This window comes from Hydrogenophaga sp. OTU3427, from assembly GCF_038440225.1.
Classification (GTDB): Bacteria; Pseudomonadota; Gammaproteobacteria; order Burkholderiales; family Burkholderiaceae_C; genus Hydrogenophaga.
On the sequence record NZ_JASATI010000033.1, the window covers coordinates 1 to 53,648 of the forward strand.

The window sequence follows — 53,648 nt, forward strand, 5'->3', positions numbered from 1 at the left end:
TGCCTAAAACCCAAAAAACCGGGCGGTTTTTTACGGGGGCCGCTCGGTCCTCACGCGGAGGCCGTCATCAACGCAGCAGGGCCAGCACGCCTTGCGGCACCTGGTTGGCCTGCGCCACCATGGCGGTACCGGCCTGTTGCAGGATCTGTGCCCGGCTGAGAGCGGCGGTTTCCGCTGCGAAGTCGGCATCCAGGATGCGGCTGCGCGAGGCGCTCAGGTTTTCGCTGGTCGTGGTCAGGTTGGCCGTCACCGATTCAAAGCGGTTCTGGATGGCACCGAAGGTGCTGCGCAGCGAGCTCACGGCGGTCAACGCGGCGTCCACGCGGACGATGGTCTCGTTGGCGCCGTTGACCGTGGTGACGCTGGCCGAGGACAGGTTGCCGTCGGCCACCTCGAACTCGGTGCCACTGAAGCCCATGATGCCGTTGGCTTCGGTACCGCCCAGGGTGATCTTCTGGGTCGACTGCAGGGTCAGCTCGCCGCTGTTGGACACGGAGGCGTTGATGCCTGCCAGTTCGCGGTTGATGGCCGTCGCCAGTTCCTGCGCATTGGCGTAGGTGCCCGAGAAGTCCTTGGCCGTGCCGTCGCCCACCTGGATGGTGAATTCGCCCGAGGCCAGGGTCAGGCTACCACCGGTGGCGCCGGCCGTGCCCACCGCGTTGACGAAGCCCGAGTTGTAGGCGTTCGGATCGGCGTCGGTGATGGCCACGGCAGCGGAGCCATTGGTGTTGTTGGTGATGGTCAGCGTGCCGGCGTTGTTGCTCACGGTGTAACCCGAGAGCTGGCCCTGGATGGCCGTGGCCATGGCGTCGTAATCGGCGTAGTTGCTGGCCAGGTTCACCACGGTGCCGTCGACCTTGAACGAAGCGTTGGTGGTGGCGATGGCGGGGGCGCCGGCCGTCGACACCGGTGCCGTGGGCATGGTGGTGTCGGTGCCGCCGCCGATGGTGGACGTGTTGGCCGCGTTGTCCACTTCGCTGTTGATGGTCACGGCCGTCGAGCCGGCACCGGTGGTGGTGCGGCTGATGGTCATGTTGCCGCTGCCGTCGATGGCCACCGAGAACTGGCCGGCTGCTGCGGTTTCCAACTGGCTCTGGATGGCGGTCTGCACCGCGCTGTAGGAGCCGTAGTCCTGGTCCAGCACGATGTTGATGTCGGTCGCGCCGTTCTCGATCTGGAAACCACCGTTGTTGGCCGCGACCGCTGCCGTGCCGGCATTGCCCGCCGTGTTGTAGACACCACCTGCGTTGGCGGCGGCATTGGCGCCGGTGATGGCGATCGCCGCTGGTGCGGTGCCGTTCTGGATGGTGATCTGGTTGCCCGCCGCCGCAGCCGTGTAGGTGGCATAAGCGCCGCCATAGGCCTGGATCTGGGTCTGGATCGCCGTGGCCACCGCGGCCGCGTTGGCGTAGTTCTGGTTCAGCGTGATGGCCTGGCCATCGATGTTGAAAGTGCCGTTGGCCGGGCCGGTGGTGGCGGTGCCGGCGGAGTTGGCAAAGCCTGCCGAGGCGGCGTTGGCATCCGCGCCCGAGATCTGCACGGCGGTGTTGGAGCCGACGTTGCTGAAGGTCAGGGTACCGGCGTTGTTGGTCACGGTCACGTTGCTCAGTCCAGCCACTGCCTGGATCTGATTCTGAATCTCCGTGGCCAGACCGGCCGCGCTGCCGTAGTCGGCGTTCAGGGTGATACCGACGGTCGTGGCGCCGACCGTGACGTCGAACTGCGCCATGTCGCCGGCGCCGGAGAAGTCGCCGGCGTTGGCGCCGCCCAGGACAGCCACCGCGTCGATGGGGCCTTGGGTGTTGAAGCCCGAGCGGAAATCGGTGGCGGCCAGGGTGAACTGGGCGTTGCCGGCCACACCGGCCACGGTGGCGGTGCCGAAGTTCACGGCATCCAGGGTGGCGGTCACGCGGCCGCTGGTGGCGGCGGCACCGGTGGTGCCGAAGTTCAGGGTGCTGGGCGTGACGTCCAGGGTGCCGCCGGTGGCGGCGCTGCCCAGGGCCGAGGAGGTGGCCGCGGCGATGCTGCCGATGGAGGCGGTGCGGGTGCTGCCGCTGAGATCAAGGCTGATGATCTGGCCGGCGTCGGCGCCCACCTGGAAGGCAGCGTTGCCGAAGGTGCCGTCCAGCAGCTTGCGTCCGTTGAAGGTGGTCTGCGAGGAGATGCGGTCGATTTCAGCCAGACGCTGGTTGACTTCCAGGTTCAGGGCCTGGCGGTCGGAATCGCTGTTGGTGGCGTTGGCGGCCTGCACGGCCAGTTCGCGGATGCGCTGCAGGTTGGAGGTGATCTCGCCCAAGGAGCCTTCACCCACCTGCGCCAGCGACACGCCGTCGTTGGCGTTGCGGATGGCCTGGTTCAGGCCACGGATCTGCGTGCTGAAGCGGTCGGAAATGGCGAGGCCGGCGGCGTCGTCCTTGGCGCTGTTGATGCGCAGGCCCGACGACAGGCGCTGCATGGCCGTCGACAGCGCGGTCTGCGACATCGTCAGGTTGCGCTGCGCATTCAGCGACAGGATGTTGGAGTTGATGTTCATTGCCATGGTGTAGCTCCTAAAAAAAGCTGAAAAAGCCGGTGTTCACCGGTGCCAGGTCCGCCCTGTGCTGGCCTGGCAACGAACCTTTCATGAAGCCCGTTGAGGCTAATTTCGGGTGGCTGGCGTCAAACTTTAGGAAGATTGACAAATTGACCAAGGTTTCGGACGCTTTTTGCGCTTTGTTACAGGGCGCTGCCGTGCTTGCTCCCCGGGATGCCCAGCTGCCCGTGGCACGTTATCGGCCAAAAATGCGGGGTCTTTAGGGTTGTCTGTAAGGTTTTTTCTGACAGCGTTGACACGCTTCGCTGACGCGACAAACAGCCGGTTTCCGATTCAAGTTTGTTTGACCCTTTTTCACAATCCATTTCAACGCTTAACGATTCTTCGCAATGTGTGACGAAACGGAAACAGCGGCGTAACTGGAGCACGACGATGGACAACGACCAACTGCTGAACGAGATCCGCGAAGCCAACCTGACCTACCTGATGCTGGCCCAGAGCATCATCCGCAAGGACAAGGCCGAGGCGCTGTTTCGCCTGGGTCTGACCGAGGAGTCGGCTGATCTGTTGGTGGCACTGTCGCCCGCCCAGTTGCTCAAGATCGCGTCGACCAACATGTTGCTGTGCCGTTTCCGTGCTGATGACAACATGGTCTGGGGCCTGCTGACCAGCAGCCACAAGCCCAACAAGGTGGAAAACGACACCACCCAGCGTCTTCACGCCAGCATTCTGATGTCGGGCCGTTTTGCCGAGGCCGCCTGAGCGCCTGGCGTCCCACCCCACTGCATTGAACCCCTCATATTTGATAGGCAGGCACCATGGCAACCAAGAGTGTGATGACGGAAAGTCGGGACATCGAACGCGCCGTTGCGCTGATTCAGCTGGGTGCCCGACTGCAGGTGCTGGAATCCGAAACCAGTTTGTCCTACGAGCGCCTGTTGCGCCTATATAAGGAAGTGGCGGGCAAGTCCCCCTCCAAGGGCCAACTGCCGTTTTCCACCGACTGGTTCCTGACCTGGCAGCCCAACATCCATGCCTCGCTGTACGTGAACATGCACCGCTACCTGTCCAAGGCCAGCGAGATGGACGACATCGACGCGGTCATGAAGGGCTACCGGCTGTATGCCGAGCAGATGCAGGCCAGCGGGGTGGAGCCGCTGCTGACCTTCACCCGCGCCTGGCGCCTCACGCGCTTCATGGACGCCGGCATGCTGGTGCAGACCAAGTGCAGCTGCTGTGGCGGCTTGTTCGTGACCGAGCCCTATGAAAACGCCCGCCACTTCGAATGTGGTTTGTGCAATCCGCCCGCCCGGGCCGGCAAGGGCAAGGGGCCGGGAGGGCTGCGCCTGCACTGAACAGGGCCATATTCGTCAATTTTGATCACAAGTGGCCGATAGAATGGGTCAAAAGGTTAATCAGGGCCCCGCCGTATGTTTGTGATCATTGGTTACGTTGTTGCGATCGGGTGCATCTTTGGCGTCTATGTCGTGCACGGCGGCAACATCGGGGTGATTCTCAGTGCCCTGCCATTCGAGATGGTCACCATCTTCGGCGGAGCGCTGGGCGCCTTTGTGGTGAACAACCCGCCCAAGGTGCTCAAAGCGACCTTGAAAATGATACCGACGGCCTTCAAGGGCTCCAAGTACACCAAGGAGCGCTACCTGGAGCTGCTGGCGATGATGTTCGATATCCTGCAGAAGGCGCGCAAAGAAGGCCTGATGGCGATCGAAAAGGACGTCGAGGAGCCGCACAACTCGCCGCTGTTCCAGAAGTACCCGACCGTGGGGCACGACCACCACGTGGTCGAGTTCATCACCGATTACCTGCGCATGATGGTGTCGGGCAACCTCAACGCCCATGAGATCGAGGCGCTGATGGACAACGAGATCGACACCCACCACCAGGAGCACCATGCCCCGATCGCCGCGCTCACCCGCCTGGCCGGCGCGTTGCCGGCTTTCGGCATCGTCGCGGCGGTGCTGGGGGTGATCAACACCATGGGCTCGGTGGGGCAGCCACCCGCCGTGCTGGGGGGCATGATCGGCTCGGCGCTGGTCGGTACCTTCCTGGGGATTTTCCTGGCCTATGCGGTGGCCGAACCCTTTGCCGGCCTGCTGGAGCAAAAGGGCGAGGAGGACACCAAGGAGTTGCAGTGCATAAAAACAACGTTGCTGGCCAGCATGCAGGGCTACGCGCCTATGACAGCCATCGAGTTTGGGCGTAAAGTTTTGTTCAGTACCGAGCGCCCCACCTTCAACGAGCTGGAAGCCCACGTGAAGAAGAAGTGAGTTCGCCGGCGCTGGCGACCGCCGCCGGCGCCGCGTCCATACCAGGATTTCCCATATGGCCGGGCAGGGCAAGCAGTTACAACCCATCATCGTCAAGCGCGTCAAGAAGGCAGGTCATGCCGTGCATGGCGGTGCGTGGAAGATCGCCTACGCCGACTTCGTGACGGCCATGATGGCCTTCTTCCTGCTGATGTGGCTGCTGGGCTCCACGGCCAAGGGCGACCTGCACGGCATCGCCGAGTATTTCCAGTCGCCGCTCAAGGTGGCGATGATGGGCGGCGATGGCACGGGCAACAGCGACAGCATCCTGCCAGGCGGCGGGCGCGACCTGAGCAAGGCGTCCGGTCAGGTCGACGGCGGCGACGCGGAGCGGGCGGCCAAGGCCGTCGGGGCGCAGCTGGCGCGCGCCGAACAAGCCCGCCAGGACAAGGTCCGCATCGAGGCCCTGCAGCAGAAAATGACCGCCCTGATCACCCAGAACCCCAAGCTGGGTGAGTTCAAGAGCCAGATCAAGGTGGACAAGGTCACCGACGGCCTGCAGATCCAGATCGTGGACGAGCAGAACCGCCCGATGTTCGACGTCGGCAGCGCCCTGGTCAAGCCCTACATGCGCGACATCCTGCGCGAGATCGGCGTCGCGCTGGGTGACATCGAAAACCGCGTCACCTTGTCGGGCCACACCGACGCGTCGCCCTACGGCAGTGGCGACCGCGGCTACAGCAACTGGGAACTCTCCGCCGATCGCGCCAACGCCTCGCGCCGCGAACTGGTGGCTGGTGGCATGCCCGACAACAAGCTGCTGCGCGTGCAGGGCATGGCCGCCAGCGATCCCTTGGACCCCGCCAATCCGGCCGCCGCCACCAACCGCCGCATCAGCGTGACGGTGCTGACCCGCGAGGCCGAGGACCGCATCCGCCAGTCATTCAACAATCCGCCCCCGCCGCCCGCCGAGGCCCCGACCGTTGCGCCTTCGCTGGCGCCGTCGGTGGCCCCGGTGCTGGCGCGGCCCTTGCCGGTGCAGCCGGCCCAACGCTGAAGAGGAGGGCGCTTTGCAAGCCTTACACTTGGCACCCTGTTCCGACGGAGCAATTTATGCCTGAACTGAAATTCTTGATCGTGGACGATTTCTCAACGATGCGCCGGATCGTGCGCAACCTGTTGAAGGAAATCGGGCACGCCGACGCTGACGAGGCCGAAGACGGCGTCGCCGCCTTGCAAAAGCTGCGCAACGGCAAGTTCGACTTTGTCGTCAGCGACATCAACATGCCCAACATGAACGGCTTTCAGCTGCTCAATGAGATCAAAGGCGATGACAAGCTCAAGCACCTGCCGGTGCTGATGGTGACCGCCGAGGCCCGCAAGGAAGACATCGTGATGGCCGCACAGGGGGGCGCGGCGGGTTACATCGTCAAACCCTTCACGAAGGCCACACTCGAAGACAAGCTGGCCAATATCTTCAAGAAAATGGGTTGGTCTTAATAGGACGCGGCGCATGGACACCCCCCAGACCAGCGAGGACGGCAAGGTAAACGAGGTCTACCATCGTCTGGGCGCCATCACGCGCCAGTTGCACGATGCGCTGAACGAACTCGGTTACGCCGACAAGCTCAAGGGCACCGCCGACGAGCTGCCCGATGCGCAGAGTCGCTTGCAGTACATCGCGCGGCTCACCGGCGAGGCGGCCGAAAAGGTGCTCAACCATGTGGACGAGGCCAAGGCCGAACAGGGCAAGGTCAGCGACATGAGCCGCCAGCTCGTCGACACCCTCAAGCGCGTGCCCGGCCTCAACGCTGCCATGCCTGAACTGGCCGACTGGGCCGGGAAGATTCAGGTCAGCAGCGAGAAGGCCGACCACCACCTGACCGAAATCATGATGGCGCAGGATTTCCACGACCTCACCGGGCAGGTGATCAAGAAGGTCGTGTCGCTGGCGGCCACCATTGAGGACCAGCTGCTGCAGATGCTGTTGGCCACGGCGCCGCCCGAGGTGGCCGCGGCGGCTGAGCAGGCGCATGCCACCAAGGCCACGCCGGCATTGGATGGGCCTGTTGTGGACGCCGAAGGACGCACGGACGTCGTGACAGACCAGTCGCAGGTTGACGATCTGCTGGCGAGTCTGGGCTTTTGAGCCGGGCGTCGGCTGGGACACGTTTTCAGGAGCTCTCCATGGACAACGATGACTCGGTTGGCGCCCCTGTTTCCCGGCGCTTCCCCCATCCGGCGGGGGGACTGACCGATCGGCTGGAAAATCAGTCCGAGCTCCTGCAGGAATTTGTGGGTTGGGCCAGCGAGGTGAATGCGGCCATGGCGGCCTACAGGGCACTGGCGATGGCCTTGATCGCGACACATTCCCAGCCGAATGCCTTGCTGGATCATTTTCAGCAAGGCATGGACATGGTGGCCGATGCCGTCCCGCCGGATCAGGTGGGGGATTACCGGCGCGAGTTGCAGATGCTGCAAGGCTTGATGCTGAACGCCATCAACCGTGACCCGGCACGCTGAGCCGTGCCCCCGCCTCGCTTGCCCTCCCACTTGTTTTAATAGGGCTATTTTCCCGGTCCTTATTGCGTTTTAGAACGGCGGTCCACGCCAGACAATGTGCTCACCCACGTTGGACTGCACATGGATTCGTCAACGCAAGACCGTAACCTGCCCGCCTCGGAGCGGCGCCTGCAAAAGGCTCGAGAAGATGGGCAGGCGCCACGTTCGCGTGACCTGACCCACTTGGTCGTGTTGGGCGGTGGCATGGTGCTGCTGTCAGCGCTGACACCTTGGGGCTATGAGCGCTTGCGCCATGCCATGCGGGCGCAGATGAGCTTCACCCGCGTCATGCTCGACCATCCTGAGAATCTCTCGCGCGTGCTGGGCGACACGGTTCTGCAGGGCTTGGCCTTTGTGTTGCCGCTGGGCCTGTTGCTGTTGGGGCTGGTCACGCTGGCGACGGTGGCGTCGGGCGCCTTTGCCTACAGCGTCAAGCCGCTGATGCCCGAGTTTTCCAAGATCAGCCCCCTGAGCGGCTTCGGGCGTCTGTTTTCCCGCCAGCAGTTCTTCGAGGTGCTCAAGCTCACGACCTACACCGCGGTGCTGGTCATCATCGGCGGCATGTTCCTGAAGTCCCACCTGTTCGATTTCGGCAGCCTGTTGATGCGCCCGCTCGACGCGGCCATGCCCCAGTTGAACCAGTGGATGACCATGGGCATCGCCGGCCTGCTGTCGGTGGTGGCGCTGGTGGCCATCATCGACGTGCCGTTGCAGCATCACCTGCACAAACACCGCCTGCGCATGTCCATGCAGGAGGTCAAGCAGGAGCACAAGGAATCCGACGGTGACCCGCACGTCAAGGGCAAGCGCCGTCAGATCCAGCGCGAGCTGGCCCAGGGCAACAGCGTGGGCCGCGTGCCCGGTGCCGATCTGGTGGTGATGAACCCGACGCACTACGCCGTGGCGCTCAAGTACGACGCCGACACCATGGTTGCGCCGCGCGTGATCGCCAAGGGCGCGGACCTGGTGGCGATGCGCATCCGCGATCTGGCGCGCGAGTCCAAGGTGCCGGTGCTGCAGTCGCCCATGCTGGCACGTGCCCTGTACGCCCACACCGAGATCGATCATGAGATCCCGTCCGCCCTGTTCACCGCGGTGGCCCAGGTGCTGGCCTATGTGTACCAACTGCGCGCCGCGATGCGCGGCGAAGGCCCGATGCCCGGTGAGCAGCCGACGCCCGACGTGCCGCCCGAACTCGATCCGCACCACAAACGCAAGCCCCAAGAGGCCCTGGCATGAACGCGATTACCCAACGACTGAACGCCTGGCTCGGTCCCGAACACGGTTTGCACCGTGCCATAGGGGCGCCGGTGCTGGTGATGCTGGTGCTGTCCATGATGGTGCTGCCGCTGCCGGCCTGGATGCTGGATGCGTTCTTCACGCTCAACATCGCGCTGGCGCTCTCTGTGATGATGGTGGCGTCTTACATGAAGCGGGCGCTGGACTTTGCGGTGTTCCCCACCGTGCTGCTGCTGACCACCCTGCTGCGCCTGTCGCTCAACGTGGCGTCAACCCGGGTGGTGCTGATGGAGGGGCACAACGGGACCGATGCCGCTGGTCACGTGATCGAGGCCTTTGGCAACGTGCTGATCGGCGGCAACTTCGCGGTGGGCCTGATCGTGTTCGCCATTCTCGTGGTGATCAACTTTGTGGTGATCACCAAGGGCTCGGAGCGCATCGCCGAGGTCGGCGCGCGCTTCACCCTGGACGCCATGCCCGGCAAGCAGATGGCGATCGACGCCGACCTCAACGCCGGCCTGATCAACGAACCCGAGGCCAAGAAGCGCCGCGCTGAGGTCGGTGAAGAAGCCGATTTCTTCGGTTCCATGGACGGCGCGAGCAAGTTCGTGCGCGGCGACGCCGTGGCCGGCATCCTGATCCTGTTCATCAACATCATCGGCGGCTTCGCCGTCGGCATGCTGCAGCACGACCTGAGCGCCGCGCAGGCGGCCAGTTCCTACATCACCCTGGCCGTGGGCGACGCTCTGGTGGCGCAGGTTCCCTCGCTGTTGATCTCGGTGGCGGCGGCGATGGTGGTCTCGCGCGTGGGCAAGGACGAAGACCTGGGCGACCAGATCATGAGCCAGATGTTTGCCTCGCCCCGCATCCTGGGCGTGACGGCCGCCGTGATCGCGCTGCTGGGCATCGTGCCGGGCATGCCACATGTCGTGTTCCTGGGTTTCGCAGCGGTGATTGGTGGTCTGGCGGTCTGGCTCACCCAGGCGGCTCGCAAGCCCAAGGCGGACGCAGGCGAGGCACAAGCCGGCGCGATCGGTGGCGCCGCAGGTGGTGGGGCCGGTGCAGCCCCGGCCGACACCGAGGCGAGCTGGAACGACCTCATGCCGGTCGACCTGCTGGGGCTGGAGCTGGGCTACCGGCTGATTCCGCTGGTGGACAAGAGCCGCCAGGGCGACCTGCTCACCCGCATCAAGGGCGTGCGCAAGAAGTTTGCCCAGGACGTCGGCTTCCTGCCGCCGCCGGTGCATGTGCGCGACAACCTCGAGTTGCGCCCCAGCGCCTACCGCATCACGTTGCGGGGCGTGGTGGTGGGTGAAGGTGAGGTCTTTCCGGGCCAGTTCCTGGCCATCAATCCGGGGGGCGCCAAGACACCTCTGATCGGCACCGCCACCACCGACCCGGCCTTCGGCCTGCCGGCCAACTGGATCGACGAACGCCAGCGCGAAAACGCACAAATGGCCGGCTATACCGTGGTTGATTCCGAGACCGTGCTGGCCACCCATTTGTCACACTTGATGCAAGTGCAGGCCGCGAAACTGCTGAGCCGCACCGAAACCCAGGAACTGGTGGAACACGTGGCCAAACAAGCGCCCAAGCTGATTGAGGAAGTGGTGCCCAAGATGGTTTCCATCGGCGTGTTCCAGAAAGTCCTGCAGCTGCTGTTGGAAGAGTCTGTGCACATCCGCGACATCCGCACCATCATTGAATCGCTGGCCGAACACGCGGGCCAGACTTCCGACCCGGTGGAGCTGGCGCGCCGTGTGCGCACCGCGCTGTCTCCAGCCATCGTTCAGCAGATCTACGGTCCAGTCAAGGAGCTGGAGGTCATCGCCATCGAGCCTGGCCTGGAGCGCCTGCTGACGCAGGCCCTGGGGAGCGGGCCGAGCTCGGCGCTGGATCCGGGCGTGGCCGACATGTTGACCCGTTCCGCCGCACAGGTGGCCAATCAGCAGGAAGAGCAGGGCGTGCCCGCCTGTCTGCTGGTGCCGGACGCCATCCGTTCGGCCATGGCGCGCCTGCTGCGCCGCGCTGCACCGCGGCTGCAAGTGCTGGCCCACAGCGAGATTCCCGAAACCCACCTGATCCGCATCGGACCGATCCTCGGAGAGGTCGCAGCCTGAGCGCTGCTGGAGAACACCCATGAACGTCCAACGCTTTCTCGCTCCCACCTCCCGTGAGGCCATGGCCAAGGTCCGCAACGTCTTTGGCGATTCGGCTGTGATCCTGTCCAGTCGCTCGACCGATGCCGGCTTCGAGGTGGTGGCTACCGCCGAGGAAAATCTGGACCAGTTGGCGAACTCGCGTCCCCGGGCACGGCAGATGGAGGCCAGCGTGCAGGCGCAGGCACCACGGCGCAGCCTGCAGGACCGCGCCAGCCTGGAACGACCTTCTCTGGGCAGCAGCCAATCCAGCGTGGAGCAGGACACTGAGACCCTGGCCATGAGCACCTTGTCCTTCCAGGACTACGTGCGTGAGCGCATGCTGCGCAAGCGCCGTGAAATGATGGGTGCCGACAAGTCCGCCGTTGCCCCGGTACCGGCCTCGCCCACGCGCTACACCGATGCGGTGAACACGCCGCCGAGGCTGGCCCAGCACGCCCCCGAGCTGACCCGCCAGGCGGCCGCGCCCACGCGCCCCGCGCCGGAGGCCGTGCCCCTGCCGCCGGCCGGTCCCAGCCCGGTCGAGGCCCGTCTGACCGGTGAACTCAACGCGCTCAAGGACATGATCGAGGAGCGTTTCAACACTTTGTCGTGGCTGGGCGCGTCGCGCCAGAACCCCATTCAGTCCAGCCTCATGCTCAAGCTGATCCGGGCCGGCTATTCGGCGGCGGTCGCGCGCGCGGTGCTGGAGCGCATGCCACCCGAGCTCAACGCGGTCGATGCCTTCCGCTGGACGCAGGATGTGTTGATCCGCAACCTCAAGACGGCCGATGCCACTTCGTCCCTGTGCGACGAGGGCGGCGTGTACGCCCTGATGGGCGCCACAGGGGTCGGCAAGACCACCACCGCCGCCAAGCTGGCGGCCCAGTGCGTCAAGTCCTACGGCGCCAACAGCGTGGGTCTGATCACGCTGGATACCTATCGCGTGGCGGGCTATGAGCAGTTGCGCAGCTACGGCCGCATGCTGGGCGTGGTGGCGCACCTGGCGCACGACCGCGCCGCCCTGCAGGACCTGTTGGCCCTGCTGGCCAACAAGCGCATGGTCATCATCGACACCGCTGGCCTGGGCCAGCACGACCCGCGCATCGAGGAGATGCTGGAGCTGCTGGGCTCGAACAAGATCAAGAAGCTGCTGGTGCTCAACGCTGGTAGCCACGGTGACACGCTGGACGACGTGATCAACGCCTACAAGGGCAGCGACCTGTATGGGGTGATCCTGTCGAAGCTGGACGAGGCACCCAAGCTGGGTCCCGCCCTGGACAGTCTGATCCGCCACCAGATGCTGTTGCGAGGCGTGAGCACCGGCCAGCGCGTGCCCGAGGATTGGCAACGCGCCGACGCTGCGGCCCTGGTGCGCCAATCCATGGCCAGCACGGGCAAATCGGCCTACGATCCGCAGGCCAGCGAACTGGGTCTGTTCTTCTCACAGCCCGCGGGCGGGCAGGTGAACCTGGATGCGTGGAATGCTTGAGTCCTTCGATCAGGCCCATGGGCTGCACGCCTACGCGGCCATGGCCTCCAGCACCCGACTGTTGCCGGTGCCGGCCATGGTGCACGGCGGCGTGTCTCATCGACTGCTGTGGCTGATGGCGCGCCGGCTGGCGCAACAGGGGGAGCCGGTGTGGGTGATCGACGGCATGGCCGACGAAGCGCCTGGGCAGGGTCTGTTGGGGCGCCTGCTGGCCCGTGACCGACAGGCGCCGGCCTGGGGGGGCGATCCGGACGAGGAAACGGTGCCAGGCGTGCGCATCGTGGCCGGCCGGCAGGGGTTGCTGCGGCTGGCCAACCAGATGCACAGCCTGGGCTCGGAGGCGGCCTTGCAGCTGTTGCTGGCCACTGTGCCTGGTGGCGCCCATGTGTTGCTGACGGCTCCGGTGGAGGTGCTTGCTGTCTGCCTGCAGGGCAGCGCGGCCCGCCCGCTGGTGGCGCTTGATGGGCAGCCACGCTCGGTGGTGGAGGCCTACAACGTCGTCAAGGTCTTGCTGCAGGCGGGCGAGGTGCATCCGGTGCTGGTGCCCATGGCGCCGGGCGCGCCTGGGCCACGCGCACGTGGTGGCGCGCATGTCCGTGCCGACGCGCAATGGCAGTCGCTGGACGCGCCGGTGCAGGCCCTGGCGCGTTGCGCCCAGACCCACCTGGGCGAGGATTTGCAAATCTGGCCAGTGGCGTATGATGACTGCCGCGACACATCTGCCGACCGCGTGCCCGAATCGTGGTGGCTCAAGGTGTTGGACAGCGCACTCGTCTTGTCCGGCCGCGACCGGTCAATGGCATTGACCACCGTGGCCACGCCAGGCGCAGAATCGGACCTTCGGAGAAGTTGATGTACACCGCCAAAGGCACTCTCGATCGAGATGACCAGTTGCGCCAGTACAGCCCGCTGGTGCACCGGCTCGCGCATCACATGATCGCCAAGCTGCCAGCCAGCGTGGAGGTCGACGACCTGATCCAGGTGGGCATGATCGGCCTGACCGAGGCCTTGACACGTTTCGAGCCGTCGCAGGGCGTCCAGTTCGAGACCTTTGCCAGCCAGCGCATCCGCGGCGCCATGCTCGACGAATTGCGGGACGGCGACTGGATGTCGCGGGGTTCGCGCAAGCTGCAGAAGGACATCGAACTGGCGGTGCACCGGTTGGAGCAGCGCCTGGGCCGTGCGCCCAAGGAATCCGAGATCGCCCAGGAAATGGACATGACCTTGCCGGAGTACCAGCAGACCCTGGCCCGGGTGCGTGGCACCCAGCTGGTCTACCTCGAAGACATTGGCGGCAAAGGCGACGACGAGGACCACTTCCTTGACCGCTACTTGCCGGCCGACGCGGAGGCCGATCCCTCCGCCTTGCTGGGCGACCAGCGCATGCGCCGTTCCCTGGTGGATGCCATCAACAAGCTGCCCGAGCGCGAACAGCATGTGATGAGCATGTACTACGAGCACGACATGAACCTGAAGGAAATCGCCGCCGTGCTGGGCGTCACCGAATCCCGGGTCTGCCAGTTGCACAGCCAGTCGATTGCCCGCCTGCGTGCCAAGTTGCGCGAGCACTGAGCTTTAGAACTTGTCCGTAAATTTGGCGCGGCCCTGCCCAATTTGCGGACAAGTTCTTAGCCCACCCCCATCTCCACCCCGACGCAAGGCACTGTCACCACCTCGAGGGGGCGACATCGGCCGTCCGGCAGAGCCGGCCCGATGGTTTTCTGGGCGGAGGCACGCGTTCTGGCTGTCGGCGCCGTATCACGCCTTGAATGAAGTGTTGTTGCTCATGCGAGGCAAGCCTCCCAACATGCCGCCCGGTTTGCCGAGGCGGGCATAGGCGTTGGCCTGTTCCGCCGGAAACAGGGTGCCCAGAGCCCGGTTGACGGCTGCGCTGCGGGCCAGCAACTGTTTCTGCAGGTTGTCCAGCCGGGCGTTGACCACCGTCAGCCGGGGCTGCCAGGTGGGCAGGTCGTCGGGTTGGGTGGTTTGATAAATTTGCTGAAATTGTTGAATGGCCCGGGCCAGGGCCTCGGTCCGGGCCGGCAAGGCGTCGGCGTCCTGGGCCTTGAGCGCATTTTCCACCAGCTCCAGCTGGTGTTCCACCAACGCAAAATGGTCGCCCAGAGCGACCATCGTGTTGTTTGCAGCGGGATTGGTCGGCAACGGTGGGGCTCCTCAGGTGAACCCGGGCACCCTGGCCTGGGCGGGCTTACTTGGATGCCACGCCCAGCATGTCGCGGGCGTTGGCCAGCAGCTTGTCGGCCACGGCCTCGGCGTTGATGCTGAACGTGCCATTGGCGATGGCGTTCTTGACGGCTTCCACCTTCTTCGCATTGAACACGTCGCCACCGGCACGCGCCACGCTGGCCGTGATGGTCTGGCTGACGGCCGACAACGAAACGGTCACACCTGCCTCGGGCATTTGGGTGCCTGCTTGCGAGGTGGAGGCGGACAACCTGTCCGCAGGCTTGCCTGCCCCTGTGGTGGCACCGGCTGGCTTGTCTGGCAGGTTGTTGATCTTCATGGTTCTCTCCAAGCCCTGAAGGGGCGTCTTGGGAGTTTTATCGACCGATGAGGTCTGAACTTTACCCCTATTTTCAAGAAATTTTGACTGAGATCACATGTCGACCGACACCGTGGCATCGCGCTTGACCCGGCCCGAGACGACTTTACCGGAGCCCAATTTAACACGGACCGGCTGACCGACGAAACCATGGCTCATGGCGCGGCCACTGGCGCTGAGGTTGAAGCGGGCCTGGGTCACCACCACTTTCACCTCGGTACCGGCGTTGAACACCTGCACCGGGCGCACCATGCTTTGGCGCAGGACCTGCCCCGGCATGAGTCCGCGCGCGGCGGTGACGCCGACCCAGTCGCTTTGTTGGGTCAACACCGGGGCCGGATGTTCAGCCCAGTCCACTTCACCGGGCTGTGCGTCCCCGGCGCCGATGACCTCGCCCGGTGCCACCGGGCGGGTGACGATCCAGGCCGGTCCCCAGACCTTGACCGTGACCGGCAGGAACACATTCCAGGCGGTGGGCCCGTCGACACAGCGCAGGCCAATGCGGCTGCGGCCCCAAAGCCGGGAGCCGCGCGGCAAATACGGTTCGATCTTGGCGCAGGGGGCGAGCTGCAGGCGGGTATCGAGCTGGCCGATCACCAGCTCCGGGCGCAGCGCTGTGCCCTTGTCGGTGGCGCCGGTGTCGGCCTTGAGGTGTTCGGCGGCCCAGTTTTGCGCCAGGCTTTGCAGGGGCAGCTCCAGGCCCGGCGCCGGGGTGGCCATGGCCGGGGCCCAGGCCAGTATCGCTGCCCACAGCGCGAGCTGGCCCAGCCACGCCCAGGGCGTGGAAAGGGGGGGGTAGGGGCGCAGCAGGTTCATGGCGGGAGTGGAGCAGGTCAGGCGCGTGCGCCCGACGCCGCTAATGTAGCCGCCGGGCCGGGCCGGCAAGGCGCGGAAATGGACCGCCAAACCCGCGCTTTTCCGACCATGGTCGACCCTCAAGATTTCCATAATCGACGCACGCCAGGGGTCTGCCCCGGCACCGAGTTCCCCTAACCCGCGAGGTGCGTATGTTCGAGCAATTCACCCAACGTCTGGACAGCATGTCCAACGCGCTGGTGCTGCGTGCGCAACGCCAGCAGGTGATCGCCAGCAACATCGCGAACGCCGACACGCCGGGATTCGTGGCACGCGACTTCAATTTTGCCCAGGCGCTGGCCGATGCCAACGGGGGCGTGCGCCGCGGCACCGACCCCTTGGCCACCGACAGCCGCCACCTGCGCCTGACCAGCAGCGAGACCGGTACCGGCACGCAACTGGCCTATACCGTGCAGACCCAGCCGGCCTTGGACAGGAACACGGTGGACATGGACCGCGAACGGGCCAATTTCACCGACAACGCGATCCGTTACGAGTCCACCCTGCGTTTCATCAACGGGCATGTGAAGACCATGCTCAGCGCCATCCAGGGCCAGTGAGCCTGAAGGAGCCAAACCATGTCGATGTTCAGCATCTTCAACGTGTCGGGAAGCGCCATCAGTTCGCAGGCACAGCGGCTCAACGTGGTGGCCAGCAACCTGGCCAACGCCGACGCCGTGGCCGGGCCCGACGGCAAGGCCTACAAGGCGCGCCAGGTTGTCTTCGAAACCTTGCCCATGGGCTCGCAGGCGGCACAGGGCGTCAAGGTGCAGAACGTGTTCGAGAGCGACGTGCCCAACCGCAAGGTGTTCCAGCCCCAGCATCCCAGCGCCGACGCCCAGGGCTACGTGACCCACTCCAACGTCAATCCGGTGGAGGAGATGGTCAACATGATCTCGGCTTCGCGCTCCTATCAGAACAACGTGGAAGTGATGAACACGGCCAAGAGCCTGTTGCTCAAGACGCTGCAGATGGGCCAGTGAGCCCCACGACCACCACCAGGAGCACAACATGGTAGATACCGTCAGCAACACCAGCAGCAACGTGCTGGCGACGTCGAGCGCCGCCAGCGCCGCGTCCAAGCAGACGCCGCAGGAAATGCAGGACCGTTTTCTCAAGCTGATGGTGGCGCAGCTGAGCAACCAGGATCCGCTCAATCCGATGGACAACGCCGAACTGACCACGCAGATGGCGCAGATCAACACGGTGACCGGCATCCAGCAGCTCAATGATTCCCTCAAGGCCATGACGGCGCAGTTCGGCACCCTGCAGGCGATGCAGGGTACCTCGCTCATCGGCCGTACCGCCATCGTCAACGGCAACATGCTTGGCTACGACGCCGAGGGTGGCAAGGCCCATGGTGGCGTGCTGCTGCAGGCTGCTGCCGACAGCGTGAAGGTCGATGTGCTGGGTCTGACCGGCCAGGTGCTGGGCACGGTGGACATGGGTGGCCTGCCCGCTGGCCAGCACAGTTTCGACTGGGACAGCGCCGGCATTGACCGCAGCCTGGTCAGCGGTTTCCGGGTCACGGCGACCAAGTCCGGCGAGCCGGTCACGGCCAACCCGCTGTCGATGCTGCGTGTCGAGTCGGTGGGCATGGTCGATGGCAGCATCCGCCTGCGCACCGAGGGCCAAATGGCTTATGCCTATGGCGACGTGCTGGCCTTCCAGTAAGACCGCGACTTTCACTTCCCCGATCTGAGCGACATTCACCGGAGTCACCCATGAGTTTCAACATCGGCCTGTCCGGCCTGCGTGCTGCCAGCGGCAGCCTGGACGTCATCGGGCACAACATCGCCAACGGCAACACGGTGGGCATGAAGGCCGGCCGTGCGCAGTTTGCCGAGCTGTACGCCACCTCCATGGGTGCGGTCGGCGGCGGCACCGGTGGTATCGGGGTGGAGCTGGCCAACGTGCGCCAGATGTTCACCCAGGGCAACGTCACCATCACCGGCAACGACCTCGACCTGGCCATCAACGGCCAGGGCTTCTTCGAGGTGGAGCTGACCGATGGCACCTCCGCCTATACCCGTGCTGGCGAGTTCAATCTCAACAAGGAAGGCTACATGGTCACCGCCCAGGGGGCCAAGCTGCAGGGTTACCCGGCGCAGGATGGCGTGATCCTCTCGGGCGCGGTGGCGCCCATTCGCTTCCCGACCAATGAGGGCATCGAGGCCAAGGCCACGACCCAGATCAACGCCCAGCTCAACCTCAACGCCAGCGCGGCCGTGCAGACCGGTGACCTGGCCACCGGCTTCACGCCGCCGCTGCAGACCTATGGCACCTCGCTGGTGACCTACGACACCCAGGGCAACGAGGTGCCGGTCAGCCTGTATTTCGTCAAGACCGCGGCCAACACCTGGGACGTCTACGCCAAACCGGCCGATGTGCCTGGTGCCACCGCCCCCATGCCCACCACGCTGCTGGGCAACCTGACGTTTGACGAAAAAGGCATCCTGACCCAGGCGTCGGTGGATGCGCTGGACACCTGGACCCTGGAGGTGCCCAACCTCGCCGCCACGACCGACCCCGACGCGCCCGTGATGCTGCCGGTGTCGCTGGCTCGGGGTGGCGGCGTGACCGACATCGGTCTGTCCGAGGTGACGCAGTTCGCCTCGCGCTTCGCGGTCAACCTGCTGGAGCAGGACGGCAATGCCCCGGGCCAGTTCACCGGCATCAGCATCGGCGAGGACGGCATCATCGAGTCGCGCTATTCCAACGGGCAGACCAAGGTGGCCGGGCAGGTGACATTGACCAACTTCCGCAATCTGCAGGCCTTGGAGCCCCAGGGCGGAGGCTACTGGCGCAGCAACTCCGACGCCGGCACGGCGGTGCGTGGCACCCCCACCACGGCGGGCTTCGGCCTGTTGCGCCAGGGGGCGCTGGAGGAGTCCAACGTCGACATCACCGCCGAACTGGTCAACATGATCACCGCCCAGCGCAGCTACCAGGCCAACGCGCAGACCATCAAGACACAGGACCAGATCTTCTCGACGCTGGTCAACCTGCGCTGAACCTGGCCTTGCACGCACGCCCACCTGAGGAGCCCCTGCCATGGACCGCATGATCTACACCGCCATGAGTGGCGCCAGCGCCGTCATGAACCGGCAGCAGGCGATCACGAACAACCTGGCCAACGTCTCGACCAATGGCTTTCGCGCCGAACTGTCCACCTTCCGCTCGGTGCCGCTGCAGGGTTCGGGCGCCAGCACCCGCGTGTTCGCGCTGGAAGCCACGGCCGGCCACCTGGAGACGCCGGGCACGCTCAATTCGACCGGGCGCAACCTGGACGTCGCGGCGGTGGGCAACGCCTATTTCGCGGTCCAAGGCCTGGACGGCACCGAGGCCTACACCCGGGCCGGCAACCTGCAGGTGGCGGTGGACGGCACCCTGACCGGTGCCACCGGCCGCCCCATGCTGGACGACGGCGGCGCGCCGATCGCCGTACCTGAGAACTCGGAGGTGGCGATCGCCTCCGATGGCACCGTGTCGGCACGCCGTGGCACCGAGGTTCCGCAGCTGCTGGGCCGCCTCAAGCTGGTCACGCCCAACAACGAGGTGCGCCTCAAGCGCGGCGACGATGGCCTCTACCGTGCGCCGGACCGCGCGCCGCTGCCCCAGGACGCCGAAGCCCGGCTCAAGGACGGCATGCTCGAAGGGTCCAACGTCAATGCGATCGAGGCCATGGTCGGAATGATCGCCGTGGCACGCCAGTTCGAGCAGCAGATGCGCCTGTTGCAGACGGCCGAAAAGAACGACCAGACCGCCGCCCAGCTTCTCGGCCTCAACGGCTGATGGATAACGGAGGAAACCCATGATCAATTCGCTGCAAATCGCCAAGACCGGCATGCAGGCCCAGCAAACCCAGCTGGACGTGATTTCGCACAACCTGGCCAACGTCTCGACCTCCGGTTTCAAGCGCGGCAACGCCGTGTTCGAGGACCTGATCTACCAGAACCTGCGCCAGGTGGGGGCGAACTCGTCGGACCAAACCACGCTGCCCACCGGCCTGCAGCTGGGTCTGGGCGTGCGCACCGTGGCCACCGCACGCTCCTACGCACAGGGCGCGTTGCAGCAAAGCGGCAACGAACTCGACGTCGCCATCAACGGCAACGGCTTCTTCCAGGTGGAACTGCCCGACGGCAGCACCGCCTACACCCGTGACGGCAGCTTCAAGCTCAGCGCCCAGGGTGAACTGGTCACCGCCAGCGGCTACCGCGTTCTGCCCGGCATCGCCATCCAGGACCCGGCCACCCGTTCGGTGACGATTTCGGCCGATGGCACGGTCAGCGCGGTGGTGGGCAACAACCCCACGCCACAGGCCTTGGGCACGCTGGAGCTGGCCACCTTCGTCAACCCGGCCGGCCTGGAGCCGCGCGGACAGAACATGTTCAGCGAAACGCCGGCCTCGGGCAACCCCATCACCGGCGCGCCCGGCAGCGAGGGCCTGGGCACGGTGATGCAAGGTTACCTGGAACAGTCCAACGTCAACGTGGTGCAGGAACTGGTCAACATGATCCAGACCCAGCGCGCCTACGAAATGAATTCCAAGGCCATTCAGACCTCGGACCAGATGCTCCAGCGCCTGGGCCAGCTCTGAGGGGCCGCCTGATTGAGTCGCCATGAAACACCAGAGAACCCGGAGGTGACCCGTATGAACCAGGTCCTGCATTTCCCACGCAGCCTGCTGGCCTTGGGCCTGGCAGGTGTGCTGCTGGCCAGCGGTGGCTGCGCCAACCTGTCGCAGGTTCCCGACGTCGAGGTCGTCAAGGCCGAGCCCATCCGCTGGCCGCAGGCACCGCGCGCCGGCACGGCCGAGGCCATTCCCACTGGCAGCCTGTTCGCCTCGGCGAACTACCGCCCTGGCTTCGAGGACCCGCGCGCGCGCGTGGTGGGCGACAGCCTCACGATCCAGATCACCGAACGTGTGACCGCCAGCCAGAAGTCCTCGTCCACCGCCAACCGGGCGTCGGGCCTGGAGGGCAGCGTCACAGCCTTTCCCTTCCTCAAGTCCACCCTGCTTGACAAGCTGAGCGCCGGCGCCGAAAGCAGCAACACCTTCAAGGGTGACGGCGCCACCGACACCGCCAACACCTTCACCGGCGCCATCACGGCCACGGTGGTCGAGGTCCTGCCCAACGGCCACCTCGTGGTGGTGGGCGAGAAGCAGATCGGCGTCAACCAGAACGTGGACGTGCTGCGTTTCTCGGGCACGGTGGACCCGCGCACCATCGCGCCGGGCAACACCGTGCAGTCCACCCAGATCGCCAACACCCGCGTGGAGTCGCGCGGTCGTGGCGCGCAGTTCGATGCGCAGACATTTGGCTGGCTTTCCCGCTTCTTTTTGACGCTTCTGCCCTTTTAAGTTTTCCGACAATCGGTTTCATGGGGTCGGCACAGCCGTCAGGCGTGCCGGACCTCAGGGAAAGGTCCCCATGAAACACGTGTCGAAACTCCGCTTCCTGCCCCCGTTGGCCACCGCGCTGGCGCTGCTGGCCAGCCTGTGGGCCATGCCCGCCCAGGCGATCCGCATCAAGGAAGTGGCGGCCGTGCAGGGCGTGCGCACCAACCAGCTCACCGGCTACGGCTTGGTGATCGGCCTGGACGGCACGGGTGACCAGAGCACCCAGATGCCCTACACCAACCAGAGTCTGAACAACTACCTGCAGCAGCTCGGGATCAGCCTGCCGCCGGGGCAGCGCCTGCAGCCCAAGAACATCGCCGCCGTGTTGGTCACCGCACAATTGCCGGCCTTTGCGCAGCCCGGGCAGGCCATCGACGTCACCGTGTCTTCCATCGGCAACGCCAAGTCGCTGCGCGGCGGCACGCTGATCTCGGCCCCGCTCAAGGGCGTCGACGGCCAGATCTACGCGCTCGCGCAAGGCAACCTGCTGGTGGGCGGCGCGGGCGCCTCGGCCGGCGGCAGCAGCGTCACCATCAACCACCTGAGCGCCGGACGCATCCCCGGCGGTGGTCAGGTGGAGCGCAGCATCGCCACGCCGCTGAACATCGGCGAGACGCTGGACCTGGGCCTCACCGCCGCCGATTTCCAGACCGCGCGTCAGGTGGCCCAGGCCATCAACCAGGCCAAGGGTGCCGGCACGGCACGCGCGCTCGACGGCCGCCGCGTGCGCGTGAAGGCACCTGTCGATGCCGACGAACGCATCGCCTTCCTGGCCGACATCGAGGAGCTGTCCCTGCAGGGCAGCGCCCCCGCGGCCAAGGTGGTGGTGAACGCCCGCACCGGTTCCGTCGTGATCAACCAGGCCGTGTCGCTGGGCGCCTGCGCGGTGGCGCACGGCAACCTGTCGGTCAGCATCAGTTCCACGCCGCAGGTGAGCCAGCCCAACCCGTTGTCCACCGGCGGACAGACGGTGGTGACCGAGCAGGCCAGCATCCAGATCAGCCAGGACAAGGGCGCGCTCATCAAGATCGACGCCTCGCCCCAGCTGACCGACGTGGTCAAGGCGCTCAACGCGCTGGGCGCCACGCCACAGGACCTGGTGGCCATCCTGCAGGCCATCAAGGCCGCTGGGGCCTTGAACGCGGAGCTGGAGGTGATCTGATGAGCCCCTCAACGGTATCCCTGGGTCAATCGCGCGGTCTGGCCGCCGATGTCAATTCGCTCAACAACCTCAAGGCGCAGGCGGGCAAGGACCAGAAGGGCGCGGTCAAGGAAGCGGCCAAGCAGTTCGAGGCGCTGTTCATGCGCGAGCTGCTCAAGAGCATGCGCGAGGCGACCATGAAGTCTGGCCTGGTGGACAGTGAGACCGGCGACCTGGGTGCCGATCTGCTGGACCAGCAGTACGCCAACCAGATGACCGGCCTGCCCGGCGGCCTGAGCGCCATGATCGAGCGCCAGCTGTCGCAGCAGATCACGCCCAGCGCCATCCCGACCGATGCCGCCAAGGTGGGCGAACCGGGTGCCACCAAGGCCGTGCCGCACAGCACCATCGATCGCGCCGCGGCCAGCGGCTCGCGCCAGCAGCAGTTCGTGTCCAGGCTGGGCGACGCCGCGCAGCAGGTGGCCGCCGAGGTGGGCATACCGGCCAGCTATATGCTGGGCCAGGCCGGCCACGAGACCGGCTGGGGCCGCAGCGAGATCAAGCAGGCCGACGGCAGCAACTCCTTCAACGTGTTCGGCATCAAGGCCGGCAAGGGCTGGACCGGCAAGGTGGCCGAGGTCACCACCACCGAATACGTGGACGGCCAGCCGCAGAAGGTCAAGGCCAAGTTCCGCGCCTACGACAGCTACGCCGACGCCTTCCGCGACTACGCCCGCATGATCAGCCAGAGCCCGCGCTACGCCAAGGTCATGGACAACCTGCATTCGGCCCAGTCCTTTGCCTCCGGCCTGCAGCGCGCCGGCTACGCCACAGATCCGCAGTACGCCACCAAGCTCAGCCGCGCGATCAACACCGCGCTGAATCTTCAGCGCGCACAGGCCTGAGCACTGGCACGCACTGAAAGCACGCCATGAGCAGCCTCAACATCGCCAGCCGCGCCCTGACCACCAACCTGGCGGCCCTGCAGGTCGTTGGGCACAACATCGCCAACGTCAACACGCCGGGGTTCTCGCGCCAGTCCGTGCAGCTCACCACGGCCGGCGGGCAGAACACCGGCAGCGGCTACTTCGGCAAGGGCGTGGAGATGGTCGGCGTCGACCGCGCCTACAGCAGCTTTCTGACTGTCGATGCCTTGTCCACCTCGTCGGTGGCGGCGGGCGACGAGGCCCGCTACCAGCGCCTGCAGCAGCTCGAGGCCCTGTTTCCTCTGGGCGAGAGCAGCCTGGGCGTGACGCTCAACAACGCCCTCAACGCCTGGAACGCCGTCGCATCGTCCCCCACCGATTCGACCGCACGCACCGTGGTGATCTCTCGCGCGGAGGAACTGGCCGCGCGCCTGCGCGATACCGGAGCCAAGCTGGAAGACCTGCGGCTGACCTCCAGCACCCAGCTGGAGGCCACGCGCGGCACCATCAACACCCTCGCGACCAAGATCGCCGAGGTCAACCTGCGTATCGTCGAAGCCTCCGGTGCCGGCCGTTCGCCCAACGACCTCCTCGATCAGCGCGATCAGTTGATGGCCGATCTGAACAAGCACATCCAGACCACCTCCGTCCAGTCGGACGATGGTTCGCTCACGGTGTTTGTCGCCGGCAGCCAGCCCCTGGTGCTGGGCGGACGAGCCGGTGAGATTGTGGTGCAACGCAGCGACGCCGATCCGCTGCGCACCGATGTTTTCATCCGCCAGGCCGGGCAGGACGTGCCGCTCAACGAGAGCTTTCTGGGTGGTGGTTCGCTCAAGGGCATCCTGCAGTTTGTCAACACAGACCTGCCCAACGCCGTCAACGCGTTGGGGCGACTCACCGTGTCGCTGGTCGAGCAGGTCAACGCCCAGCACCATCTTGGCCTGGACCTCAATGGCCAGCCAGGGGGGGACATCTTCACCGTCGCGGCCATGCCCACCGGCGTGGGCACGCCGGGCAGCGCGCAGATCACACCCACCGTGGTCGACCCGACCGCTCTGGTGGCTACCGACTACGAACTGCGCTTCACCACCGCCACCGACGGCGTGCTCACCCGCCGTGCCGACGGCAGCACCCAGCCCTTCGTGGTGGACACCGGCACGACGCCGTACTCTGTCTCGGTCGATGGGCTTCGCTTCGACATCGCGGCACCGGCCAGCACCCAGCCCGGCGACGTCTACACCTTGCGACCCTACGCACGCGCCGCCGCGAGCATCGACGTTGCCATCGCCCAACCGCAGAGCCTGGCGGCCGCCAGCCCGGTCAAGCTGCAGACCAACCTGGGGCTGACCAGCAGCCTGACCGTCGAATCGCTGCGGCTGACCGGTGGTTCCGCCGCCGGTGTACCCGTGGCGGGCTTCGGCCTGGTCTGGAACGCGGGCACCGGTGCCTTCGACGTGCAGGTGCCGCCCGACCCACCGCTGCCGGCCGCGCCCTACAACATCTCCGTGGTGACGCCGCCCGGCCCCTATTCGCCCGGGGAGCCCATGACCTTCACGGTCAACAACAACGGTGTGCTGGCCTCCTATTCGCTGACCCTGCGTGGCGCGCCGCAGGCCGGCGACAGCTTCAGCCTTTCGCGTGGCACCGGCACCGAGATGAACCAGAACTTCGGCAACGCCCAGGGCATGCTGGATTTGCGCGATGTGCCCAGTTTTGGTGGTGTCACGCTCGCAGATGGTTACGTCAGTGTCTTCTCCGGCCTCGCCGGCACGGTGCAGGCGGGCAAGTTCGCCGCCGAATTCTCGACCACCGCCGCCACCAATGCAGAGACCGTGCGCGCCAACTACTCGGCGGTCAACCTTGACGAGGAGGCCGCGCGCCTGCTGCAATACCAGCAGGCTTACCAGGCCGTGGCCAAGTTCCTGCAGACGGCGCAGAGCACCTTCGACGTGCTGATCAACAGCTTCAGCTGAGCCTAGACTGAATCGGAGAGCCTCATGAGCCTGTATCGGATCGCGACCGCCAACGCCTACGACCGCACGGTGCACAACATCAACCGGCGCCAGTCGGAGATCGCGCAGTCGCAAGAGCAGTTGTCCTCCGGCAAGCGTGTGCTGCGTGCCAGCGACGACGCCGTGGCCGCCACACTGGCCGAGCGGGCCCAGAACCGCCTGGCCCGCACCGAGGCCGACCTCGCCGCGCTGGATTCGTCGCGCAGCGCGCTGGTGCAGGCCGAGAGTGGCCTGGGCGAGGCCAGCGAGTTGCTGCACCGCATCCGTGAGCTGGTGGTGCAAGCGGGCGACCCGGTGCTGGCGCCCAACAGCCGGGAAGACCTGGCCAAGCAGATCGAAGGCCTGCGCGAGCAAATGCTGGCGGTGGCCAACCGCCAGGACGCCAACGGTTTCACGCTTTATGGTGGTCTGGGCGGTGCGGCCAAGCCCTTTGTCGATCTCTATGGCCCGCAGGCGGGCGTTCGCTTCGACGGGCAGGATGGCCAATACGCCGCCACCGAGGACGCGTTGCCGCACAACATCAACGGCAAGGCCGTGTGGATGCGTGTGCCACAAGGCAACGGGGTGCTGGTCACCTCGCTGGGCAGCGCCAACACCGGCACAGCCGGTGGCAGCGTGGCCGTCAATTCGGCGGTGGACCTGCCCGTGCCGGCGCCCACCTATCGGGTCGATTTCACGGACGATCCCGCCAGCACCAACGTGCCCGCGGACAAGCTCGTCAGCATCTACGATGCCTCGACCGGTGCGCTGATGGACCTGTACGACAGCAGCACCGGCCTGCCGCTGACCCCGGCCACCAGCCAACCCTACGTGGCCGGCATGACGCTGGCGGTCGCGCCCACCGCGGGCGACATCGACGTCACTCTTACGGGCGCGCCCGACAACGGCGACTCGCTCTATCTGCGCCCCGGCGTGCCGCCGGCCTTGCCCGACGCCTATACGGTGGAGGCAGACACCGGCAACACCAGCTCGGTCTGGTCCGACCAGACCGAACTCAGTGGCGCACCCCTCTCTGGCGACCGCTACCGAGTCGAGTTTTCGCAAAGCGGCACCACCATGCAGTTCCGCGTGCTCAACCTGACGACCGGGACCGAGGTGGTGGCGCCAACCGACTACGTCGATGGCAAGACCGTCGACTTGGAGAACGGCGCCATCAGCCTGCAGATGCATGGCCAGCCAGCGGCTGGCGACAGCATCCTGGTGGAGCCCAGCGTCAACAGCGACCTGTTCAATACCATGCAGAACATCATCGATGCGCTGCGTTACCAGGGCAGCAATCAGCAGGGCGAACTGCCGCACCAGATCAGCCGTGGCCTGAAAGAGCTCGACACTGGGTTGGACCGCATCTTGGATGCGCGCGGCCGTGTGGGTGAATGGCTCAACCGCGCCGATTCGATGGAGACCCTGTTCAACGACAAGTCCGTTTTTTATCAGAAGGAACAGTCGACCCAGGAAGACCTCGACATGGTCAAGGGCATCTCCGAATTCCAGAGCCGCCAGACCGCGTTGCAGGCCGCGCTGCAGTCCTACGCGCAGGTGCAAAAACTCTCGTTGTTCCAGTACATTGCATAGATCGGCAACACCTTGTCCGCCAAGGGGCGGCCTTGACCGCTCGCCATGTCACTGAACATACTCGATCATCTGGCCCTGGCTTACCAGCCTGTGTGGGGCCCGCAGCGCCAGCTGGCCGCCGTGCGACTGCGCGTGTGCGCCCTGCATCCCGAATCGGTGGACGCCTCGCACCTGCTGCACCTGCTGGCCGAAGAGCGCCAGCCTCACACCCCGGTCCTGCTGGTGTCCTTCGTCGACCGCGCGCTGCTGCTGCAGGCACTGGAGATGTCGCCGCAGGAAGGGGTGTGGATCGAGCTGCCCGACGAGGGCGAGTTCGTCACCGAGGACCTGCGCCAGCGCACCGCCCTGGCGCGGCACATGGGGCACCAGCTGGTGCAATGCGCGCCGCTGGCCCGTGTGCGCGAGCGGGCGCTTGCGGCGCAGGGGCAGGTCGCACCCGGCATGCATTTGCTGCACCTGTGGCCGGAGGAAGTGGCGCTGGCGCTGCGCGCCGCGACCGACCGCGGGCAGGGTGGCCAGGGGCTGCTGCGCCGCACCGAGAGCCCGATCCTGTCCGGGCAGATCTACCAGAACATCGGCAGCGGCGTGCTGGCCGCCCATTGCCTGGACGACCGCCGCGCCTGGGGCATCTGCGACTGGCCGGCGGACGACGTCCTGCACCAGCACCGCCACCAGTCGATTGCCTGCGACCGCAGCGCCGTGCTTCGCACCCTGCGCGCGCTGGAGCAGGACCTGTCGATGGAAGAGGTCGAGGACCGGCTGCACCTTGATCCGGTGCTGACCTACCGCATGCTGCGCATGGTCAATTCGGTCGGGGTGGGCGTGAGCCGCGAGGTGTCGTCGATCCGCCATGCGCTGATGCTGCTGGGCATGACCAACGTGCGCCAGTGGCTCAACGAACAGCTCGCGGTGGCCAGCACCGAGGCGGCGCTCAAGCCGGTGCGCCAGGCCATGGTGTTGCGCGCGCAGCTGATGGAGTACCTCATGGACGCTGGCCTCGAACACGAGCTGCGCGCCGAGATCTACACCACCGGGCTGTTCTCCCGCATCGACGGCCTGCTGCAGGAGCCGCTGCCCGAGGTGCTGGAGCGCATTCCGCTGTCCGGGCGCATCAACGACGCCCTGCTGAACCACCATGGCCCCTACGTGAGCTACCTCGACGTGGCCTGCCACATGGAAGACCCCGCCGCCATGGCCGACCTGCCGCTGATCTGCCACACCCACGATTTCCGGCTCGACGACGTCAACCGGGCCCTGATCCGCATGTTGTGCCATGTGCGGCACAACCCGGTCTGAGCGCCCGCACGCTGGCGCTGGTGTGACAATCCGGCCATGACCGCCATCCACACCCGCGCCCTGGTCCTGTTCTCGGGCGGACAAGACTCCACCACCTGCCTGGCCCACGCGCTGCAGCGCTATGACCACGTCGAAACCCTGGGCTTCGACTACGGCCAGCGGCACCGCGTGGAACTCGACGCCCGCCTGGTGGTTCTGAACGAACTGCGCCAGCGGTTCGCCCCCTGGCGCGAACGCCTGGGCGAGGACCATGTGCTGGACGTGGCGGTGCTGGGCCAGGTCAGCGAGACCTCGCTCACGCGTGACATGGCCTTCGAGATGGAGGCCAGCGGCCTGCCCAACACCTTCGTGCCCGGGCGCAACCTGTTGTTCCTGACCCTGGCCGCGGCGCTGGCCTACCGGCGTGGCCTGCAGGTGCTGGTGACGGGGGTGTGCGAAACCGATTTTTCCGGCTACCCCGACTGCCGCGACGACACCATGAAGGCCATGCAGATCGCCTTGTCGCTGGGCATGGACCGGCGCCTGCTGATCGAGACGCCGCTGATGTGGATCGACAAGGCCGAGACCTGGGCCTGGTCACACGCACTGGGTGAACGCAGCGGCGTGCCGCGGGGCGGACAGGCCCTGGTCGACCTGATCGTGGAACACACCCACACCTGCTACCTGGGCGACCGGGTGCACCGGCATGCGTGGGGTTATGGGTGCGGGGCTTGTCCGGCTTGTGTGTTGCGGGCGAGGGGGTGGGAGGGGTTTGTGGGGAAGCCTGCGGCCTGATTTTTGTTGGCGTTGCCTGGGTGTTGTTGCCATCGTGGCGAGCCGGGCCGAGACCCGGCCAGCAACGACGACAAACCCCTCACCACAAGGCAAGCCTCAAGAATGCCCGATCACAACCCCACCGCCCCACCATCCGTGCGTGTGATCACCATGGTCGCCGAACGCGGCCGCTTGGTCGACGTCGGGTTGGTCTGGCTGTCGGGCCAGTGGCTGGTGGGCGCGGCGATGCTGCCATCTTCGCCCGGGTGCTGGATGTTGCAGAACATGGTCTTGCCATCGGGCGTGATGGCGATGCCGGTGACCTCGCATTGCACCGGCCCCACCAGGAAGCGGCGCAGGGTGTCGGGCGTGGCGACGGCGCCGCGGTAGGTCTCGGTGCCGCTGACGGCCGTCACCTTGCCGCCGTCACCCACCTGGCCCGGCACGGCGGCCAGCATCATGCAGTTGGTCACGTCGGTGTAGGCGCCGTCGTCGGTCTGGATCCACAGCAGGCCGCGCGGGTCGAAGTAGAGGCCGTCGGGGCTGGAGAAGTGGTTCTCGGCGGTCAGGCCCGAGAGGTTGACGTTGGTGGCGGCATCGTCCTCGGCGCCGAACAGGTAGATGTCCCACTTGAAGGCGGTGGCGGCCTGGCTGCCGGTCTCGCGCCAGCGGATGATGTGACCGTTGGCGTTGCCCTTGCTGCCGTCTTCAACGTAGTAGCGCGGGTTGGCGGCATCGGGCTTGAGCTGGCTGCCGGTGGGTGTGCTGCTGGGGTCGACGCGGTTGCTGTTGTTGGTCAGCGTCATGTAGACCTCGTGGTTCTGCGGGTTCACCGCGCCCCACTCGGGACGGTCCATCTTGGTCGCGCCCAGGGTGTCGGCTGCCAGGCGCGCGTGCACCAGCACGTCGGCCTGATCGGCAAAGGGGTAGGTGGTGTTGGCGCTGTCCAGGCCGTTCTTGCCGTGGGTGAGTTCCATCCACTGGCCCGATCCGTCGGCGTTGAACTTGGCCACGTAGAGCGTGCCTTCGTCCAGGTACTTGGCGCCAGCGGCCAGGCCGCCATTGACGTCCCGGGCGTCCCACAGCGCCTTGGAAACGAACTTGTAGATGTACTCGTTGCGCGAGTCGTCGCCGCTGTAGATGACGATGGGCTTGCCTGCCTCGGCCGGCACGGGCCAGGCGCCTTCGTGGTTGAAGCGGCCCAGGGTGCTGCGCTTGACCGGGGTGCTGGTCGGGTTGAAGGGGTCGATCTCGACCACCCAGCCGAAGGTGTTGAAGACGTTGCGGTAGTCGTCGGCCGCCGTGCCGGCGGGGGCGGTCACGGCGGTGTTCCAGCGCACGAACAGGTCGTCGCTGCCGGCGGTGTCCCACAGGTAGGGGCTCTTGCGGCCGTTGGCCATGCCGTAGCGCTTGAGGGCGGCCACGTCGTGCGCGCTGCGCCGGCTGCCGTCGTCGTCGCTGGTGGCGTCGGGGCTCACGCGGCTGATGACGTTGGTGTAGTTTTCCTCGCAGGTGAGGTAGGTGCCCCAGGGCGTGTAGCCGTTGGCGCAGTTGTTGTTGGTGCCGCGCGTCTTGCTGCCGTCGGCCGAGAATTTGGTCTTGACCAGCGCGCTGCCCTTGACCGGGCCGGCGAAGGCCATTTCGGTGGCCGAGGTGATGCGGCGGTTGAAGCTGGAGCCGCGCACCATGGCCATGCCGGCGCCGGTGGCGCCGCGCTTGACCTCGACCACGCTCACGCCGTGGGCGTAGATTTCCTTCTCCACTTCGCTGGCCACGCGGACCGCGCCGGCGGTGCGGCCGTTGGGGTGCAACACGTTGGGGCCGACCACGTATTCGTGGTTCACACACAGCAGGCCACGGTCTGAGCGGCCGGGGGCGTATTGGCCGGCGTCGCTCAGGCCGAAGTAGTACATGCCGTCGTGGCCGTCACCGATGCGCCGGTTGTAGGAGTCGGCGCTTTCGCTGCCGTCGTCCTTCCAGCTTTCCTCGCCAAAGGCCAGCGGGTCGCCCAGCGCGTGCAGGATGCTGACCTGGTAGCCGGCCGGCACGGTGACGATGTCGTTCTTGTTCTTGGGCACGGCGGCAAAACCCAGCTTGAGCGGGTCGGCGGCGTCGGTGCCTCCGCCGCAGGCGCTCAGGCTCAGGCCGCCGAGCAACACGCTGGTCGTCAGGCCAACGCCGCCCTTGAGGGCCTGGCGGCGGCTCAGGCGGGCGGCCATCAGGTCGGCCATGTGCGGGTTGCTGGAGGGGTTGACGTCGTCGCCGTCGTTGAACTGGTCTTTGTTGCTCATGGGTTTCCCGTGAAGATGGACAAGGGGGTGAAAAGAGGGAGGCTGCGGCGGATGCTAGGTGGCGCAGATGACGTTTTCGTGAAGGCTCGATGACGCTTGTGGCGGGTGGGGTGGGGCCGTGAGCGCCTGCTCGGCGGGGCGATAATCCCCGGATGAAATGGACCCTCCCATACCCCCGTGGGCTGGTGGCGCAGGCGCTGGTGCTCTCGCTGGTGGCCTGCGGCGGCGGCAGCGATACGCCGTCATCCGGTGCCACCACCGACCCGGCGCCCACACCCGCGGTGGCCGATCCGTTGCTGGCCAGCCAGTGGCACCTGTTCAACACCGGCCAGAGCGGCGGCACACCCGGCGTGGATGTCGGCCTGAGCGCGGTGGTCGAGCGCGGCGAGGGCGTGAAGGTGGCGGTGGTGGACGGCGCCGTGCAGATCGCCCACCCGGACCTGGCGCCCAACCTGGCGGCGGGCAGCCACAACTACCTCACGGGTGGCAGCGATCCCAGTCCTTCTGAGCCGGGCGCCGGCCAGGCCTTCGATGACAGTGCCGGAGGGCCGGACGATGCCCATGGCACTGCGGTGGCCGGCATCCTGGCCGCGCGCGCCGACAACGGCTACGGCGGCCGTGGCGTGGCACCGGCGGTGCAGTTCATGGCCTTCAACCCGATCGCCCAATCGACCGACATCAACATGGCCGATGCCATGGCGCGGGCCTGGCAGGGCGGTGCGGCGGTGGTCAACAACAGCTGGGGCCCGCCCGACCCGGGCAGCGGCGGCACGGGTTCCTACTACCGGTCCTCGGTGCTGTGGCAGCAGGCGGTGCTGCAGGGCGTGGCCCAGGGACGTGGCGGCCTGGGCTCCGTCTACGTGATCGCGGCCGGCAACGGCGGCGGCGCTGGCGACAATTCCAACCGCGATGGCTACGCCAACTTCCGCGCGGTCCTCACCGTGGGCGCGGTGGACGACCACAACCGGCCCACCAGCTACACCGAACCGGGCAGCAACGTGCTGGTCGCGGCGCCCTCGGGCAACGTGCTGGGCGGGGTGCAGAGCACCGCCGGCGTGCTCACCACCGACATCGCGGGCGCGCGGGGTTATGCCAATGTGTCGTCCTCGCAGGGGGCGGACCACACCGCCTTTTTCGACGGCACCTCGGCTTCGACGCCCATGGTCAGCGGCGTGGTGGCGTTGATGCTGCAGGCCAACCCGCGCCTGAGCTGGCGCGACGTGCGCTGGATACTGGCGGCCACCGCGGTGCCCGCCACGCTGGCAGTGGGCCAGGCCGCGCCCGAGCCCTCGGCCATCAACAGCCACGGCTTCCAGGAGCAGGTCGGCTTTGGCCGGGTCAACGCCACGGCGGCGGTCAACATGGCGCGCGGCTTTGCCGGCGTGGGGGCCGAGAAGAGCTGCCCATCGGGCGTGCTGGCCGGCGGCGGCGTGGATCTGGCCGACAACAGCGGCACCCCGCAGACACTGCGCTGGAGCACCGCCGGCTGCGGGTTGAGCCAGGTCGAGTTCGTCACCGTGCGCGTGGTGAGCAACCACAGCTACTCGGGCGACCTGCGCGTTGTCTTGCGCAGTCCGCTGGGGCGTGTCAGCCGCCTGGCCCTGCCGCACAGCTGCGTGGATGGCGTGTGCACCTCGCTGCTCAGCGGCTACACCTTTGGCAGCGTGCGCCACCTGGGCGAAGGCGCGGGTGGCGAGTGGTCGCTGCTGGTCAGCGACGAACAGGCCGAGGACACCGGCCGTGTGATTTCATGGGAGGTGGTGTTGTATGGACATTGAATCGTTTCTGGGCGCCGCCGGCTTGGCGCTGGTGCTGGCGCTGGGCAGCGGTTGCGCGCAGGCGCAGAAGTCGCCCGCCGCCGCCATCCAGTGGTTCGACGGGCAGGCGTGGGTGGCCGCCACCGAACAGCAGGGCTCGGGTCAGGCTGCCGGCGGCGTGGTGGTGATGGTGGAGGCCGGCAAGGCCGCGGCGCTGCAGGCCGCGCTGGCTGCCAAGGGCCTCAGTCCGCGTCCGCTGGCCGTGGCCGGCGCCTATGAGCTGGCCACGCCGCCCGGTGCCGATGCCTTGCTGCTGACCCACCGTCTGGCCGATCTGCCCCAGCTGCTGCAGGCGCCCGTGCAGGTGGCGCCCAACTGGCAGGCCGTCCTCAAGCGGCGCTGAGGTTTGGAACGTGTCCGTCAATGAGGCGGCCCCGTCTCATTGACGGACAGGTACTTAGCCCGCCAGTCTTGGCACGGTCCAGCTGCGGTCGTGGAAGGCCGCCACGCTGGGCCGGTGGGCGATGGACACCAGGGCGCCGTTCTCGGCCGTCACCCGCTCGCGCAGGCGCTGGTAGAGGGTTTTTTCGGCCGCCTCGTCCAGCGCGCTGGTGGCCTCGTCGGCGAACAGCCAGCGCGGCCGCTTGAGAAAGGCGCGTGCGATCGCCAGCCGCTGCTGTTCACCACCCGAGAGTTTCTGGCCCCAGTTGTTGTGTTCGTCCAGCCGCTCGCCCAGCTGCGGCAGCAGCGCGTCGCGCAAGGCCTGCCGCAGCGCCTCGTCGCTGTACCGCGAGGCGTCCAGCGGATAGGCCAGGGCCTCGCGCAGCGGGCCGTTGGGGAAGTAGGGCCGCTGCGGCAGGAACATCGCGCGTTCGGCGAAATCGGTCGGGCGCTGGACCTCGCCCCGGGTCCATGGCCAGATGCCGGCGAGCACGCGGAACAGGGTCGACTTGCCACTGCCCGACGGCCCTTGCACCAGCAGGTGCTCACCCGCCCGCACCTGCCATTGCAGGTCCGCCATCAGTGGCCGGCCATCGGGCAGCGTGATGTCCAGATCGCGGGTGGCGAACACGCCATCGCCGTTGTCGTGTGCGGCCGGCACGTGGGTGCGGGCCAGGGCGTCGAAGCTGCGTTCGAAGCTGGTCAGGCGGTCGGTGGTGGCGCGCCAGCTGGCCAGTTGGTCGTAGTTGTCGACGAACCACGACAGCGAGTCCTGCACGCGGCCGAAGGCACTGGCGATCTGCATCAGCTCACCCAGCTGGATGGCGCCGCTGAAAAAACGCGGTGCGGCGACCACGAAGGGGAACACCACGGCGGCCTGGCCAAAACCCACGGTGAACCAGGTCAGGCGCTTCTGCGCCTTCAGCAAGGACAGGTAGTTGCCCAGCACCTGAGTGAAGCGCCCGCCGAGGTGGCGGCGCTCGACCGGCTCGCCGCCGTCCAGTGCGATCGATTCGCTGTATTCGCGCACCCGCACCAGGTGGTGGCGGAAGTCGGCCTCCAGGCGCTGCTGCTGGAAGTTCAGGCCGATCAGGGGTCGGCCGATGTAGTGGGTCAGCACGCTGCCCACCAGGCAATACAGCACCGCCATCCAGACCATGAAGCCCGGGATCTCGTACTGGCTGCCGTTGAAGCCGAAACCGAAGGCACCCGACAGGCCCCACAGGATGCCGACGAAGCTGGCCAGCGTGACCAGCGCGTTCAGCAAGCCCATGCTCAGGCCCACGGTGTGGCTGGTGAACAGGTTCAGGTCTTCCTGGATGCGCTGGTCAGGGTTGTCGGGCGGCGCGTCGGGGCCGTTGGCGTAGCGCGCCAGTTCCAGGTGGTAAAAGGCGCGGCCCTGCAGCCAGCGGTCCATGTAGTGGCCGGTGAGCCAGCTGCGCCAGCGCATCTCCAGCAGTTGCGTCAGGTAGAACTTGTAGACCGCGATGATGATGAAGGCGAAGGCCAGGTAGGTGAAGCGGCCCAGCTCGCGCCAGAACACCGCCGCGTCCTTGTTCTGCAAGGCGTCGTAGAACACGCGGTTCCACTCGTTGAGCAGCACCAACATGTAGACCGAGGCGAGGTTGAGCGCCACGATGGCGGCCAGCAGCAGGCGGGCCCGCCACTTCTGGTCGGACTTGAAATAGGGCAGGGCGAGGGCCAGGGCCTGGCCGGCGAACTGCCGGAACATCTGGAATTTGGTGGGCTGGGTCATGGCGCGTTGGGAAGGAAGGTGCGATCGCGACACCATGGATCGCGGACAGGCCGGCGCGGTTCCGCGCCGCCGGCCTCAGGGGTTGGACACGCCAGAGGCGACGTGGCCGGAGGGCACGTGGCGCGCCGCCGATTCGATGTGGCCGGTCTGGTCGTCGAAGAAGAAGTCGGGTTCGAACTCGCGCAGGAACTCGCCCTTGTCCAGCCCGCCCAGGAACATGGCCTCGTCGACCTCGATGTTCCAGTCCATCAGGGTGCGGATGGCGCGCTCGTGGGCCGGCGCGCTGCGCGCCGTCACCAGCGCCGTGCGTATGCGCATGCGGTCCGTGCCTTCCTGCTGCAGGCGGTGCAGGGCTTCGAGCAGGGGCTTGAAGGGGCCGCCGGCCAGCGGCTGGGCGGCCTTGCTGGCTTCGTGTTGCTGGAAGGCGTTGAGGCCCTGGGCCTGGTAGACGCGCTCGGCCTCGTCCGAAAACAGCACGGCGTCACCGTCGAAGGCAATGCGCACCTCGTGCGGGTGGCTGTCGCTGGCGTGCACCGAACGCGGATAGACCTGGGCCGCCGGCACGCCCGCGTCCAGCGCCGCGCGCACGTCGCTCAGGTGGGCCGACAGGAACAGGTTGGCCTTGAGCGGGCGCAGGTAGCGCCACGGCGGCTGGCCGCGCGTGAAGCTGCCGCGTTCGATGGTCAGGCCGTAGTGCTGGGCCGAGCGGAACACCCGCATGCCCGACACCGGGTCGTTGCGCGACAGGATCACCACCTCCACCCGCTGGGTGCCGGCGTCGTTGAAGCTCAGCAGCTTGCGCACCATGGAGAAGGCCACGCCCGGTCGCGCGGGTTGTTCCACCCGCTCCAGTTGCAGCTTCATGTAGGCGCGGTCGTCGCTTTGCTCGAAGACCGTGTTCTCTTCCTCGAAGTCGAACAGGGCCCGCGAGGAAATCGCCACGACGAGCTTGCCGTCCAGGGATGCAGCCATGGTGTTCTACTTCACGAGTTGGTTGAGTTCAATGATGGGCATGAGCACCGCCAGCACGATCAGCATCACCATCAGGCCCATGCCCACGATCAGCAGGGGCTCCAGCAGGGTGGCGAACTGCATGGCGCGGCGCTGGACCTCTTCCCCCAACTGGCGCGCGGCGCGCTCGAGCATGACCGGCAACTGGCCGGTCTGCTCGCCCAGGCGGGCGAACATCGCGACCAGGCCGGGAAAACGTTTCTTGCCGGCGATGGCCGAGGCCAGCGGCGCGCCTTCGCGTACCAGCACCAGGGCGTCGAGGGCGTCGGCGCGCATGGCCCGGTTGCTCAAGGTCTCGGCCGCCGTTTGCAGGGCCTTGAGGATGGGCACCCCGGCGCTGGCCAACATGGCCAGGGTGGCGGCAAAACGCGCCGCGTTGTAGCTGCGCGCCAGGCGCCCGATCAGGGGCAGGCGCAGCCAGGCGGCGTCCAGGCGTTCGCGCAGTGCCGGTTGGCGGTGCGCCCACCACAGGCTGCCCACCGTGCCGCCCGCCACCAGGGCCAGCAGCCAGCCCTGTTCGCGCACCAGGGCGCTGATGGCCAGCATGATGCGGGTCAGCAGGGGCAGGGCGCGCTGGCTGCCCGCGAACACGGCCGCCACCTGAGGCACCACGTAGGCCAGCAGGAACAACACGATCAGCACCGCCACCACGGTGACGATGGCGGGGTAGAGCGCGGCGCCGATGAGTTTGTTGCGCAGCGCCTCGCGCGATTCGAGGTCGTCGGCCAGGCGCTCCAGCACGGTGCCGAGCTGGCCGCTCTGTTCGCCGGCCGCCACCACGGCGGTGTAGGTGGCCGAGAACTCGCGCGGATGCTGCGACAGCGCACGCGCGAAGGCCGAGCCGGCGTTGACCTCGGCACGCAGCGTGGCCACCAGGCGCTGCTGGCGCTCGGTGTCGGCCTCGTCGGCCAGGGCGGCCAGGGCGCGCTCCAGCGGCAGGTCCGCCGCCACCAGGCCGGCCAGCTGGCGCGTCCAGACCGCCAGCGTGGTGGCGCTCATGGCGCGTGGTGTCCACCAGCCGGTGGCCGGGGCGTCGGGCGCGCCGGCATCGGCCATGGCGGGCTCCACCTTCAGCGGCACCAGGCCGCGCGCGCGCAAGGCACCGCGGGCGGCCTTGGCCGTGTCGGCGTCCAGCAGGCCCTTGTTGGCCTTGCCGTCGGCGTCGATGGCTTCGTAGGTGTAGGCGGGCATGAAGGGGATCAGTCGGCGCCGGGCAGCGAGGGACAGGACGTGACGAGCGTGGGGGCCATGTTCAGTCGCGGGTCACGCGCACCAGCTCTTCGCGCGTGGTGACGCCCGAGCGCACCAGGCGTTCGCCGTCGTCGCGCATCAGCACCATGCCGGTGGCCAGCGCAGCGTCGCGCAGTTCGGCTTCGGCGGCCTGGCGGTGGATCAGGGCACGCAGGTGCTCGTCGGCCACCAGCAGTTCGAACACGCCGGTGCGTCCGGCGTAGCCGGTGTGGCCGCAGACCTCGCAGCCTTTGCCGGCGCAGGCCGTGCAGGTTTTTCTCACGAGACGCTGGGCCAGAACGCCCAGCAAGGAGGATGACAGCAGGAAAGGCTCCACCCCCATGTCGGTCAGGCGGGTCACGGCGCTGCTGGCGTCGTTGGTGTGCAGCGTGGCCAGCACCAGGTGGCCGGTGAGCGAGGCCTGGATGGCGATCTGCGCGGTCTCGAAGTCGCGGATCTCGCCGATCATGATGACGTCCGGGTCCTGGCGCAGGATGGCGCGCAGGGCCTTGGCAAACGTGAGGTCGATCCTGGCGTTGACCTGGGTCTGGCCGACGCCGGCCAGTTCGTACTCGATCGGGTCTTCCACCGTCATGATGTTGCTGCGCGAGGCGTCCAGGCGCTGCAGCGCGGCGTACAGCGTGGTGGTCTTGCCCGAGCCGGTGGGGCCGGTCACGAGGATGATGCCGTGGGGCTGGGCGATCAGCGATTCGAAGCGCTGCAGCACGTCGCCCAGCATGCCCACGGACTCCAGGCTGAGTTTGCTCTCGGACTTGTCCAGCAGGCGCAGCACGGCGCGCTCACCATGGGCGCTGGGCAGGGTGGAAACCCGCACGTCGATGGCGCGGGTGCCCAGGCGCAGGCTGATGCGGCCGTCCTGCGGCAGGCGCTTTTCGGCGATGTCGAGCTCGGCCATGATTTTCAGGCGCGAGATCAGCGCGGCGTGCAGTGCCCGGTTGGGCTGCACCACCTCGCGCAGCGTGCCGTCGACGCGGAAGCGCACGCTGGAGTGGCGCTCGTAGGGCTCGATGTGGATGTCGCTGGCGCCGTCGCGCGCGGCCTGCGTGAGCAGGGCGTTGAGCATGCGGATGATGGGCGCGTCGTCGCTGGTTTCCAGCAGGTCTTCGATGGCCGGCAGCTCTTGCATCATGCGCGAGAGGTCGGCGTCGCTCTCGACCTCGCTGACCACCGAGGCGGCGCTCGATTCGCCGTTGGCGTAGGCCGCGCTGATGCGCTGGGCCAGCGTGGCGTTGTCCACCGCCTGATGGCGCAGGGCGCCATGGCGGCGCTGCACTTCGGCGAGCGCGCTCAGCAGCAGGTTGCGCTGGGTGGGGTCGGCGGGCGGCTGGGTGCGGTGCAGCAGCGTCAGCTGCCCGGCGTCGTCTTCCAGCAGCAGCTGGTGTTCGCGGGCAAAGGCGTAGGGCAGCGGGTGTTTCATGCGAGCGGGCACACCGATGTCAAGGCGTCGCGGTCGGCGGCGTGGGGACGGTCCGCGGGGGGGCGCCCAGCGGGTTGTCCATCAGCGGCCGGTTGGGCGCGGGCATCTGCGCCGGCAGCACCGGGGCCTCGTTGATGCCCAGGATGCTGCTGGGCGTGGGCTGCACGTCGCGCTGCGCGGCGCGCAGCATGTCGTAGCGGTCCTGGGTGAGGCTGTCGGTGTGGCGGCCGTCGCGCAGCACCACCGGGCGCAGGAAGACCATCAGGTTGCTTTTCTTGCGGGTGCGCTTGTCGTTCTTGAACAGGTTGCCGAAGACCGGGATGTCGCCCAGCCCGGGCACCTTGTCCTGTTTGCCGTCGTAGCCGTCCTGCAGCAGGCCGCCCAGCACCACGATGGCGCCGTCGTCCACCACCACGGTGGACTCGATGGAGCGCTTGTTGGTCACCGGCCCGGCGGTCGAGGTGGTGGTGCTCTCCACCACATTGCTGACCTCCTGGAACAGGGTCATCTTGACGGTGCCGTCCTCGCCGATCTGGGGACGCACGCGCAGCGTCAGGCCAACGTCCTTGCGTTCGATGGTCTGGAAGGGGTTGACGGCGCCGTTGTTGCTGTTGTTGTTGGTGTATTGGCCGGTCACGAAGGGCACGTTCTGGCCGATCACGATCTTGGCTTCTTCGTTGTCCAGCGTCAGCAGGTTGGGCGTGGACAGGACGTTGGCATCGCCTTCGGACTCCAGGAAACGCGCCAGCGCGCCCAGGTAATAGGTGCCGTTGATGCGCGGCGCCAGCGCGATGTTCAGACCGGTCTGGGGCAGGGCGGTGATGTTGCTGGCGCTCTGGGCGGCCAGGTTCAGGATGTTGCCGGCGGTGCCGAAGTTGGTGCCGATGGCACCGATCAGGCCGCTGCCGGCGCGGCCCACCAGGCCCTGCCACTGGATGCCGAACTCGGCCGCCTTTTCAGCGCTGACCTCGACGATCAGGCTTTCCACGTAGACCTGGGCGCGGCGGCTGTCGAGCTTTTCGATGACGGCGCGCAGCTGGCGGAATTGGGGTTCGGGCGCGGTGATGATCAGCGAATTGGTCGAAGGGTCGGCCTGGATCTGGCCGCCGGTGCTGGGGCCGGCGTTGGCACTCAGCGGCGTGTTGGCGGCCGAGGTGCCGGTGGTGGCGCCGGCCGCGATGCCGGTGTTGCGTGCCATGCCGGTGCCGCCGCCGCCCAGGCCGGTGGATGCGCCGGACAGGCCGCCCGTGGTGGTGCCCCCTTCACCGGCCATGGCCGCCCGCAGGGTGGTGGCCAGCTGGGCGGCGTCGGCGTTCTTGAGGTGCACCACGTGGATGTTGCCGTTGGCGTTGTCGCTGCCTGGGCGGTCGAGTTTTTCCACCAGCGACCGCACCAGCGCCACGCGGGCCGGGTTGGCCGCGCGCAGCACCAGCGAGTTGCTGCGCGGTTCGGCCATCAGGGTGGTCTTGAAGCTGTTGTCGGCCTGGCCCGGGGCGCTGGCGGCGGGCGCCGCGCCGCCGGTGTCGATGAGCTTGAGCACCAGCGGCGCGAGGTCGCTGGCCACCGCGTGTTTGAGCGGGATCACCTCCAGGTCGCTGGCGTTGGACACGTCCAGCGCGGCGATGATGCGGGCGATGCGCTGCAGGTTGTCGGCGTAGTCGGTGATCACCAGGGCGTTGCTGCCCGGTGTCACGTTGATGGTGTTGTTGGGGCTGATCAGCGGGCGCAGCACCGCCACCAGGTTGTTGGGCGATTCGTGGTTGAGGCGGAAGATCTGCGTCACGACCTGGTTGCCGCCCGGCTGCCGCGCGCCGTCGGTGGCCACCGCGACGCCCGAGCTCTGCAGCTTGGCCTCGGCCTCGGGCACCACCTTGTAAAGCCCCTGGGCCTCCACCAGCGCAAAGCCCTGCAGGCGCAGCGCGGCGGTGAACTGGTTGAAGGCCTGGGCCGGCGTGACCGGCCGTTCCGTGGCCAGGTTCATGCTGCCCTTGACGCGTGGGTCCACCACCACGTTGCGCCCGGTCAGCGTGGCCATGGTGCGGGCCACGGCTTCGATATCGGCACCCACGAAGTTGAGCGTGATGGGCTCGCCGGGGCGTGCGGCAGGGGTCGGTGCAGGCACCACGGGCAGCGGCGCCTGTGCCACCGCCAGCAAGGGCAGGATGCTCAGCAGGGCCACCAGCAGGGGGCGGGGGGAAAAGGGATGCGGAAATCCATGCATGGTCTTCATCCTAGGGCAATCCGCGAGCGGCGACCGCTGCGCTGGCCCACAATGTTCAAGAGATTGGACAGCGCGGCCTCGGCGCCTTCGCGGGCCTCGGCTTCGCCGGAAAATCGCAGCCGCCCGCCGACCCACTGGCCTTCGCCGCGCAGCGCCAGGGCGCCGTCGAGGGTGCTGAGCAGCAGGCGGGTGGCGTCGCCCGCACCATCGGTGGGGGCCTGCAGCACCAGGCGGTAGCTGCCCAGCGGGCGCAGGGTCGAGAGCTGGGACGACAGCGCCAGCGCGTCGAGCTGCAGCGCGCCGGCCAGTTGCAGGCGCCCGGCCTGCCAGGTGGCCCGCAGCCCCTGGCTGTGCAGCCGAAGTTGCCCGTCAAGCTGCAGGGTGTTCCAGGGCGTGCCCAGCCCCGCCAGCAGTTGGGTGGGCCATTGGCTCTGGTGGGGGCCCAGGCTCAGGCTGACGCCGCCCCAGCCCGGGCGCAGCACCCAGTCCATGCCGGCGGAGGTGCAGCAGGGGGCGTTGAGATGGAGGCGCAGCACGGGCGCCTGGTCCCAGCCCGGCGACAGCCGCCAGCGCAGGCCCTGGGGCAGGGCGGTGGCGTCGCGGCTGCCCGGGCCGCCGGTCAGCAGCAGGTCGGCCTGGCCGCTCCACACCGTGCCGCTGGCGTTGGGCCACAGCACATGCCCGCCGCTGGCGCGGGCCACGCCGTCTGCCAGCCAGCGCGCCGGTGCGAACAGCAGCAGGGCGAGCGCCAGGCCCAGCAGCCCTCCCAGCCAGGCGCAGCGCTGCGGCAGCGTGGCTGCGGGTGTCGTTCGGGCGCGGTTGGGCCGGCGCGGGACGGCGGGCTTCATGGCGTCCCGGCCAGCGCCGCGCCGCCCAGCACCACCGTGCCGCTCCAGCGGGGGGCGGTGTTGTCGCCCGCGCGCTGCAGGCGCGATTCGATGGGCAGCAGCCGTGCATTGAGCCGGGCCTGGGCCAGCCATTGGGCCAGGGCCTCGGGGGTGGCGGCCGTCAGTGTCACGGTCACACGGTCGCCCACCGGTTCGATGCGGGCGCTGGCGCCGAGGGTCTGTCGGGTGGCGGTTTCCAGCGCCCGCAGGCTGTCGGCCCGGGGCAGGGGCTGGGCACGCTGGCGCTCCAGCAGGCCGCGGGCTTGCTGGGCCATGGCCCGCACCTCGGCCAGTTGCCGGTCGGCCACGGCTTGTTGGGCGGGCACGGCGCGCAGCGCGCGCAGGGCGGGCGCCAGGGCCACGGCCCACAGCAGGTAGGCCCCCAGCACCAGCAGGGCCAGACCCAGCGCGAGCCGTTCGCGCGGCTGCAGGCGTTGCGCGAAGGCGCTGAAGGCGGCAAATGGGGCGTTCATCAGGGGCGGGCCTTGAGGGTCAGGACGGCGGGCTCGCCCGCGAGTTGCACGGTCCAGCCCGCTTCCTGCAGTTCGGCCTGCCAGCCGGCGTCGGCGGTCGTGGGCTTGAAGCCGCGCAGGACCACGTCGCTGGGACCGAATTCCAGGCTGCTGAACTCGGGCGCGGCCTGGGCCAGCGCCTGCAGCACCGACTCGAGGTCGCGCGACGAGGCCTCGCCGGCGTTCTGCCGCAACTCGGCCAGCGCGCGGCGCATCTGCAGCGGCGCGTCCAGCACCAGCGTGGTCTGGGGGAAGGTCTGGGTCAGCAGCTGCCGTGCCTGGGCCTGGGTGGCCAGCAGGTGTCGGCGGCTTTGCCAGGCCTGGACGTTGAGCGCGGCGACCTGCAGCAGCACCACTGCCACCAGGCCCCAGCGCGCCGGGCGCCAGGCGGGTGCGTGCAGCAGGCTGCGGGCCGTGTCGCGCAGCCACTGGCCGCGGCGGGCCTGGGCCGACTGGCTGAATTCGAACTGCGCCAAGTCCCATGGGCCCTGGGCGCTGCGCAGCCAGCGTTCGGGGGCGCTGGCGATCTCGGGCGCGCGGCCGAGCAGGCGCTCGGCGGCCGCGGCGCAGGCCGGCTCGGCCACGCAACTGGGCGTTTCGCTCGCCACCTCGGCTGACACCGACGCCAGCAGCGCGGCCAGGCCGGCCGATGGGGTGTGCTCGTCCACGGCCACCGCCACCACTCCGTGGGGGCCGCTGGCGGCCAGCCAGGTCTGGCCAGCGCATTCAAAGGCCTGTTGTGCCACGGTGGCCTGTGGCCACAGGGCCGGGGCGATGCGGCTCACCGGGCGGCCGGCGGCTTGCAGCGAGGCCAGCGTGGCGCGCAGCCAGGCGGCGTCGCAGGCGGCCACCCACAGGGTCTGGCCGGCCCGGGCGCCGGGCTCCAGCGCCAGGTGCAGCAGGCTGGCGTCGTCCAGCAGGCGGTCTTCGAGCAGGCCGTCGAGCACCGCGCGCAGGCGCGAGACCGGTGCCTTGGGACAGGCCACGTGGTGCCACGACAGGCGTGGCGGTGGCACCAGCAGCACACACGCGGCATCGGCCGGTAAGGCGCTGGCGGCGGCGATGCCGTGGCTGTCGACCCGCTGGCCATCGGCGGAGCGCACCCAGCACCATTCGGGGGCGCCGGGGTCGACTTGGGCGTGGGACTCGCTGGGGGTCAGTACAAGCACAGGGTGTTCTCGGCTGTCGGTTCGGGCCTCATTGTAGGGAGCCCCCCGGGCGGCGCCGCTCACGCCACAGGGTCTGGATGTCCTGGCCGCCGCTGCCGCCACGGTCCACCAGCGAGACTTCTTCGACCACCGTGTCGTCCAGGCGCAGGCGGCCACGCACTTCGAAGAAGCGGCTGGTGGTCTGGAAGCGGTCGCTGGCGGCCAGCGCCTCTTCCAGCTGGGGGAAACGCCGCTTGACGTCGGCGACGGTGGGGAAGTGCGCGGTGGCCCGCTGCACCACCAACTGGCGGGCGAGGGCCATGTCGGTGCCGGGCAGGGCGGCGAACAAGGCCTCGGCGCTGGCGGTGTTGAGGTTGAGGGCGGTGCGCTGCGGCAGCCAGGTGGCGTGGGGCGCCAGGGCCCGCAGGGTGGGCGCCGACAGGCCCAGCCAGCCCAGCTGCGACCAGCGGCTGGGCAGCAGCGGCGCGCCGGGTCGCTGGCGGCCGGCGGGCGTCTGGTCCAGCGCGGCCTGCAGGCGCATGAGGCACAGCGCAAGTTCACCCGGCGACAGACCCAGCTGCTGGAACAGGCGTTCGAAGGCGGTCACGTCGGCGGCCGAAGGTATCGCCTTGCCGTCGCTGGTCTGCACCAGGTTGTAGAGGTTGAGCCGGCCTTGCTGGTCGGTGATCTCGCCCGACAGAAAGGCCTCCAGCGTGTTGTCGGCGTTCTGGTTGCGGTCGGCGGCCAGGAAGCTGGACAGACGCGCTTCGGCCAGCGGCAGGGCCCAGGGTTCGCCCAGGTGGTCGGCGGGTTCGTTGCGGTTGGCGTTCTGGTCTTCGCGCAGGATCAGCCGCGCCCAGTCGAGCGCACCGCCCAGCACCCAGCTGGCCTGCACGCGGGCGCGCTCGGCGCGCTCCACCGCCAGCGCGCGCCACTGGTGCCAGAGGGCGGCCGTGCTCAGCGTGGCCACCAGGGCCACGGTCAGCATGGCCATCAGCAAGGCGGCGCCGCGCTGGTGGGGGTGCTGAGCCCGGCTCACGAGCGCCGCCTCGTCACCACCGGGCGCACCCAGTCGCGCTGCAGGCGCCCGGGCAGCGTGGCGTTGTCGGGCAGTTGCAGCACCAGCCGCACGCCGTCGGGCAGGGTGGGCGCCGTGCCCGCGTCGCCGGAGGCGGTGCCGGTCGCCGAGAGCGGATTTGTCCAGGCGTCGCCGCGGTAATAGAACAGCTCCCAGCCGCTCAGGGGCAACAGGCGCACCTCGCCGGCCACCGGACCACGGCCGTTGTCGGTCCATTGGGCCGCGAGCTGCCAGGCCTGCTGCAGTTCGGACCGCTGGCGCAGGGGTGGCGATTGCCAGCGTGCCCACTGGCCGCTGGTGCTGTGCCGGGTCCAGGCGACCACCCGAAGCCCGGCGCTCTGGTGTTCGTTGTCCAGCGCATCGCGCCGGATCAGGCGCAGCACCCGGCCGTCGTAGTCGATGGCATTGAAATCGACCTGAGGCAACACCGCGTCGAGGTCGGCCACCCACTGGCCCAGCGCGCCCTGCAGTTCGCCCAGCGCCTCGCTGCGTTCGCGCACCACCGCCTGGGTTTGCGCCATGCCGTCGATGGCCCGCCAGCTCATCAGGCTCAGCATGGCCATGATGGCGATGGCGACCAGCAGCTCGACCAGCGTAAAACCGCGTCCGGAGCGCGGTCCGCGACGCATGACGCAGCAGAACCGGGGGACACCGCCGGGCCGGCTTTGCCGGATGGCTGGTGTCGCCCCCTTGAGGGGGGATGCGGCCACGCGCAGCGGGCAAGCGACGGGGGTGGGCTTCATCTCAATAGCGTCCGAGGACCGTGGACAGGCCCAGCAGGACGTTGCCGGCGTTGGACGTCGGATCGTCCACCCGCGCCTCGATGCGGCGGAAGTTGGGGTTGGGCGTGGCCTGCACACCCAGGCGCACCCGCAACTGGCGACCGCCCTGTTCGCAGTTGGTTTCGCTGTCGCCGACGCCGGGCCACTGGCTGGACAGGCGCAGCCGCGCCAGTTCGTTCTCGGCGCAGAGTTGGGCCAGCCATTGTTCTGTCTGGCGCTCGGCTTGCTGGGTGAGGGCGGCGGCGGCCTTGAAGCCGGCGCTGAGGGTGAGCGCGACCACGGCGAGCGCGACCATGATCTCGATCAGCGTGAAACCCCGGGCCTGGCGTCGTGGCATGGGTCGTTCAGCGGCTCGCTGCGTCCGACCCATCGGGCGCAAAACCGCGCTGGCCGTTGCTGGCCAGCGCCAGCTGGCGGCCTTCCAGGCGAAGCAGCACACGTTGGGGCGGACCCAGCGGTTCGGGGCCGAGCACCAGTTCGCGCGCACCGGCGGGGTCGGTCACATAGGCCTGGGTGCCCGCCGCCAGCCAGGCGCGCGGCTCGGCCAGCGACTCGGTGCGGTCGCTGCGCGGCGTGGCGCCCAGGAATTCAAAACCCTCGGCCGTGGCCCGCCAGACGATGGGCACGCCGCTGGTGCGCGACTGCGCGCGGGCGATGTCGAAGAGGCTGGCCAGGCGCAGGGCCTCGCGTTCCAACTGCTGCGCCTGACCGTCGCGCAGACTGAAGCTCACGCCCGCACTGACCAGCGCAACCAGCGCCACCACCACCATCAGCTCCAGCAGGGTGAAGCCATTCAACGCGGGGCCGAATGTTTGAGCGCGGCAAGAACCGGGCCTCCGCCGGGCCGCTCCCAAGGCGGCCCAGCCCCCTTGGGGGGCAGCGACCCGCGCAGCGGCGGAGCGTGGAGGCCATGTTTCGCCGCCGGGCCGCCCCAAGGCGAAACAGCCCCCCTGGGGGGCAGCGACCCGCGCAGCGGCGGGGCGTGGGGGCCATGTTTCGCCGCCGGGCCGCCCCAAGGCGAAACAGTCCCCCTGGGGGGCAGCGACCCGCGCAGCGGCGGAGCGTGGGGGCCATGTTTCGCCGCCGGGCCGCCCCAAGGCGAAACAGCCCCCCTGGGGGGCAGCGACCCGCGCAGCGGCGGAGCGTGGGGGTCTCATCTCACTGCCAACTGCCAATATCCGCATCCAGGCCTTCGCCGCCGGGCTGTCCGTCGGCGCCGAGCGACAGCACGTCGACATCGCCACGCAGGCCGGGGTTCAGGTACTGGTAGGGCCGACCCCAGGGGTCGTTGGGCAGTTTGTCGACATAGCGGCGCCAGTTGGGTGGCACCGGGTTGGCGCTGGGGCGCGCGGTCAGGGCGGCCAGGCCTTGTTCGGTGGTCGGGAAACGCTGGTTGTCCAGCTTGTAGAGCTTGAGCGCCTGCACCAGGTTGCTGACGTCGGTGCGGGCCGCCGTGATGCGGGCGTCGTCGGTGCGGTCCAGCACGTTGGGCACGATCAGGGCCGCGAGCACGCCAATGATCACCAGCACCACCATCAGTTCGATCAGGGTGAAGCCGCGCTGCAGCGCGCGCGCCATTCGATGGGGACGGAGCCAGGTGTTCAAACAATTTCTCCCGAGGGATGATGGGTTGCGGTCAATGATAATCGGCCACCATGAACGCCTTGCCACTGACCCGTTCCCGTCCCTCACCGGGCCAGGGCCGCCCCTGGGTGCCGGCCCTCGCCGCGGGCACCGTGTGGCTGCTGGTGGCTTTCTCCGCCGGCCACTGGGGCTTGCGCTGGTGGGGGCAGCCGGCGCCACAGGCCTTGCCGGTGCTGCCGGTGGCCGAGCGCGGCATCGATCCGGCGCGCGTGGCGGCCACGCTGGGCGCGCGTGCCGACGTGGCGGCGCCGGCCGTGGCCGCGCCCGCGGTGGACAGCCGCCTGCGCTTGTTGGGCGTGGTGGCCGGGCGCCAGGGGCAGGGTGCCGCGCTGATTTCGGTGGATGGGCAGCCGCCCAAACCGCACCGCGTGGGCGCCACGGTGGTGGATGGCCTGGTGCTGCGTGCCCTGGGGCCGCGCCACGCGGAGCTCGACGGCAGTGCCGGGCGCGTGCGACTGGAATTGCCGGCCGCCAAACCTTGAGCCGGGTTCATGTCGCTGGCGTGCTGCCCGCGGCGCATGAAGCGACGCAGCCGGGGATGCCGCCGATCTGGCTTCGCCAGTCGGCTGGCATCGCCCCTTGAGGGGTGACGCCGAAGGCGGCGCGGGGGGAGCTTTATCTCAGGCCTTGAGGAAGAGCCGGTAGACCGGGTTCTGGGTTTCTTCCACGCAGGGGTAGCCCAGGGTACCGAGGAACTTGGCGAAAGCCTTGTCGTCCTTGGTCGGCACCTGCAGGCCCACCAGGATGCGGCCGTAGTCGGCGCCCTGGTTGCGGTAATGGAACAGGCTGATGTTCCAGCCCGGGCGCATCAGGCTCAGAAACTTCAGCAGGGCGCCGGGGCGCTCGGGGAACACGAAGCGCAGCAGGCGCTCGTCGTGGGCCAGCGGCGAATGGCCGCCCACCATGTGGCGCACGTGTTCCTTGGCCAGTTCGTCGTGGGTCAGGTCCAGCGTGGCGAAGCCGTGTTTGCCGAAGTTCGCCGCGATCTTGGTGCTTTCGCCCTTGGCGTGGGTGGTCAGGCCCACGAACACATGGGCCTGGGCGCTGTCGCTGATGCGGTAGTTGAACTCGGTCACGTTGCGCGGGCCGCCGGGCAGGTTGCCGATCAGCTCGCAGAATCGGCGGAAGCTGCCGCGTTCCTCGGGGATGGTCACCGCGAACAGGGCTTCGCGCTCCTCGCCCACCTCGGCGCGCTCGGCGACGAAGCGCAGGCGGTCGAAGTTCATGTTGGCGCCACACAGGATGGCGGCGAAGGTCTGTCCCTTGGCCTTGTGGGTGGCCACGTACTGCTTGATGGCCGCCACCGCCAGCGCGCCGGAGGGCTCGACGATGCTTCGGGTGTCGACGAAGATGTCTTTGATGGCGGCACAGACGGCGTCCGTGTCCACGGTCATGAACTCGTCCACCAGCTCGCGCGCCACGCGGAAGGTTTCCTCGCCCACCAGCTTGACGGCGGTGCCGTCCGAGAACAGTCCGACGTCGGGCAGGGTCACGCGCTGGCCGGTTTCGACCGACTGCATCATGGCGTCCGAGTCGTTCATCTGCACGCCGATGACCTTGACCTCGGGGCGCACGGCCTTGATGTAGTTGGCCACGCCGCTGATCAGGCCGCCGCCGCCGATGGCGACGAACACCGCGTCCAGCGGGCCCTGGTGCTGGCGCAGGATTTCCATGGCGATGGTGCCCTGGCCAGCGATCACGTCCGGGTCGTCAAAGGGGTGGACGAAGGTCAGGCCTTCCTGCTTTTCGAGCTTGACCGAGTGGCCGTAGGCGTCGGAGTAGCTGTCACCGAACAGCACCACCTCGCCGCCCAGGGCCTTGACGGCGTCGACCTTGACCTGGGGCGTGGTGGTGGGCATGACGATCACCGCGCGCACGCCCATGCGGTGGGCGCTCAGGGCCACGCCCTGGGCATGGTTGCCGGCCGAAGCGCAGATGACGCCACGCTTGAGCTGCTCGGGTGAGAGGTGGGCCATCTTGTTGTAGGCGCCGCGCAGCTTGAAGCTGAACACCGGCTGCTGGTCCTCGCGCTTGAGCAGCACCTTGTTGTGCAGGCGCCGGCTCAGGTTGCGGGCCGGCTCCAGCGCCGATTCCGTGGCCACGTCATAGACCTTGGCGTTCAGGATCCGCTTGAGGTAATCGGCCGGGGTGAGGCTGGTCAGCGGGCTGGAGGTCTTGGCGGCGGAAGGCTTCTTGGCGGGCATGGCGTGGGCATTCAATGACGGGGGCAGCCCTCCATCATACGAAACGAGGTTTCGTGGGCCTGTGCGGACCTTGATCCGCCTGCCAGGCCAAGGTGGGCCAACGCGGGCAAAAAAAAAGCACAGGCGGTTGCCTGTGCTTTTTTGCTGGCCTGTCCGGTTGTTCGCCCCCGGCTTGCCGACCAGCACCTCCCCTGTTGTTCTTCTCGTCGACGTGGCGGTTGCCGCTCCCTGGTTCCGTCCCCTGTTTCCACTCCCTGCCGCCGCTCTCTTGTTGTTCCCTGACCTGACCTCTTGCCGGGTGGTGTCGGAGTGAGTGAATGGTAGGCGGGGCGGGACAAGGCGTCCAATGTGAAATGCGACAAAAAACATTTCACAATACTCATGGCCCGCGCTCATGGGCCACGGCAGGCGCCCGGCTGGGTGTTCACATGCCCACGTAGTTGGGCCCGCCGCCGCCCTCGGGCGTGACCCAGACGATGTTCTGCGTCGGGTCCTTGATGTCGCAGGTCTTGCAGTGCACGCAGTTCTGCGCGTTGATCACCAGCTGGTCGGCGCCGTCCTTGTTGACGAACTCGTACACACCCGCCGGGCAGTAGCGGCTCTCGGGCCCGCCGAACTTGTTCAGGTTGATGTTCACCGGCACGCTGGCGTCCTTGAGCGTCAGGTGCGCCGGTTGCTGCTCCTCGTGGTTGGTGTTGCTCACGAACACGCTGGAGAGCCGGTCGAAGCTGATCTTGCCGTCCGGCTTGGGGTAGCTGATCTGCGGCATGTCCGCCGCCGGGCGCAGCGCCACGTGGTCGGGCTTGCTGCCGTGCAGCGTCCAGGGCGGGCTCTGCACCCCCAGCTTGGGCAGCAGCCACTGCTCGATGCCCGTCATCGCCTGGCCCACCAGCTTGCCCTTCTTGAACCAGAGCTTGAAGTTGCGCGTCTGCTGCAGCTCCTCGTTGAGCCAGCTCTTCTCGAAGGCTTGCGGGTAGGCGCTGAGTTCGTCCTGCGCACGGCCCGCGGCCAGCGCATCGGCCAGGGCGTCGGCGCACAGCATGCCGCTCTTGATGGCCGCGTGGCTGCCCTTGATGCGCGCGGCGTTGAGGTAGCCGGCGTCGCAGCCGATCAGCGCCCCGCCCGGGAACACCGTCTTGGGCAGGGCCTGGGGCGTGCCGTTGTTGATGGCGCGCGCACCGTAGCCCAGGCGCTTGCCGCCCTCGATGTGGGCCTTGATGGCCGGGTGCGTCTTCCAGCGCTGCATCTCCTCGAAGGGCGACATCCAGGGGTTCTGGTAGTCCAGCCCGATCACGAAGCCCAGCGTGACCTTGTTGTCCTCCAGGTGGTAGAGGAAGCCGCCGCCAAAGGTGTCGTCCGTCATGGGCCAGCCGGCGGTGTGCACCACCAGGCCGGGCTTGGCCTTGTCGGCGGGGATTTCCCACAGTTCCTTGATGCCGATGGCGTAGGTCTGCGGGTCCTTGCCCTCGGTCAGGTTGAACTTGGCCAGCAGTTGCTTGCCCAGATGGCCACGCGCGCCTTCGGCGAACACGGTGTATTTGCCCAGCAGCTCCATGCCCAGCTGGAAGCTGTCCATGGGCTCGCCGTCCTTGCCCACGCCCATGTTGCCGGTGGCCACGCCCTTGACGCGGCCCATCTCGTCGTACAACACCTCGGCGGCGGCGAAGCCGGGGAAGATCTCCACGCCCAGGGCCTCGGCCTGCTGGGCCATCCACTTGACCACGTTGGACAGGGAGATGACGTAGCAGCCATCGTTGTGGAAGTTGCGGGGCACGAGCCAGTCGGGGGTGCGGGTGGCGCCGGTCTCGGACAGGAAGAGCACGTCGTCGCCGGTGACGGCCTGGGCCAGGGGGGCGCCGAGTTCCTTCCAGTCGGGGAAGAGTTCGGTGATGGCGCGCGGGTCCATGACGGCGCCGGAGAGGATGTGGGCGCCGGGCTCGGAACCCTTCTCCAGCACCACCACCGAGATCTCCTGGCCCTTCTGCGCGGCCACCTGCTTCAAGCGGATGGCGGTGGCCAGCCCGGCCGGGCCTCCGCCAACCACGACCACGTCGTATTCCATGGATTCGCGGGGGCCGTGCTGCGCCAGTATCTCTTCGTGGGTCATGAAAGCTCTCGATAGGAAGTGGTGGTGTCACCCATGCCACCCGGGAGCGGGCGGGGCAGGGCAGGCTTGTCTTGCTCGCGACGGATTTTAGTGGGGCTTGAAGGACAATCGTGGACTTGTCATTTTCACGTCAGCTTTTTCGCCCCGGGAGTCCCCCATGTCATACCAGATCGATTTGTCCGGCCGTGTCGCCTTGGTCACCGGCGCGTCCAGCGGACTGGGCGCCCAGTTTGCCCAGACGCTGGCGCGCGCGGGAGCGGCCGTGGTGCTGGCCAGCCGCCGGGTCGACAAGCTGCAAGACCTGCGCGCGCGCATCGAGGCCGAGGGCGGCGACGCCCATGTGGTGGCCCTGGACGTCACGCGCCACGAATCCATTCAGTCGGCGGTGGCCCACGCCGAAACCGAGGTCGGGCCCATCGACATCCTGGTCAACAACTCCGGTGTCAGCACCACCCAGCGCCTGCAGGACGTGAGCGAGGCCGATTACGACTTCATCTTCGACACCAATGTCCGTGGCGCCTTCTTCGTGGCGCAGGCGGTGGGCCAGCGCATGCTGGCGCGGGCCAAGGGCGCCGCGCCAGGCACCTTCGTGGGCGGGCGCATCATCAACATCGCCAGCACCGCGGGCCTGAAGGTGCTGCCGCAGATCGGCGTGTACTGCATGAGCAAGGCCGCCGTCATTCAGATGACCAAGGCCATGGCCATTGAATGGGGCAAGTTCGGCATCAACACCAACGCCATCTGTCCGGGCTACATCGACACCGAGATCAACCACCACCACTGGGCCACCGAAGGCGGGCAGAAGCTCGTCAGCATGCTGCCGCGCAAGCGTGTGGGCCTGCCACGCGACCTCGATGCGTTGCTGGTGATGCTGGCGAGCAAGGAAAGCGACTTCATCAACGGCGCGGTCATCGCCGCCGACGACGGTTTTGCGATCTGAGGCGGTGGTGGCGGGGCCACCGCACACGGCCGCTGCCATCGCCGCCCGGCGGCGCACCGCGGTGGGCCTGCTGGCCGGCCTGGGTGCGGGCGCGCTGTGGGGCTTGGTGTTCGTGGCGCCGCGCATGGCCCAGGGCTTCGCGGCCGTGGACGTCGCCTCGCTGCGCTTCATCACCTTCGGGCTCATGTCGCTGGCACTGATGGTGTGGGGGCTGTGGCGTGGCGCGATCCGCCCCACCGGCGTCCAGGTGCGTGCCGCGCTGGGCCTGAGCGTGTTGGGCTTCACCGGCTACTACACGCTGCTGGTGCTGGCCATCACCTGGGCCGGCACCGCCGTGCCGGCCTTGATCATTGGCACCATTCCGCTGTGGGTGATGGTGCTGGGCAAACCCGAGCACCTGGGTTGGCGCCAGCTGTGGCCCGGCCTGCTGTGCACCGCGGCCGGCCTGGCGCTGATGGTGTCCGTGGATCTGCGGCATGTGTCTTGGGGCTCGACCACGGCCGGGCACTATGGCTGGGGCATCGCGCTCGCCCTGTTGTCCATGCTGAGCTGGACCGCCTTCGCGCTGCTCAACGCTCGCTGGGTGCGTGCCCATCCGGAGGTGGATTCCGCGCAGTGGACCAACTGGCTGGGTGTTTGCACCGGCCTGGGCGCCGGGTGCTTGTGGCTGGCGCTGGGCACCCCCTGGACACAACTCGCGGCCTTGCCGGGTCTGGGCCTGTCCTTGGGCGTCTGTGTCTTCACCGGCGTCGGGTCGGCCTGGCTGGCCTCGCTGCTGTGGACCATGGCCAGCCGGCGCCTGAGCGCCAGCCTGTGTGGCCAGCTCATCGTCAGCGAAACGCTGTTCGCGCTGATCTATTCCTTCGTGTGGGACGCCAGCTGGCCACTGCCCGTGCAGTGGCTGGCCGCCATCCTGTTTGTCCTGGGCATCGTGGCCTCGGTGCGTGCGCACCGTGAGCCCGCCATTGAAGAGGTACACCTGTGAAACTGGAACTGCCGAGCCACAAGAAGCTGGTCCATGAAATGACCCTGCCCATCCGCTGGGGCGACATGGACGCCATGGGCCATGTCAACAACACGGTCTATTTCCGCTACATGGAGGTGGCGCGCATCGACTGGATGACCCAGATTGGCTGCCCGCCACGGCCCGACGGCGAGGGGCCCCTGGTGGTCAACGCCTTCTGCAACTTCCACCAGCAGCTGGAGTACCCGGGCGATGTGCGGGTGCGCACCTATGTGAGCGATCCCGGCCGCAGCTCTTTCGAGAGCTGGTGCCTGCTCTCGCGGGGTGACGACCCCGACAATGTGTACGCCTCGGGTGGTGCGACCACGGTGTGGGTGGATTACCAGGCCAAACGCTCGGCGCCCATGCCGGAGTGGTTGCGCTCCATCGTGGCTTGATTTTTGGGGAGGATGGGTTGGCGGGATCGGGGTGGCAGGGTGCCCTG

General features: G+C 67.8%; 51 protein-coding genes. 31 read left to right on the forward strand and 20 right to left on the reverse strand.

Annotated features, from left to right (window positions below; translation table 11 throughout):
* Positions 1-67: 67 nt before the first annotated feature.
* On the reverse strand, positions 68-2,539 hold the full coding sequence (locus tag AAHB17_RS17315; RefSeq protein ID WP_342131909.1) for a flagellin N-terminal helical domain-containing protein: 2,472 nt from the start codon (positions 2,537-2,539) through the stop codon (positions 68-70).
* Positions 2,540-2,965: 426 nt separating this feature from the next.
* Here AAHB17_RS17315 and flhD point away from each other — a divergent pair, with 426 nt between their 5' ends.
* The 12 genes from flhD to AAHB17_RS17375 all read left to right on the forward strand — a co-directional run bounded on the left by flhD (position 2,966) and on the right by AAHB17_RS17375 (position 13,803).
* On the forward strand, positions 2,966-3,295 hold the full coding sequence (flhD, locus tag AAHB17_RS17320) for a flagellar transcriptional regulator FlhD (protein ID WP_342131910.1): 330 nt from the start codon (positions 2,966-2,968) through the stop codon (positions 3,293-3,295).
* A 56-nt stretch (positions 3,296-3,351) separates the two neighbouring features.
* Complete coding sequence (gene flhC, locus AAHB17_RS17325; protein WP_342131911.1) at positions 3,352-3,888, forward strand: flagellar transcriptional regulator FlhC; 537 nt, start codon at positions 3,352-3,354, stop codon at positions 3,886-3,888.
* 75 nt (positions 3,889-3,963) lie between these two features.
* Complete coding sequence (motA, locus tag AAHB17_RS17330; protein WP_342131912.1) at positions 3,964-4,821, forward strand: flagellar motor stator protein MotA; 858 nt, start codon at positions 3,964-3,966, stop codon at positions 4,819-4,821.
* Positions 4,822-4,876: 55 nt separating this feature from the next.
* Positions 4,877-5,857, forward strand: coding sequence for a flagellar motor protein MotB (gene motB, locus AAHB17_RS17335; RefSeq protein ID WP_342131913.1), 981 nt, complete (start codon positions 4,877-4,879; stop codon positions 5,855-5,857).
* A gap of 56 nt (positions 5,858-5,913) precedes the next feature.
* A complete protein-coding gene (gene cheY / locus AAHB17_RS17340; protein WP_342131915.1) occupies positions 5,914-6,300 on the forward strand; it encodes a chemotaxis response regulator CheY in 387 nt (128 codons plus the stop codon).
* Positions 6,301-6,313: 13 nt separating this feature from the next.
* The gene (locus AAHB17_RS17345) at positions 6,314-6,949 is read left to right on the forward strand and encodes a protein phosphatase CheZ (RefSeq protein ID WP_342131917.1); all 636 of its coding nucleotides are present in this window, start codon (positions 6,314-6,316) and stop codon (positions 6,947-6,949) included.
* Between the two features lie 38 nt (positions 6,950-6,987).
* Positions 6,988-7,323: a hypothetical protein gene (locus AAHB17_RS17350; RefSeq protein WP_342131918.1), complete on the forward strand. Its 336-nt coding sequence runs from the start codon at positions 6,988-6,990 to the stop codon at positions 7,321-7,323.
* A gap of 120 nt (positions 7,324-7,443) precedes the next feature.
* Positions 7,444-8,601 (forward strand): EscU/YscU/HrcU family type III secretion system export apparatus switch protein, encoded by a 1,158-nt coding sequence (locus tag AAHB17_RS17355; RefSeq protein ID WP_342131919.1) that lies wholly within the window; start codon positions 7,444-7,446, stop codon positions 8,599-8,601.
* A gap of 80 nt (positions 8,602-8,681) precedes the next feature.
* Positions 8,682-10,721: a flagellar biosynthesis protein FlhA gene (gene flhA, locus AAHB17_RS17360; protein WP_446719614.1), complete on the forward strand. Its 2,040-nt coding sequence runs from the start codon at positions 8,682-8,684 to the stop codon at positions 10,719-10,721.
* Between the two features lie 19 nt (positions 10,722-10,740).
* A complete protein-coding gene (gene flhF, locus AAHB17_RS17365; RefSeq protein WP_342131922.1) occupies positions 10,741-12,231 on the forward strand; it encodes a flagellar biosynthesis protein FlhF in 1,491 nt (496 codons plus the stop codon).
* Complete coding sequence (locus AAHB17_RS17370; RefSeq protein WP_342131924.1) at positions 12,224-13,084, forward strand: hypothetical protein; 861 nt, start codon at positions 12,224-12,226, stop codon at positions 13,082-13,084. The genes flhF and AAHB17_RS17370 overlap by 8 nt, the downstream gene beginning before the upstream one ends.
* Positions 13,084-13,803 carry an RNA polymerase sigma factor FliA gene (locus AAHB17_RS17375; protein WP_342131925.1) on the forward strand — a complete coding sequence of 240 codons (720 nt, stop codon included), beginning with the start codon at positions 13,084-13,086 and terminating at the stop codon, positions 13,801-13,803. Before AAHB17_RS17370 ends, AAHB17_RS17375 begins: the two co-directional genes overlap by 1 nt.
* 186 nt (positions 13,804-13,989) lie before the next feature.
* Here the strand turns inward: AAHB17_RS17375 and AAHB17_RS17380 are convergent, their stop codons facing one another.
* From AAHB17_RS17380 to flgA, 3 genes are all read right to left on the reverse strand, one after another.
* A complete protein-coding gene (locus AAHB17_RS17380; RefSeq protein ID WP_342131927.1) occupies positions 13,990-14,364 on the reverse strand; it encodes a hypothetical protein in 375 nt (124 codons plus the stop codon).
* Positions 14,365-14,440: 76 nt separating this feature from the next.
* The gene (flgM, locus tag AAHB17_RS17385; RefSeq protein ID WP_342131928.1) at positions 14,441-14,755 is read right to left on the reverse strand and encodes a flagellar biosynthesis anti-sigma factor FlgM; all 315 of its coding nucleotides are present in this window, start codon (positions 14,753-14,755) and stop codon (positions 14,441-14,443) included.
* 93 nt (positions 14,756-14,848) lie between these two features.
* Complete coding sequence (flgA, locus tag AAHB17_RS17390; RefSeq protein ID WP_342131930.1) at positions 14,849-15,610, reverse strand: flagellar basal body P-ring formation chaperone FlgA; 762 nt, start codon at positions 15,608-15,610, stop codon at positions 14,849-14,851.
* 191 nt (positions 15,611-15,801) lie between these two features.
* Here flgA and flgB point away from each other — a divergent pair, with 191 nt between their 5' ends.
* The 13 genes from flgB (at position 15,802) to queC (ending at position 28,774) form a co-directional block, all read left to right on the forward strand.
* A complete protein-coding gene (gene flgB, locus AAHB17_RS17395) occupies positions 15,802-16,209 on the forward strand; it encodes a flagellar basal body rod protein FlgB (protein ID WP_342131932.1) in 408 nt (135 codons plus the stop codon).
* A gap of 18 nt (positions 16,210-16,227) precedes the next feature.
* Positions 16,228-16,632 (forward strand): flagellar basal body rod protein FlgC, encoded by a 405-nt coding sequence (flgC, locus tag AAHB17_RS17400; RefSeq protein WP_342131933.1) that lies wholly within the window; start codon positions 16,228-16,230, stop codon positions 16,630-16,632.
* Positions 16,633-16,660: 28 nt separating this feature from the next.
* The gene (locus tag AAHB17_RS17405) at positions 16,661-17,323 is read left to right on the forward strand and encodes a flagellar hook assembly protein FlgD (protein WP_342131934.1); all 663 of its coding nucleotides are present in this window, start codon (positions 16,661-16,663) and stop codon (positions 17,321-17,323) included.
* A 50-nt stretch (positions 17,324-17,373) separates the two neighbouring features.
* On the forward strand, positions 17,374-18,663 hold the full coding sequence (flgE, locus tag AAHB17_RS17410) for a flagellar hook protein FlgE (protein ID WP_342131935.1): 1,290 nt from the start codon (positions 17,374-17,376) through the stop codon (positions 18,661-18,663).
* 40 nt (positions 18,664-18,703) lie between these two features.
* Positions 18,704-19,444: a flagellar basal-body rod protein FlgF gene (flgF, locus tag AAHB17_RS17415; protein WP_342131937.1), complete on the forward strand. Its 741-nt coding sequence runs from the start codon at positions 18,704-18,706 to the stop codon at positions 19,442-19,444.
* Between the two features lie 19 nt (positions 19,445-19,463).
* On the forward strand, positions 19,464-20,249 hold the full coding sequence (gene flgG, locus AAHB17_RS17420) for a flagellar basal-body rod protein FlgG (RefSeq protein ID WP_342131938.1): 786 nt from the start codon (positions 19,464-19,466) through the stop codon (positions 20,247-20,249).
* 54 nt (positions 20,250-20,303) lie between these two features.
* Positions 20,304-21,014, forward strand: coding sequence for a flagellar basal body L-ring protein FlgH (locus tag AAHB17_RS17425; protein WP_342131939.1), 711 nt, complete (start codon positions 20,304-20,306; stop codon positions 21,012-21,014).
* Positions 21,015-21,084: 70 nt separating this feature from the next.
* Positions 21,085-22,215, forward strand: coding sequence for a flagellar basal body P-ring protein FlgI (locus AAHB17_RS17430; protein ID WP_342131940.1), 1,131 nt, complete (start codon positions 21,085-21,087; stop codon positions 22,213-22,215).
* The gene (gene flgJ / locus AAHB17_RS17435) at positions 22,215-23,099 is read left to right on the forward strand and encodes a flagellar assembly peptidoglycan hydrolase FlgJ (protein ID WP_342131941.1); all 885 of its coding nucleotides are present in this window, start codon (positions 22,215-22,217) and stop codon (positions 23,097-23,099) included. Before AAHB17_RS17430 ends, flgJ begins: the two co-directional genes overlap by 1 nt.
* 26 nt (positions 23,100-23,125) lie before the next feature.
* Positions 23,126-25,093 (forward strand): flagellar hook-associated protein FlgK, encoded by a 1,968-nt coding sequence (flgK, locus tag AAHB17_RS17440; protein ID WP_342131942.1) that lies wholly within the window; start codon positions 23,126-23,128, stop codon positions 25,091-25,093.
* Positions 25,094-25,117: 24 nt separating this feature from the next.
* Complete coding sequence (flgL, locus tag AAHB17_RS17445) at positions 25,118-26,704, forward strand: flagellar hook-associated protein FlgL (protein ID WP_342131944.1); 1,587 nt, start codon at positions 25,118-25,120, stop codon at positions 26,702-26,704.
* A gap of 45 nt (positions 26,705-26,749) precedes the next feature.
* On the forward strand, positions 26,750-28,000 hold the full coding sequence (locus AAHB17_RS17450; protein WP_342131945.1) for an HDOD domain-containing protein: 1,251 nt from the start codon (positions 26,750-26,752) through the stop codon (positions 27,998-28,000).
* Positions 28,001-28,045: 45 nt separating this feature from the next.
* Positions 28,046-28,774 (forward strand): 7-cyano-7-deazaguanine synthase QueC, encoded by a 729-nt coding sequence (gene queC / locus AAHB17_RS17455; protein ID WP_342131971.1) that lies wholly within the window; start codon positions 28,046-28,048, stop codon positions 28,772-28,774.
* 110 nt (positions 28,775-28,884) lie between these two features.
* On the opposite strand, the gene AAHB17_RS17460 is transcribed toward queC, so the two are convergent.
* Positions 28,885-31,044, reverse strand: coding sequence for a PhoX family protein (locus AAHB17_RS17460; RefSeq protein ID WP_342131946.1), 2,160 nt, complete (start codon positions 31,042-31,044; stop codon positions 28,885-28,887).
* 152 nt (positions 31,045-31,196) lie between these two features.
* Here AAHB17_RS17460 and AAHB17_RS17465 point away from each other — a divergent pair, with 152 nt between their 5' ends.
* The gene (locus AAHB17_RS17465; protein ID WP_342131948.1) at positions 31,197-32,822 is read left to right on the forward strand and encodes a S8 family serine peptidase; all 1,626 of its coding nucleotides are present in this window, start codon (positions 31,197-31,199) and stop codon (positions 32,820-32,822) included.
* Positions 32,812-33,204: a hypothetical protein gene (locus tag AAHB17_RS17470; protein WP_342131949.1), complete on the forward strand. Its 393-nt coding sequence runs from the start codon at positions 32,812-32,814 to the stop codon at positions 33,202-33,204. Before AAHB17_RS17465 ends, AAHB17_RS17470 begins: the two co-directional genes overlap by 11 nt.
* Before the next feature lie 54 nt (positions 33,205-33,258).
* Here the strand turns inward: AAHB17_RS17470 and AAHB17_RS17475 are convergent, their stop codons facing one another.
* The 13 genes from AAHB17_RS17475 to gspG all read right to left on the reverse strand — a co-directional run bounded on the left by AAHB17_RS17475 (position 33,259) and on the right by gspG (position 46,883).
* A complete protein-coding gene (locus AAHB17_RS17475; RefSeq protein WP_342131950.1) occupies positions 33,259-34,998 on the reverse strand; it encodes an ABC transporter ATP-binding protein/permease in 1,740 nt (579 codons plus the stop codon).
* Positions 34,999-35,073: 75 nt separating this feature from the next.
* Complete coding sequence (locus tag AAHB17_RS17480) at positions 35,074-35,970, reverse strand: 5'-nucleotidase (RefSeq protein ID WP_342131951.1); 897 nt, start codon at positions 35,968-35,970, stop codon at positions 35,074-35,076.
* A gap of 6 nt (positions 35,971-35,976) precedes the next feature.
* Complete coding sequence (gene gspF, locus AAHB17_RS17485) at positions 35,977-37,200, reverse strand: type II secretion system inner membrane protein GspF (protein ID WP_342131952.1); 1,224 nt, start codon at positions 37,198-37,200, stop codon at positions 35,977-35,979.
* Positions 37,201-37,261: 61 nt separating this feature from the next.
* Positions 37,262-38,677: a GspE/PulE family protein gene (locus AAHB17_RS17490; protein WP_342131953.1), complete on the reverse strand. Its 1,416-nt coding sequence runs from the start codon at positions 38,675-38,677 to the stop codon at positions 37,262-37,264.
* Positions 38,678-38,696: 19 nt separating this feature from the next.
* On the reverse strand, positions 38,697-40,898 hold the full coding sequence (gene gspD / locus AAHB17_RS17495) for a type II secretion system secretin GspD (protein WP_342131954.1): 2,202 nt from the start codon (positions 40,896-40,898) through the stop codon (positions 38,697-38,699).
* A gap of 5 nt (positions 40,899-40,903) precedes the next feature.
* Positions 40,904-41,746: a type II secretion system protein N gene (gene gspN / locus AAHB17_RS17500; RefSeq protein WP_342131955.1), complete on the reverse strand. Its 843-nt coding sequence runs from the start codon at positions 41,744-41,746 to the stop codon at positions 40,904-40,906.
* Positions 41,743-42,258, reverse strand: a complete 516-nt coding sequence (gene gspM / locus AAHB17_RS17505; RefSeq protein WP_342131957.1) for a type II secretion system protein GspM — start codon at positions 42,256-42,258, stop codon at positions 41,743-41,745. The genes gspN and gspM overlap by 4 nt, the downstream gene beginning before the upstream one ends.
* Positions 42,258-43,466, reverse strand: a complete 1,209-nt coding sequence (gspL, locus tag AAHB17_RS17510; RefSeq protein WP_342131958.1) for a type II secretion system protein GspL — start codon at positions 43,464-43,466, stop codon at positions 42,258-42,260. The genes gspM and gspL overlap by 1 nt, the downstream gene beginning before the upstream one ends.
* 28 nt (positions 43,467-43,494) lie before the next feature.
* Entirely contained in the window at positions 43,495-44,484 is a 990-nt protein-coding gene (gene gspK / locus AAHB17_RS17515) for a type II secretion system minor pseudopilin GspK (RefSeq protein ID WP_342131959.1), read from the reverse strand.
* The gene (locus tag AAHB17_RS17520; protein ID WP_342131960.1) at positions 44,481-45,152 is read right to left on the reverse strand and encodes a prepilin-type N-terminal cleavage/methylation domain-containing protein; all 672 of its coding nucleotides are present in this window, start codon (positions 45,150-45,152) and stop codon (positions 44,481-44,483) included. Before AAHB17_RS17520 ends, gspK begins: the two co-directional genes overlap by 4 nt.
* A 115-nt stretch (positions 45,153-45,267) precedes the next feature.
* Positions 45,268-45,642 (reverse strand): type II secretion system minor pseudopilin GspI, encoded by a 375-nt coding sequence (gene gspI / locus AAHB17_RS17525; RefSeq protein WP_342131962.1) that lies wholly within the window; start codon positions 45,640-45,642, stop codon positions 45,268-45,270.
* A gap of 7 nt (positions 45,643-45,649) precedes the next feature.
* Complete coding sequence (locus tag AAHB17_RS17530) at positions 45,650-46,102, reverse strand: prepilin-type N-terminal cleavage/methylation domain-containing protein (RefSeq protein ID WP_342131964.1); 453 nt, start codon at positions 46,100-46,102, stop codon at positions 45,650-45,652.
* A 361-nt stretch (positions 46,103-46,463) separates the two neighbouring features.
* The gene (gene gspG, locus AAHB17_RS17535; RefSeq protein ID WP_342131972.1) at positions 46,464-46,883 is read right to left on the reverse strand and encodes a type II secretion system major pseudopilin GspG; all 420 of its coding nucleotides are present in this window, start codon (positions 46,881-46,883) and stop codon (positions 46,464-46,466) included.
* A 77-nt stretch (positions 46,884-46,960) separates the two neighbouring features.
* Here gspG and AAHB17_RS17540 point away from each other — a divergent pair, with 77 nt between their 5' ends.
* A complete protein-coding gene (locus AAHB17_RS17540) occupies positions 46,961-47,431 on the forward strand; it encodes a type II secretion system protein N (protein WP_342131965.1) in 471 nt (156 codons plus the stop codon).
* A gap of 138 nt (positions 47,432-47,569) precedes the next feature.
* Here AAHB17_RS17540 and ilvA read toward each other — a convergent pair whose 3' ends face one another.
* Positions 47,570-49,153, reverse strand: coding sequence for a threonine ammonia-lyase, biosynthetic (ilvA, locus tag AAHB17_RS17545; protein WP_342131966.1), 1,584 nt, complete (start codon positions 49,151-49,153; stop codon positions 47,570-47,572).
* Between the two features lie 424 nt (positions 49,154-49,577).
* Positions 49,578-51,260, reverse strand: coding sequence for an electron transfer flavoprotein-ubiquinone oxidoreductase (locus AAHB17_RS17550; protein ID WP_342131967.1), 1,683 nt, complete (start codon positions 51,258-51,260; stop codon positions 49,578-49,580).
* A 157-nt stretch (positions 51,261-51,417) separates the two neighbouring features.
* Between AAHB17_RS17550 and AAHB17_RS17555 the strand changes: the two genes are divergently transcribed.
* The 3 genes from AAHB17_RS17555 to AAHB17_RS17565 are packed head-to-tail and all read left to right on the forward strand — an operon-like array spanning position 51,418 to position 53,601.
* Complete coding sequence (locus tag AAHB17_RS17555) at positions 51,418-52,200, forward strand: SDR family oxidoreductase (protein ID WP_342131968.1); 783 nt, start codon at positions 51,418-51,420, stop codon at positions 52,198-52,200.
* A 7-nt stretch (positions 52,201-52,207) separates the two neighbouring features.
* The gene (locus tag AAHB17_RS17560) at positions 52,208-53,185 is read left to right on the forward strand and encodes a DMT family transporter (RefSeq protein ID WP_342131969.1); all 978 of its coding nucleotides are present in this window, start codon (positions 52,208-52,210) and stop codon (positions 53,183-53,185) included.
* Positions 53,182-53,601, forward strand: a complete 420-nt coding sequence (locus tag AAHB17_RS17565) for an acyl-CoA thioesterase (RefSeq protein WP_342131970.1) — start codon at positions 53,182-53,184, stop codon at positions 53,599-53,601. Before AAHB17_RS17560 ends, AAHB17_RS17565 begins: the two co-directional genes overlap by 4 nt.
* The last annotated feature ends 47 nt before the right edge of the window (positions 53,602-53,648 follow it).

What these genes read in the sequence shown, in the direction of transcription:
- gspG (WP_342131972.1), bottom strand. Translation starts at nt 46,883, where the DNA reads ATGGCGCGCGCGCTGCAGCGCGGCTTCACCCTGATCGAACTGATGGTG.
- flgJ (WP_342131941.1), top strand. Translation starts at nt 22,215, where the DNA reads ATGAGCCCCTCAACGGTATCCCTGGGTCAATCGCGCGGTCTGGCCGCC.
- AAHB17_RS17380 (WP_342131927.1), bottom strand. Translation starts at nt 14,364, where the DNA reads ATGGTCGCTCTGGGCGACCATTTTGCGTTGGTGGAACACCAGCTGGAG.
- flhA (WP_446719614.1), top strand. Translation starts at nt 8,682, where the DNA reads ATGCTGGTGCTGTCCATGATGGTGCTGCCGCTGCCGGCCTGGATGCTG.
- AAHB17_RS17555 (WP_342131968.1), top strand. Translation starts at nt 51,418, where the DNA reads ATGTCATACCAGATCGATTTGTCCGGCCGTGTCGCCTTGGTCACCGGC.
- gspM (WP_342131957.1), bottom strand. Translation starts at nt 42,258, where the DNA reads ATGAACGCCCCATTTGCCGCCTTCAGCGCCTTCGCGCAACGCCTGCAG.
- cheY (WP_342131915.1), top strand. Translation starts at nt 5,914, where the DNA reads ATGCCTGAACTGAAATTCTTGATCGTGGACGATTTCTCAACGATGCGC.
- motB (WP_342131913.1), top strand. Translation starts at nt 4,877, where the DNA reads ATGGCCGGGCAGGGCAAGCAGTTACAACCCATCATCGTCAAGCGCGTC.
- flgB (WP_342131932.1), top strand. Translation starts at nt 15,802, where the DNA reads ATGTTCGAGCAATTCACCCAACGTCTGGACAGCATGTCCAACGCGCTG.
- flgG (WP_342131938.1), top strand. Translation starts at nt 19,464, where the DNA reads ATGATCAATTCGCTGCAAATCGCCAAGACCGGCATGCAGGCCCAGCAA.
- AAHB17_RS17480 (WP_342131951.1), bottom strand. Translation starts at nt 35,970, where the DNA reads ATGGCTGCATCCCTGGACGGCAAGCTCGTCGTGGCGATTTCCTCGCGG.
- AAHB17_RS17355 (WP_342131919.1), top strand. Translation starts at nt 7,444, where the DNA reads ATGGATTCGTCAACGCAAGACCGTAACCTGCCCGCCTCGGAGCGGCGC.
- flhD (WP_342131910.1), top strand. Translation starts at nt 2,966, where the DNA reads ATGGACAACGACCAACTGCTGAACGAGATCCGCGAAGCCAACCTGACC.
- gspD (WP_342131954.1), bottom strand. Translation starts at nt 40,898, where the DNA reads ATGCATGGATTTCCGCATCCCTTTTCCCCCCGCCCCCTGCTGGTGGCC.
- flgA (WP_342131930.1), bottom strand. Translation starts at nt 15,610, where the DNA reads ATGAACCTGCTGCGCCCCTACCCCCCCCTTTCCACGCCCTGGGCGTGG.
- flgF (WP_342131937.1), top strand. Translation starts at nt 18,704, where the DNA reads ATGGACCGCATGATCTACACCGCCATGAGTGGCGCCAGCGCCGTCATG.
- gspN (WP_342131955.1), bottom strand. Translation starts at nt 41,746, where the DNA reads ATGAAGCCCGCCGTCCCGCGCCGGCCCAACCGCGCCCGAACGACACCC.
- flgC (WP_342131933.1), top strand. Translation starts at nt 16,228, where the DNA reads ATGTCGATGTTCAGCATCTTCAACGTGTCGGGAAGCGCCATCAGTTCG.
- AAHB17_RS17475 (WP_342131950.1), bottom strand. Translation starts at nt 34,998, where the DNA reads ATGACCCAGCCCACCAAATTCCAGATGTTCCGGCAGTTCGCCGGCCAG.
- motA (WP_342131912.1), top strand. Translation starts at nt 3,964, where the DNA reads ATGTTTGTGATCATTGGTTACGTTGTTGCGATCGGGTGCATCTTTGGC.
- flgM (WP_342131928.1), bottom strand. Translation starts at nt 14,755, where the DNA reads ATGAAGATCAACAACCTGCCAGACAAGCCAGCCGGTGCCACCACAGGG.
- AAHB17_RS17370 (WP_342131924.1), top strand. Translation starts at nt 12,224, where the DNA reads ATGCTTGAGTCCTTCGATCAGGCCCATGGGCTGCACGCCTACGCGGCC.
- AAHB17_RS17490 (WP_342131953.1), bottom strand. Translation starts at nt 38,677, where the DNA reads ATGAAACACCCGCTGCCCTACGCCTTTGCCCGCGAACACCAGCTGCTG.
- gspF (WP_342131952.1), bottom strand. Translation starts at nt 37,200, where the DNA reads ATGCCCGCCTACACCTACGAAGCCATCGACGCCGACGGCAAGGCCAAC.
- flhF (WP_342131922.1), top strand. Translation starts at nt 10,741, where the DNA reads ATGAACGTCCAACGCTTTCTCGCTCCCACCTCCCGTGAGGCCATGGCC.
- AAHB17_RS17375 (WP_342131925.1), top strand. Translation starts at nt 13,084, where the DNA reads ATGTACACCGCCAAAGGCACTCTCGATCGAGATGACCAGTTGCGCCAG.
- AAHB17_RS17450 (WP_342131945.1), top strand. Translation starts at nt 26,750, where the DNA reads ATGTCACTGAACATACTCGATCATCTGGCCCTGGCTTACCAGCCTGTG.
- AAHB17_RS17460 (WP_342131946.1), bottom strand. Translation starts at nt 31,044, where the DNA reads ATGAGCAACAAAGACCAGTTCAACGACGGCGACGACGTCAACCCCTCC.
- flgL (WP_342131944.1), top strand. Translation starts at nt 25,118, where the DNA reads ATGAGCCTGTATCGGATCGCGACCGCCAACGCCTACGACCGCACGGTG.
- AAHB17_RS17520 (WP_342131960.1), bottom strand. Translation starts at nt 45,152, where the DNA reads ATGCGTCGCGGACCGCGCTCCGGACGCGGTTTTACGCTGGTCGAGCTG.
- gspI (WP_342131962.1), bottom strand. Translation starts at nt 45,642, where the DNA reads ATGCCACGACGCCAGGCCCGGGGTTTCACGCTGATCGAGATCATGGTC.
- AAHB17_RS17470 (WP_342131949.1), top strand. Translation starts at nt 32,812, where the DNA reads ATGGACATTGAATCGTTTCTGGGCGCCGCCGGCTTGGCGCTGGTGCTG.
- AAHB17_RS17315 (WP_342131909.1), bottom strand. Translation starts at nt 2,539, where the DNA reads ATGGCAATGAACATCAACTCCAACATCCTGTCGCTGAATGCGCAGCGC.
- flgE (WP_342131935.1), top strand. Translation starts at nt 17,374, where the DNA reads ATGAGTTTCAACATCGGCCTGTCCGGCCTGCGTGCTGCCAGCGGCAGC.
- flgK (WP_342131942.1), top strand. Translation starts at nt 23,126, where the DNA reads ATGAGCAGCCTCAACATCGCCAGCCGCGCCCTGACCACCAACCTGGCG.
- AAHB17_RS17345 (WP_342131917.1), top strand. Translation starts at nt 6,314, where the DNA reads ATGGACACCCCCCAGACCAGCGAGGACGGCAAGGTAAACGAGGTCTAC.
- AAHB17_RS17425 (WP_342131939.1), top strand. Translation starts at nt 20,304, where the DNA reads ATGAACCAGGTCCTGCATTTCCCACGCAGCCTGCTGGCCTTGGGCCTG.
- AAHB17_RS17430 (WP_342131940.1), top strand. Translation starts at nt 21,085, where the DNA reads ATGAAACACGTGTCGAAACTCCGCTTCCTGCCCCCGTTGGCCACCGCG.
- AAHB17_RS17540 (WP_342131965.1), top strand. Translation starts at nt 46,961, where the DNA reads ATGAACGCCTTGCCACTGACCCGTTCCCGTCCCTCACCGGGCCAGGGC.
- AAHB17_RS17350 (WP_342131918.1), top strand. Translation starts at nt 6,988, where the DNA reads ATGGACAACGATGACTCGGTTGGCGCCCCTGTTTCCCGGCGCTTCCCC.
- AAHB17_RS17405 (WP_342131934.1), top strand. Translation starts at nt 16,661, where the DNA reads ATGGTAGATACCGTCAGCAACACCAGCAGCAACGTGCTGGCGACGTCG.
- flhC (WP_342131911.1), top strand. Translation starts at nt 3,352, where the DNA reads ATGGCAACCAAGAGTGTGATGACGGAAAGTCGGGACATCGAACGCGCC.
- AAHB17_RS17465 (WP_342131948.1), top strand. Translation starts at nt 31,197, where the DNA reads ATGAAATGGACCCTCCCATACCCCCGTGGGCTGGTGGCGCAGGCGCTG.
- ilvA (WP_342131966.1), bottom strand. Translation starts at nt 49,153, where the DNA reads ATGCCCGCCAAGAAGCCTTCCGCCGCCAAGACCTCCAGCCCGCTGACC.
- AAHB17_RS17550 (WP_342131967.1), bottom strand. Translation starts at nt 51,260, where the DNA reads ATGACCCACGAAGAGATACTGGCGCAGCACGGCCCCCGCGAATCCATG.